At 68.7% G+C, this 57671-nt stretch carries 50 protein-coding genes and 1 pseudogene (1 of these 51 running past the window's edge); 33 read left to right on the top strand and 18 right to left on the bottom strand.

The genetic code is table 11. The features are described from left to right. The 3 genes from ACTOWY_RS40480 to ACTOWY_RS40470 all read left to right on the top strand — a co-directional run. On the top strand, positions 1-418 hold the 3' end of the coding sequence (locus ACTOWY_RS40480; RefSeq protein ID WP_441314898.1) for a hypothetical protein. Its footprint begins 488 nt before the window's first position; only the last 418 of its 906 coding nucleotides appear in the window; the start codon falls outside the window, past its left edge; its stop codon occupies positions 416-418. A gap of 75 nt (positions 419-493) precedes the next feature. Further along, positions 494-898, top strand: a complete 405-nt coding sequence (locus tag ACTOWY_RS40475) for a hypothetical protein (protein WP_441314897.1) — start codon at positions 494-496, stop codon at positions 896-898. 112 nt (positions 899-1010) lie between these two features. Further along, positions 1011-1556, top strand: a complete 546-nt coding sequence (locus tag ACTOWY_RS40470; RefSeq protein WP_441314896.1) for a hypothetical protein — start codon at positions 1011-1013, stop codon at positions 1554-1556. A 46-nt stretch (positions 1557-1602) separates the two neighbouring features. Here the strand turns inward: ACTOWY_RS40470 and ACTOWY_RS40465 are convergent, their stop codons facing one another. After that, positions 1603-2652: a chitinase gene (locus ACTOWY_RS40465; protein WP_441314895.1), complete on the bottom strand. Its 1050-nt coding sequence runs from the start codon at positions 2650-2652 to the stop codon at positions 1603-1605. A 263-nt stretch (positions 2653-2915) separates the two neighbouring features. Here ACTOWY_RS40465 and ACTOWY_RS40460 point away from each other — a divergent pair, with 263 nt between their 5' ends. The 3 genes from ACTOWY_RS40460 to ACTOWY_RS40450 all read left to right on the top strand — a co-directional run bounded on the left by ACTOWY_RS40460 (position 2916) and on the right by ACTOWY_RS40450 (position 6907). Continuing rightward, a complete protein-coding gene (locus ACTOWY_RS40460) occupies positions 2916-4253 on the top strand; it encodes an MFS transporter (protein WP_441314894.1) in 1338 nt (445 codons plus the stop codon). Beyond that, positions 4250-5218 (top strand): isopenicillin N synthase family dioxygenase, encoded by a 969-nt coding sequence (locus ACTOWY_RS40455; protein WP_441314893.1) that lies wholly within the window; start codon positions 4250-4252, stop codon positions 5216-5218. The genes ACTOWY_RS40460 and ACTOWY_RS40455 overlap by 4 nt, the downstream gene beginning before the upstream one ends. Before the next feature lie 153 nt (positions 5219-5371). After that, a complete protein-coding gene (locus ACTOWY_RS40450) occupies positions 5372-6907 on the top strand; it encodes a carboxylesterase/lipase family protein (protein WP_441314892.1) in 1536 nt (511 codons plus the stop codon). Between the two features lie 43 nt (positions 6908-6950). Here ACTOWY_RS40450 and fabF read toward each other — a convergent pair whose 3' ends face one another. The 8 genes from fabF to ACTOWY_RS40410 all read right to left on the bottom strand — a co-directional run bounded on the left by fabF (position 6951) and on the right by ACTOWY_RS40410 (position 14958). Continuing rightward, positions 6951-8231, bottom strand: a complete 1281-nt coding sequence (gene fabF / locus ACTOWY_RS40445) for a beta-ketoacyl-ACP synthase II (protein ID WP_441314891.1) — start codon at positions 8229-8231, stop codon at positions 6951-6953. A gap of 13 nt (positions 8232-8244) precedes the next feature. Continuing rightward, positions 8245-9204, bottom strand: a complete 960-nt coding sequence (locus ACTOWY_RS40440; RefSeq protein WP_441314890.1) for a hypothetical protein — start codon at positions 9202-9204, stop codon at positions 8245-8247. 280 nt (positions 9205-9484) lie between these two features. Then, complete coding sequence (locus ACTOWY_RS40435) at positions 9485-9691, bottom strand: DUF5708 family protein (RefSeq protein ID WP_441314889.1); 207 nt, start codon at positions 9689-9691, stop codon at positions 9485-9487. Between the two features lie 27 nt (positions 9692-9718). Beyond that, on the bottom strand, positions 9719-11014 hold the full coding sequence (locus tag ACTOWY_RS40430) for an MFS transporter (RefSeq protein ID WP_441314888.1): 1296 nt from the start codon (positions 11012-11014) through the stop codon (positions 9719-9721). A 139-nt stretch (positions 11015-11153) separates the two neighbouring features. Then, complete coding sequence (locus ACTOWY_RS40425; RefSeq protein WP_185001965.1) at positions 11154-11246, bottom strand: SapB/AmfS family lanthipeptide; 93 nt, start codon at positions 11244-11246, stop codon at positions 11154-11156. 52 nt (positions 11247-11298) lie between these two features. Continuing rightward, complete coding sequence (locus ACTOWY_RS40420) at positions 11299-11391, bottom strand: SapB/AmfS family lanthipeptide (protein WP_185001966.1); 93 nt, start codon at positions 11389-11391, stop codon at positions 11299-11301. A 210-nt stretch (positions 11392-11601) separates the two neighbouring features. Further along, a complete protein-coding gene (lanKC, locus tag ACTOWY_RS40415; protein ID WP_441314887.1) occupies positions 11602-14241 on the bottom strand; it encodes a class III lanthionine synthetase LanKC in 2640 nt (879 codons plus the stop codon). A gap of 48 nt (positions 14242-14289) precedes the next feature. Next, entirely contained in the window at positions 14290-14958 is a 669-nt protein-coding gene (locus ACTOWY_RS40410) for a GNAT family N-acetyltransferase (protein ID WP_441314886.1), read from the bottom strand. Between the two features lie 665 nt (positions 14959-15623). Between ACTOWY_RS40410 and ACTOWY_RS40405 the strand changes: the two genes are divergently transcribed. Genes ACTOWY_RS40405 through ACTOWY_RS40395 form a run of 3 tightly spaced genes read left to right on the top strand, consistent with a single transcriptional unit; the run spans position 15624 to position 20481 of the window. Further along, positions 15624-16544 (top strand): ribonucleotide-diphosphate reductase subunit beta, encoded by a 921-nt coding sequence (locus ACTOWY_RS40405; RefSeq protein WP_441314885.1) that lies wholly within the window; start codon positions 15624-15626, stop codon positions 16542-16544. Next, complete coding sequence (locus ACTOWY_RS40400; protein WP_441314884.1) at positions 16541-18670, top strand: aldehyde dehydrogenase family protein; 2130 nt, start codon at positions 16541-16543, stop codon at positions 18668-18670. Before ACTOWY_RS40405 ends, ACTOWY_RS40400 begins: the two co-directional genes overlap by 4 nt. Then, on the top strand, positions 18670-20481 hold the full coding sequence (locus ACTOWY_RS40395; protein WP_441314883.1) for an FAD/NAD(P)-binding protein: 1812 nt from the start codon (positions 18670-18672) through the stop codon (positions 20479-20481). The genes ACTOWY_RS40400 and ACTOWY_RS40395 overlap by 1 nt, the downstream gene beginning before the upstream one ends. Here the strand turns inward: ACTOWY_RS40395 and ACTOWY_RS40390 are convergent. Next, complete coding sequence (locus ACTOWY_RS40390) at positions 20465-21973, bottom strand: MFS transporter (protein ID WP_441314882.1); 1509 nt, start codon at positions 21971-21973, stop codon at positions 20465-20467. The genes ACTOWY_RS40395 and ACTOWY_RS40390 overlap by 17 nt on opposite strands. 68 nt (positions 21974-22041) lie before the next feature. On the opposite strand from ACTOWY_RS40390, the gene ACTOWY_RS40385 reads away from it, so the two are divergent. Continuing rightward, positions 22042-22641 carry a TetR/AcrR family transcriptional regulator gene (locus ACTOWY_RS40385; RefSeq protein WP_441314881.1) on the top strand — a complete coding sequence of 200 codons (600 nt, stop codon included), beginning with the start codon at positions 22042-22044 and terminating at the stop codon, positions 22639-22641. An 18-nt stretch (positions 22642-22659) separates the two neighbouring features. Here ACTOWY_RS40385 and ACTOWY_RS40380 read toward each other — a convergent pair whose 3' ends face one another. Next, entirely contained in the window at positions 22660-23613 is a 954-nt protein-coding gene (locus ACTOWY_RS40380) for a hypothetical protein (protein ID WP_441314880.1), read from the bottom strand. Between ACTOWY_RS40380 and ACTOWY_RS40375 the strand changes: the two genes are divergently transcribed. From ACTOWY_RS40375 to ACTOWY_RS40360, 4 genes are all read left to right on the top strand, one after another. Beyond that, positions 23606-23851 (top strand): LysR substrate-binding domain-containing protein, encoded by a 246-nt coding sequence (locus ACTOWY_RS40375; protein ID WP_441314879.1) that lies wholly within the window; start codon positions 23606-23608, stop codon positions 23849-23851. The genes ACTOWY_RS40380 and ACTOWY_RS40375 overlap by 8 nt on opposite strands. Positions 23852-24051: 200 nt before the next feature. Further along, positions 24052-27438 (top strand): LamG domain-containing protein, encoded by a 3387-nt coding sequence (locus tag ACTOWY_RS40370; RefSeq protein ID WP_441314878.1) that lies wholly within the window; start codon positions 24052-24054, stop codon positions 27436-27438. A 14-nt stretch (positions 27439-27452) separates the two neighbouring features. After that, the gene (locus tag ACTOWY_RS40365; RefSeq protein WP_441314877.1) at positions 27453-34244 is read left to right on the top strand and encodes a TreTu family toxin; all 6792 of its coding nucleotides are present in this window, start codon (positions 27453-27455) and stop codon (positions 34242-34244) included. Continuing rightward, a complete protein-coding gene (locus ACTOWY_RS40360) occupies positions 34232-34531 on the top strand; it encodes a hypothetical protein (RefSeq protein WP_441314876.1) in 300 nt (99 codons plus the stop codon). Before ACTOWY_RS40365 ends, ACTOWY_RS40360 begins: the two co-directional genes overlap by 13 nt. Positions 34532-34693: 162 nt before the next feature. Here the strand turns inward: ACTOWY_RS40360 and ACTOWY_RS40355 are convergent. Further along, positions 34694-35029: pseudogene (locus ACTOWY_RS40355) on the bottom strand (molecular chaperone HtpG); the annotation flags it as partial. Positions 35030-35166: 137 nt separating this feature from the next. On the opposite strand from ACTOWY_RS40355, the gene ACTOWY_RS40350 reads away from it, so the two are divergent. From ACTOWY_RS40350 to ACTOWY_RS40320, 7 genes are all read left to right on the top strand, one after another. Next, positions 35167-35496, top strand: coding sequence for a hypothetical protein (locus ACTOWY_RS40350; protein ID WP_441314875.1), 330 nt, complete (start codon positions 35167-35169; stop codon positions 35494-35496). Between the two features lie 16 nt (positions 35497-35512). Beyond that, entirely contained in the window at positions 35513-36412 is a 900-nt protein-coding gene (locus tag ACTOWY_RS40345; protein WP_441314874.1) for a polymorphic toxin-type HINT domain-containing protein, read from the top strand. A 4-nt stretch (positions 36413-36416) separates the two neighbouring features. Next, positions 36417-36842 (top strand): hypothetical protein, encoded by a 426-nt coding sequence (locus ACTOWY_RS40340; protein ID WP_441314873.1) that lies wholly within the window; start codon positions 36417-36419, stop codon positions 36840-36842. Positions 36843-36880: 38 nt separating this feature from the next. After that, positions 36881-37096 carry a hypothetical protein gene (locus ACTOWY_RS40335; protein WP_441314872.1) on the top strand — a complete coding sequence of 72 codons (216 nt, stop codon included), beginning with the start codon at positions 36881-36883 and terminating at the stop codon, positions 37094-37096. Next, complete coding sequence (locus ACTOWY_RS40330) at positions 37086-37427, top strand: hypothetical protein (RefSeq protein ID WP_441314871.1); 342 nt, start codon at positions 37086-37088, stop codon at positions 37425-37427. The genes ACTOWY_RS40335 and ACTOWY_RS40330 overlap by 11 nt, the downstream gene beginning before the upstream one ends. A 162-nt stretch (positions 37428-37589) precedes the next feature. Beyond that, positions 37590-38504: a polymorphic toxin-type HINT domain-containing protein gene (locus ACTOWY_RS40325; protein ID WP_441314911.1), complete on the top strand. Its 915-nt coding sequence runs from the start codon at positions 37590-37592 to the stop codon at positions 38502-38504. Between the two features lie 10 nt (positions 38505-38514). Further along, a complete protein-coding gene (locus ACTOWY_RS40320) occupies positions 38515-39063 on the top strand; it encodes a hypothetical protein (RefSeq protein ID WP_441314870.1) in 549 nt (182 codons plus the stop codon). Positions 39064-39681: 618 nt separating this feature from the next. Here ACTOWY_RS40320 and ACTOWY_RS40315 read toward each other — a convergent pair. Further along, positions 39682-40302, bottom strand: a complete 621-nt coding sequence (locus tag ACTOWY_RS40315) for a DJ-1/PfpI family protein (RefSeq protein ID WP_441314869.1) — start codon at positions 40300-40302, stop codon at positions 39682-39684. An 87-nt stretch (positions 40303-40389) separates the two neighbouring features. Here ACTOWY_RS40315 and ACTOWY_RS40310 point away from each other — a divergent pair, with 87 nt between their 5' ends. Beyond that, positions 40390-41724 (top strand): aminotransferase-like domain-containing protein, encoded by a 1335-nt coding sequence (locus tag ACTOWY_RS40310; protein ID WP_441314868.1) that lies wholly within the window; start codon positions 40390-40392, stop codon positions 41722-41724. Between the two features lie 72 nt (positions 41725-41796). On the opposite strand, the gene ACTOWY_RS40305 is transcribed toward ACTOWY_RS40310, so the two are convergent. Further along, complete coding sequence (locus ACTOWY_RS40305; protein WP_441314867.1) at positions 41797-43017, bottom strand: methyltransferase domain-containing protein; 1221 nt, start codon at positions 43015-43017, stop codon at positions 41797-41799. A gap of 109 nt (positions 43018-43126) precedes the next feature. On the opposite strand from ACTOWY_RS40305, the gene ACTOWY_RS40300 reads away from it, so the two are divergent. The 3 genes from ACTOWY_RS40300 to ACTOWY_RS40290 all read left to right on the top strand — a co-directional run bounded on the left by ACTOWY_RS40300 (position 43127) and on the right by ACTOWY_RS40290 (position 46269). Further along, complete coding sequence (locus tag ACTOWY_RS40300; RefSeq protein WP_441314866.1) at positions 43127-44005, top strand: sugar nucleotidyltransferase; 879 nt, start codon at positions 43127-43129, stop codon at positions 44003-44005. 167 nt (positions 44006-44172) lie between these two features. Next, positions 44173-45309 carry a nucleotide disphospho-sugar-binding domain-containing protein gene (locus ACTOWY_RS40295; protein WP_441314865.1) on the top strand — a complete coding sequence of 379 codons (1137 nt, stop codon included), beginning with the start codon at positions 44173-44175 and terminating at the stop codon, positions 45307-45309. A gap of 6 nt (positions 45310-45315) precedes the next feature. Further along, positions 45316-46269 (top strand): NAD-dependent epimerase/dehydratase family protein, encoded by a 954-nt coding sequence (locus tag ACTOWY_RS40290; protein ID WP_441314864.1) that lies wholly within the window; start codon positions 45316-45318, stop codon positions 46267-46269. A 76-nt stretch (positions 46270-46345) separates the two neighbouring features. Here the strand turns inward: ACTOWY_RS40290 and ACTOWY_RS40285 are convergent, their stop codons facing one another. Together ACTOWY_RS40285 and ACTOWY_RS40280 are read right to left on the bottom strand one after the other, a co-directional pair. Then, complete coding sequence (locus ACTOWY_RS40285) at positions 46346-47074, bottom strand: class I SAM-dependent DNA methyltransferase (protein WP_247758973.1); 729 nt, start codon at positions 47072-47074, stop codon at positions 46346-46348. A 39-nt stretch (positions 47075-47113) separates the two neighbouring features. Continuing rightward, entirely contained in the window at positions 47114-48541 is a 1428-nt protein-coding gene (locus ACTOWY_RS40280) for an alpha/beta fold hydrolase (RefSeq protein WP_441314863.1), read from the bottom strand. A gap of 180 nt (positions 48542-48721) precedes the next feature. Here ACTOWY_RS40280 and ACTOWY_RS40275 point away from each other — a divergent pair, with 180 nt between their 5' ends. The 3 genes from ACTOWY_RS40275 to ACTOWY_RS40265 are packed head-to-tail and all read left to right on the top strand — an operon-like array spanning position 48722 to position 50988. After that, entirely contained in the window at positions 48722-49732 is a 1011-nt protein-coding gene (locus ACTOWY_RS40275; RefSeq protein ID WP_441314862.1) for an acyltransferase domain-containing protein, read from the top strand. Next, positions 49732-50682, top strand: coding sequence for an aromatase/cyclase (locus ACTOWY_RS40270; protein ID WP_441314861.1), 951 nt, complete (start codon positions 49732-49734; stop codon positions 50680-50682). Before ACTOWY_RS40275 ends, ACTOWY_RS40270 begins: the two co-directional genes overlap by 1 nt. A 36-nt stretch (positions 50683-50718) precedes the next feature. Beyond that, entirely contained in the window at positions 50719-50988 is a 270-nt protein-coding gene (locus tag ACTOWY_RS40265; protein ID WP_185001989.1) for an acyl carrier protein, read from the top strand. A 66-nt stretch (positions 50989-51054) separates the two neighbouring features. Here the strand turns inward: ACTOWY_RS40265 and ACTOWY_RS40260 are convergent, their stop codons facing one another. Then, positions 51055-52269 carry a beta-ketoacyl synthase N-terminal-like domain-containing protein gene (locus ACTOWY_RS40260; RefSeq protein ID WP_441314860.1) on the bottom strand — a complete coding sequence of 405 codons (1215 nt, stop codon included), beginning with the start codon at positions 52267-52269 and terminating at the stop codon, positions 51055-51057. Further along, entirely contained in the window at positions 52266-53531 is a 1266-nt protein-coding gene (locus ACTOWY_RS40255) for a beta-ketoacyl-[acyl-carrier-protein] synthase family protein (protein WP_441314859.1), read from the bottom strand. The genes ACTOWY_RS40260 and ACTOWY_RS40255 overlap by 4 nt, the downstream gene beginning before the upstream one ends. A gap of 139 nt (positions 53532-53670) precedes the next feature. On the opposite strand from ACTOWY_RS40255, the gene ACTOWY_RS40250 reads away from it, so the two are divergent. The 5 genes from ACTOWY_RS40250 to ACTOWY_RS40230 all read left to right on the top strand — a co-directional run bounded on the left by ACTOWY_RS40250 (position 53671) and on the right by ACTOWY_RS40230 (position 57493). Further along, complete coding sequence (locus ACTOWY_RS40250) at positions 53671-54138, top strand: SRPBCC domain-containing protein (RefSeq protein ID WP_441314858.1); 468 nt, start codon at positions 53671-53673, stop codon at positions 54136-54138. After that, positions 54138-55043, top strand: coding sequence for an MBL fold metallo-hydrolase (locus ACTOWY_RS40245; protein WP_441314857.1), 906 nt, complete (start codon positions 54138-54140; stop codon positions 55041-55043). The genes ACTOWY_RS40250 and ACTOWY_RS40245 overlap by 1 nt, the downstream gene beginning before the upstream one ends. 32 nt (positions 55044-55075) lie before the next feature. Further along, entirely contained in the window at positions 55076-55855 is a 780-nt protein-coding gene (locus tag ACTOWY_RS40240; RefSeq protein WP_441314856.1) for an SDR family NAD(P)-dependent oxidoreductase, read from the top strand. Between the two features lie 395 nt (positions 55856-56250). Next, complete coding sequence (locus tag ACTOWY_RS40235) at positions 56251-57015, top strand: AfsR/SARP family transcriptional regulator (protein ID WP_441314855.1); 765 nt, start codon at positions 56251-56253, stop codon at positions 57013-57015. Positions 57016-57070: 55 nt separating this feature from the next. Next, positions 57071-57493: a nuclear transport factor 2 family protein gene (locus tag ACTOWY_RS40230; RefSeq protein WP_441314854.1), complete on the top strand. Its 423-nt coding sequence runs from the start codon at positions 57071-57073 to the stop codon at positions 57491-57493. The last annotated feature ends 178 nt before the right edge of the window (positions 57494-57671 follow it).

Below are 57671 nucleotides of genomic sequence, written 5' to 3'. Positions count from 1 at the left end.
CCCGGACCGGGAGCAGGCGCACCGGGTGGCGCAGAGCGTGGCATCCGGTGCAGGCACCCCGGTGCGCCTGCCGTTCGAGCAGCCGCGGCCGGTGCCGCCGGAAGAGGTGCTCGGCGTGATCAGCCCGTACGGGTCCACCGGGCGGGTCACCGACGCGGTGCTGCTGGTGCTCGGCCGCCCCGGCGCGACCGAGTCCGAGCGGATCCTGGTCGGCACCCAGGGCGATCTGGGCCGGGATCCGGTGACCGGGCAGGCCAGGCAGGCGCCCCGGTGGGACACCGAGCTGGGCGGCAGGCAGGCCGCGGTGACCGGCACCGCGGTGCTGATCGCCGGGTCCGGGGGCGGACCGGCCGCGGTCGCGTTGTCCGGATCCGTTGGCGGGCAAAGGCTGGCGGAGCTGGCCCAGGCGGTGCGCTGATCCGGCTCCGTCCACAGTGAACCGGACCGGCCGTGCGCCCGTTAACCGGGACAAACCCACTCTCGGGGGTGCCCCGTGCGAGAAACCGCCCACCGTCGCACACGACTCCTGCTGCTCGGCCTGCTCGGCGTGCTCACCGCCACCGGCGGCGCCGTGCTGTTCGACCAGCCGGCCGAACCCGGTCCACCGCTGATCGCCAGCCCGATCCTGATCGTCCCGGTCCGGCTGACCCAGGACCCGGAACCACCGGTCTACGCCGTCCCGCCCGAACCGGCACCGCCGCCGGTGGTCGACACGGCCACCCGGGCACCCAAACCGGTGGCCCGCCCGGCCAAGCCCAAACCGGTCCGTCCCAGCCCACCGCCCGCACCACCGCCACCGCCACCGCCCGCGCCGCCCGCGGCCGAACCACCGCCGCCCGTGTTCAACCTGTGTGACTACTTCCGGTACTGGCTGCCCAGGCTGTGCCGGGACCGGTGAGCCGGGGCTACGCAGATCTGCGTAGCCGGGTTCACCGCCTCAACGGACGACCGGGACACCGCGTCCGCCGACCATGGTTGCTGACCAGGACCGGCGGGCGAGGGAGCAGGCGATGACCACCCAGGAAGCGATCAGGCCGAGGAACACGCCGGTGCGTGCTGCCGGGCGGGAGAAGCTGCTGCCGCGGCGCACCCGCAAGGCCGTGCTGGTGGCGCACCTGGTCGGCGCCGGGGGCTGGATCGGCCTCGATGTGGTGCTCGCTGTGCTGGTGTTCACCGCAGCGGGCACCACGGACGCCGCCCTGGCCGCGCTCTGTTACCAGGCGCTGGAACTGCTGGTCTGGCCGATGCTCAGCCTCGCGGTGCTGTGCCTGGTCAGCGGCGTGATTCTGGGGCTGGGCACCAAGTACGGGCTGGTCCGGTACTGGTGGGTGGCGGTGAAACTGGTGCTCAACCTCGCGCTGCTGGCGCTGGTGGCCTTCGCGCTGCGGTCCGGGGTGATCGAGGTCGCCGAGTACGGCCGTCAGTTGGCCGCGGGCCAGGCCGGACTGCGCGGCCCTGGGGATCTGATCTACCCGCCGATCGTGTCCACCACCGCGCTGCTGTTCGCCACGGTGATCTCGGTGTACAAGCCGTGGGGCAGGCTGCGGAAGAAGTGACCTGGGGAGGGGAGGGCCGCGTTGGCAGACGCGGCCCTCCGTGGTTTCACCGGCCCTGCAAGGACTTCACGTTGTTGCCGAAGGTCCAGTTCTTCGAGCCGTCCCAGTTGATCGACCAGGTCATCAGGCCCTTCAACCGGTTGTTGTAGGTGCGCCAGGCCTGGCCGACCAGTCCGGTGGACATGTACCCGCCGCCCGCGCCCGGCTGGGCTGGCAGACCGGGCACCTGCTTGTCATAGGGCACCCGGATGGTGGTGCCTTGGATGACCAATCCCTTGTCCAGGCAGTCGGTCTGTTTGGTGAAGCCTTGCACCGTGCCAGCCTGGTAGGAATCGCCCGCGCAGCCGTACATGCTGCCGTTGTAGTACTGCATGTTCAGCCACCACAGCCTGCCGTTGTCCGCGTACTTCTTCACGATCGGCAGGTAGGCGCCCCAGATCGAGCCGTAGACCACGCTGCCGCCGGTGACGTAGGCGGTCTCCGGGGCCATGGTGAGGCCGAAGTTCGACGGCATCGCGGCCAGCACGCCGTCGATGATCCGGATCAGGTTGGCCTGCGAGGGGGAGAGCTGGTTGATGTTGCCGCTGCCCACCAGGCCGGTCTCGATGTCGATGTCGATGCCGTCGAAGTTGTACTTCTTCAGGATCGGCACCACGGTGGCCACGAACCTGTCGGCCACCGCGCTGGAACTGAGGTCGATGCCCGCGGTCGCGCCGCCGATGGACATCAGGATGGTCAGCCCGGCCGCCTTGGCCGCGCACATCTCCGCCGGGGTGGCGACCTTGACGGTCGCGTCCATCCCGTCCTCCCACAGCACGGTGCCGTCCGAGCGGATCACCGGGAAGGCCGCGTTGATCACGTTGTAGCCGTGCTCCCGGATCCGCGGATCGGTGATCGGCGTCCAGCCGAACGGCGGGTGCACGCCGTTGACCGCGCCGTCCCAGTTCTCCCAGTACCCGTGCAGGACCTTGCCCGCGGGCTTCGACTTCACCGCGCAGGTCTCCGCCTGCCCGCTCGCCGGCGCCGCGCTCACCGGTGCGGCGAGCACCGAAGCGGCGCACAGCACCGCGGTCGCCAGTCCCAGCAGTCGTGACATGCCACCCATAACCAACCCCTCATCCCGCGGCTGGCCCCGGCGGCAAGGACACTCCGCGCACGATCTACCCATCGCGCCTGGTGCGCCCCTCCATTCGACCAAACCCCGGTGGACTAGACCACCTACTTCCGGGGGCGAACCTGGCGCTCGCGCGGGCGCCCCGGTCCCCGGGTGGTTCTGACCGGTTGCCCGCCGCGGGCAACCGGGTTGCCAGGGTTGCCGGTTCGTGTGACGTCTCGGGCAACCGGATTACGTTGCGGTGCATGGAAATCAGCACGGCGGAACCGGTCGGCGGCACCCGCCGGTGGTGGACCTTGCCGGTGGTGAGCGCGGCGCAGTTGCTGGTGGTGCTGGACGGGACGATCGTGAACATCGCGCTGCCCTCGGCGCAGCAGGCGCTCGGCATGTCCGATGGCAGCAGGCACTGGGCGATCACCGCCTACGCGCTGGCCTTCGGCGGGTTGTTGCTGATCGGCGGCCGGATCAGCGGTGTGCTCGGTCACCGGCGGGCCTTCGCGCTGGGACTGACCGGGTTCGCGGCGGCCTCCGCGCTGGGTGGGCTGGCCGAGGTGCCGGGCACCTTGTTCGCGGCGCGGGCCCTGCAAGGGGTGTGCGCGGCGCTGCTGGCGCCGGCCGGACTGGCGTTGCTGGCCGAGACCTTCACCGAGGGCCGGGAGCGTGCGCGGGCCTTCGGGGTGTTCGCGGCGGTGGGCGCGGCCGGGTCGGCGGTCGGGTTGATCGCGGGCGGGCTGCTGACCGAGTACGCGAGCTGGCGCTGGTGCCTCTACATCAACGTCCCGATCGCGCTGCTGGCCTTGCTGGGCACGGTGTTCGTGCCGCGGAGCCGTCCGGTGCGGGGCGAGCGGCTGGACCTGGCTGGCGCGCTGCTGAGCACCGGCGGATTCGCCGGGGTGGTCTACGGCTGCGCGGAGGCGGAGGCCAGGGGCTGGGGATCGCCGGTGGTGCTGGGGTTGCTGGCCGGTGGGGTGGTGTTGCTGGTGGCGTTCGTGGTGGGGCAGCGGCGATTGCTCTGGCACCGGGCGCGCGGTGGCGCGTTCCTGGCGATCACCCTGATGTTCCTGGGCATGTTCGGGTTCTTCCTGTTCATGACCTACTACACGCAGACCGTGCTGGGGTACTCGCCGGTGCGGGCCGGGCTGACGCTGATCGTCAACGCACTGGCCGCGCTGGCCGGGTCCACCTTCATCGCCGGGCGGCTGCACGGGCGGGTCCGGCCCGCGCTGCTGATCCAGGGCGGACTGCTGGCCGCGGCGGCCGGGATGTTCGTGCTCACCCGGCTCACCCCGGACAGCACGGACATCCTGCCGCTGTACCTGGTGCCCGCCATGGTGCTCACCGGCCTCGGCCTGGGCTGCGTGCTGCCGCCGACCGCGATGCTGGCCACCGCGGGCGCGGCGGCCGCCGATCTCGGCGCCGCCTCGGCCACCTACCACGCCGGTCAGCAGCTCGGCGCGGCCCTGGGCACCGCACTGCTCAACACCCTCGGCATCAGCGCGGGCGCGCTCACTGTCTCCCTCGGCGTGCTGCTGCTCGCCGCGCTGCTGCACGCGCTCATCAACCTGGAAGGACAACGCGCATGAACCACATCCCGGTCATCGACCTCGCACCGCGGCACACCGAAGCCGGAAAATCCTTGCTGGCCAAGGAGATCGGCGCGGCCTGCGTGACCTCGGGCTTCTTCGTCATCGTCGGCCACGATGTGCCACCCGAGCTGATCGACCGCATGATCACCGTGACCAACGCCTTCTTCCGCCTGCCGGACAACGAAAAGGACCTGCCCGCCTTCCGGTCCTCCGGCGGCGCCACCGCGCGCAGCATGGACCTGGAGAGCCCGCCGGACCTGTGCGAGTCCTTCACCGCACACGTCACCGGCGAGCTGCCCGAGGCGGAACGGGAACGGCTCGGCGACTACCGGGCGACCTGGAAGACGGCCAACACCTGGCCGCGGAATCCCGGTGACTTCAAGGAAATCTGGCTGGAGTACCTGGCCGCGCTGTCCGGGCTGGCCGCCGAGCTGCTGCGATTGTCCGCGCTGGCCCTCGGCTTCGACGAGCGGCACTTCGACGAGCGCTTCGACCGGCACGTCTCCGCGCTGGTGGCCAACTACTACTACCCGCAGCTCACCCCGCCGCTGCCCGGTCAGCTCCGGCGCGGCGCGCACACCGACTTCGGCTGCCTGACCGTGCTGTACCAGGAGGACGATCTCGGCGGCCTCCAGGTGTGGCAGGACGAGCGGTGGGTGGACGTGCGGGCGATCCCGGGCAGCTTCGTGGTCAACATCGGCGACCTGATGGCACTGTGGACCGGCGGGCGGTGGCACTCCACCCTGCACCGGGTGGTGAACCCGTTGCAGGGCAACACATCCTCCCGGCTGTCCATCCCGTTCTTCTACCAGCCCAACCACGACGCGCCCGGCGAGACCGTCACCGCCGGAGCGTGGATCACCCGGAAGATGGACAAGCTGTTCCAAGGTGTTACTCCGCTGGCTGCGAGTACAGGGACTTCCGGGCACATTCGGGCAACCTTCGACTCGAATCCGGCCTGATCCGGTGATCCGGCCCGGCTGAGTCAGCACTATTCGGGCACTCCCACCCCTCCTCTGGCGGATCCGCTTGTGCGGCGGACGCCTGCTGTCACCATCCACAATGGACGGTGCGGCGGAGGCGGATGACCCGAGAGGCTGATGATGTCCGGCTGGTTGAGACGACTGTTTCCGCCGCTGCTGGCGCTGGTCGCGGTGGCGGCGGGCCTGCCCGCCACCGCGACCGAACCGCTGGTGGCGCGTACCGAGGCCGGGCTGGTGCGCGGGCTGGCCGACGGCGAAGTCCGGCAGTACCAAGGGATTCCGTTCGCCGAGCCGCCCATCGGCGAGCTGCGCTGGGCCGCACCCCGTCCGGTCCGGGGCTGGCACGGGGTGCGGCCCGCCGTCGCACCCGGTCCCCGGTGCGCGCAGACGGCCAGCGGGGAGGGTCCGGCCACCGCGGCCGAGGACTGCCTCTACCTCAACGTCACCGCCCCGGCCGGGCAGATCGGCCGCAAGCCGGTGCTGGTGTGGGTGCACGGCGGCGGGTTCATCTGGGGCGCGGGTTCCTCCTACCACGCGCAGCGGCTGGCCGCGCAGGGCGATGTGCTGGTGGTGACGGTCAACTACCGGCTGGGCGCCTTCGGTTTCCTGGCCCATCCCGAACTCGGCCCGGCCGGTGGCGCGTTCGGCCTGCAGGACCAGGTGGCGGCCCTGCAGTGGGTGCGGCGCAACATCGGCGCCTTCGGCGGTGACCCCGGCAACGTGACCCTGCTCGGCGAGTCCGCCGGCGCGTTCAGCATTTGCGCGCTGCTCACCGCGCCCGCCGCCACACCGCTGATCGACCGGGCCATCGTGCAGAGCGGCTCCTGCTCGGTGCACCTGCCGCGCAACGGCACCTTCCCCGGCTCCGGCGAGTACCGGCTGCTGGTGCCGCGGGCCCAGCTGGAAGCACTGGGCCTGGATGCGGCGAACACGCTGAACTGCGCTGATCTGGCCTGCCTGCGCCGGGTGGACGCGCAGCGGTGGGTGGACACCGGGCTGATCAACCACTTCTCCCAGGCCGGTTTCCACACCGACCTGCTGCCCGAGGACCCGGCCGCGGTGCTGCACTCCGGCCGCGCGCACCAGGTGCCGATGATCATGGGCTTCACCAGGGACGAGCTGCGGCTGCACACCGGCAGCGCACTGGTCGGCGGGGCCAGCTACGACTACGAGCACCTGATGCGGGACAGCTTCGGGCCGGGCGCCAGGGAGATCGGCGCGGCCTATCCGCTAGCAGGCACGGACAAGTACACCTCGGCACTGGCCTGGTCCGCGGTGGGCACCGACGCGGGCTGGGCCTGCCCGACGCTGGCCGACGCTCAGGCGTTCAACCGCGGCCAGGCCCCGGTCTACACCTACGTCTTCGCCGACCGGGACGCGCCCAACCTCGGCTACCAGGCGCCCGCGGACTTCCCGCTCGGCGCGTACCACGGCTCCGAACTCCAGTACCTGTTCTGGGACGCCCCGGAGGAGCCGGGCAGGCTCGGACTGGCCACCGACCTGATCCGGCACTGGGCGCGGTTCGCCCGGCACGGCGATCCCAACCTGGCGGACAAGCCGACCTGGCCGCGCTTCGACGGCGTCCACGCGCAGTCCTTCAGCCCTCGGGACACCGGATCGGTCAACGCGGGCGCCCAGCACCACTGCGGGCTCTGGACCGCACGCTGACCGCGTCCGTGCCCGGGAGTTCACACCGGGCACGGACGTGGGCTCAGGGCTCCCAGCGGCGCAGCACCAGCACGGCGTTGTGCCCGCCGAAGCCGAAGGAGTTGTTCATCGCGACCCGGATGTCGTGCCGCTGCGCGGTGTGCGCGACGAAGTTCATCTCCGCGTCCAGCGGCCGGTCGCAGTTGATCGTGGGCGGGACGATGCCGTCCCGGATGGCCAGCCCGCACACGATCAACTCGACCGCGCCGCCCGCGCCGATCATGTGCCCGGTCATCGACTTGGTGGAGCTGACCGGGATCCGGGTGGCCCGCTCGCCCAGCACCTCGCGGATCGAGCGCACCTCCCTGGCATCGCCCAGCGGGGTGCTGGTGCCGTGCGCGTTGATGTAGTCGATCTCCTCGGCCGCCACGCCCGCGTCCCGCATCGCCGCCCGCATGGCCGCCTTCGCCCCGGTGCCGTCCGGGTGCGGGGCGGTCCAGTGGAAGGCGTCCGAACTGGCGCCGAACCCGGCCACCTCGGCCAGGATCGGCGCGCCGCGCTCGATCGCGTGGTCGGCCGCCTCCAGCACCACCACGCCAGCGCCGGAACTCATCACGAAGCCGTCCCGGTCCTCATCGAAGGGCCGCGAGGCCAGCTCCGGCTGCTCGTTGCGGGTGGACAGCGCGCGAGCGTTGCCGCAGCCTGCCAGATCCGCCCGGCTGATGCAGTTGTCCGCGCCCCCGGCGATGGCCACGTCCGCCGCGCCGTACTGGATCAGCCGGGCCGCCTCGCCGATGGAGTCGGTGCCGGTGGCGCAGGCGGTGCTCAGCGAGCGGCACGGACCGGTGGTGCCGAAGAGCAGGCTGATCTCCACCGCCGCGCTGTCCATCGCCCCCGTCACCTGAGAGAGCGGGCTGATCCCACGCGGACCCTTGTCCCGCAACAGGTCCGGCAGTTTGCTGTTGTAGTTCACCGGTCCGTAGCCGCTGCCCACCAGCACGCCCGTGCGCGGTGCCAGCTCCGGTCCGATGATCAGTTTCGCCGACTCGACCGCCTCCGCGGCCGCGGCCAGCGCGTACTGGGCGAAGCTGTCCGTACGCCTGCTGATCTTGCGTGGCAGGTGCGCTTCCGGGTCCCAGTCGTGGATCTCGCCGCCGATGTGACTGCCCAGGTCACCGGACTCGATCGCGGACAACTGACGGATCCCGCTGCGCCCGGCCAACATCGCCGCCCAGGTGTCGGCGACCCCAACCCCGAGTGGGGTGACCGCGCCCCAGCCGGTGACCACCACCCGGCGACGTAATCGGCGGAACTCGTCCTGGACCGCCTCGCTGCGCTGACTCATCTCGACCTCCGGTTCAGGCACTCGCCGACACGGGCTGCACCCGGCCGTGCGGGCCGGCGAAACCCTTGACCCGGTAGTCCTCCACGGCCTTCGGCGTGACCACCGCGGTCGGCACCGTGTTGCCGGTGAGCCGGGAGAACATGTTGCGCGGCCCGATGATGTAGGCCTGCTCGGCCCGGCTGCGCCGGATCCCCTCGACCACGGTGGCCCAGCGCACCGGGGTGACCCAGCCGTCCAGCAGGTCGGCCATGATCGCCTGCGGATCGGTGATCAGCTCACCGGTGACGTCGGAGAGCATCGGCACCCTGGCCGGCCGCCAGTCCAGCTTGCTGTAGACCTCGGTCTCCAGCCGCTGCCGCAGCCCGGCCACCATGGTGCAGTGCTCGGCCCGGTTCATCAGGTAGAACGGGAACCCGCCCTCCTCGCGGACGAGTTCGCGGAAGTACTCCAGATCGGCCATCACACCGGAGACCGCGTGCACGGAGTTGTCGAGGTAGACCGAGGCCTCCACGTTGCGGCCCTCGGCCCGGCAACGCGCGACGAGACGGTCGACGGCCGGGCCGTCCAGGCGGTAGAAGAAGAAGCAGCCCAACGGTTCGGCCAGTCCGGCGAAGTAGTCCAGTTCCACCTTGGCGCTCTCCCGCACCAGGGTCAGACCGTCCGCATAGGACAGCACCCCGGCGTAGACCGAGCCGATGATGGCGCCGAAACTCTGTCCGCCGAAGACCACCGGGGACAGGTCGAGGTGGTCGTCGGCCCAGTCGGCCAGCGCCAGCGTCAGCGCCATATACCCGGCCTCGTAGACCTCCCAGTCGTAGATCTCGGCGTGCTCGTAGGCCTTGATCAGCGAGTAGCCGAGCACTTCGTCCGCGGCTTGTAACCGCGCCTGCGCGTACTCGTTCTCCTGCAGGAAACTCGCGATGGCAGGGAACGTGGTCGGAACAAGTCCGGGAAAGTAGATGGCATCGGCCATGGCCGCCTCCAGGGATGGTCATCACAGTTCCAGACCCGGTGGTGCGGCGGTAAGAAGCATCGATGAGGAGCCTCGCGCGAGGCATCAACCCCAGAACTCATCGAGCGCGCCGGAGCAACCACAGGCCAGCGGAACAATGGTAACCGAGCATCGGCGCGGAACAACCCGATCGTATGAAACTACATAGGCAATCGTGATATGCCCGAAACGTGCGACGGCCGGGAAAACTCCCTGGGGGAGAGTTTTCCCGGCCGTGACGCGTCGTTCAGGAGCTACCGGTTCAGGCGCGGCCGGCGTCCTTCTTGGAAGGAAAGATCATCATTGCGCCGGTGATGACCAGTTCGATAGCGCCGAGCACGGCGAGCACGACGCCCACCTTGTCCAGCGAGATGATCGGCGTCTCGATCCCCTTGGTGGTGAAGGCCAGAATCAGGCCGACGATGAGCATGAACGCGCCGATGAACAGCGACTTCACGTTTTTCGACATGGAACCTCCCAGTAACGCTGGTGCCACTCACAGCTCACGCAGCGGGCGGACAAGGAACAGTGACAGCGCGAGCAGAAGATAGCAGCTTCCGATAACCACGAAAGTGTGATGGCTGCCCAGTGTGGCCAACAGCCAGGTGAGCAAGGAGACTGCGATCGGACTCGGCCCTGACACGATAGTGGTAGCGATGCTGGTGACACCGCCGAACATCGGTTTGGGCACCCGCTCCTGCAAAGCCTGCATGTAGAGCAGGTCCACCGGGCTGGTCAGGATCCCGGCGATGGCCATGATGGCCAGCGCGATCGGCACCTCGGTCTGCCAGGCCAGCAGCAGGAGCATGACCGCCATGCCGATGTAGGCGGTCAGGTAGACGCCGCGGCGGGGGAGTTTGGGGCCGAGCACGCCGTAGCCGATGGTGCCCGCCAGCGAGCCGAGGCCGAACGCGCCGACCAGGCCGCCGTACCAGGCCACCGAGCCGAGGATCTCATTGGCGTAGGCGGTCAGCCCGATGCTGGCCAGACCGGTGTCCAGGGCGGCGAACACGGTGGTGCTGATGATCAGCACCTTGAGCACCTTGTCGCCCCAGAAGAACTTCATCGCCATCGCGAACCGGCGGCGGTAACTCAGGCCCTCGAACTCGTCCTGCTCGCTCGGCTCGTCGCTGGCCGGTACCTGTTCCACCGCGTTGACCAGGAAGAACACCACGATCACGGCGGCAAGCAGACCGGCGATGGCATCAATGAGCAGGATGGTCGAGCTGCCGAACAGGCTCACGATCCCGCCGACCAGGATCGGGCTGGACATGGTCGCGATCGCGTTCATCGCGCGCAGCGTGGCGTTGGCCCGTTCCAGCGAGTGGCCGGAACTCTCCGCCAGCGCGGGCAGCAGGCCGAAGGTGGCGACCCGGCCCGGTTCGTCGGCCCCGGCGCGTACGAAGCACAGCGCCAGCAGCAGCCACGGCGGCAGTGATCCGGCCAGGTGCAGCACGTACATCAGCACCGTGATGGCCGAGCCGATGGTGATGGAGAAGATCCACGAGACCCGCATGCCGAAGCGGTCGATCACCGGGCCCATGAACAGCCCGGTGCCGATCGAGCTGATCACCGCGACCGTGACGATGATCCCGGTGAAGGCGATGTCATGGGTGCTGTCCAGCACGAACAGCGGCAGTCCCACCCCGCCGATCCCGTTGCCGACCAGGTTGACCCCGAAGGCGAACTGGGCAACCGAGTACTGCCCGGCGCGGCGGTCCTTGCGGAGCCGGTGCCTGCCGGGGGCGGGCTTGCGATGCCTGCCGGACGGCCTGGCCGGCGCTGCGGTCATGGTCCTCTTCCCCCATCCGCCCTGGCGAACCCGGGCGAGGTGCGGAAAGTCCGGTGCAGGCGCCCGCGTCGAGCGCCTGCACCGGACGTCACCTGGATGGCGAACAACCCAGACGGATCCTTCGCCGTACCCGGCTAATTCAGCAGTTGTTGCTGACGGTGCTGCCGGTCATGGTCAGCTCAGCCGCGTTGGTGTCCAGGCCCTGAAGGTCGAGAATAGCCATTGTATTCACCTTTCCCTGAAGAATTGCGGGTTTGTGTTCAGGTGTTACGCGTGGAGCTGATTCAGCAGCCGTTGGAGACGGTGCTGCCGGTCATGGTCAGCTCGGCGGCGTTGGTGTCGAGGCCCTGCAGGTCGAGAATAGCCATTGTATTCACCTTTCCTGACGATTCGTTTGTCCTGACGGTGGTGCGTTGTGCATGGACAAGCGGCCACATTCGTCGCCGGGGAAAAGGAACATGTCCACTAAGCCGGGTAGCGCGCGCCCGGCCGGTCTTATCAGCAGTGCATGCTGAAGGAGCTGCCCGTCATGTTCAGTTCGACGGCTCCGGTCTCCATGCCCTGCAAGTCGAGGATTGCCATGGTGGTCACCCTTCCTGGTGGCTGTTATCGCTGGTCTGGTGCGCATTCCCGGGCTGGGCACGATGGTCCGTGCCGGACAGGAACGGGAGGAAAGCGGTCCCGCCGCGCAGTGCCGAGGTCAAAGCGACCAGCACGCCGGCGTTACCCGTTGCGACATCCATGGACAAGCGGCTACATCCGTCACCGGGAAAAGAGACATGTCCATTGTAGGCGAGTGCGTAGTGGTGCATCCCGTTGAGATGCTCTCTCACCCGCCTGTCACTAATTGTTTCAGACGCGCCCCTGGAAAGTCCAGCGATTACCGCCATCAATCCGGCCCGGCCGTGAAAGAGATTCGAATCGATCACGAACTCGCTCTGGCAGGCCTGGACCAGCCGGGGCAGCGCGGTCAGCAGCCGCTCGTCCGCGATCTCGCGCACCAGCTCGTCCGCGACCAGCGCGATGCCCGCCGAGCCCACCGAGAGGTAGGGCAGCGTGCGGTAGCCGCCGTCCACCTGGAGTGAGCCGTCGTGCGCCTCCACACACAGGTCCAGGTCCCGATGTGCCGCCCGCACCGCCAGTTCCAGCCACTGACTGTCCTGAGTGGACTGGTAGAGCCGGAGCAGGAACAGCGCCGGACCGGACCAGCCGCGCAGCAGCCCGGCCAGCGTGCCCGCCTGCCGCGCCCGGCCCAGCTCGCCCGCCGGCTTGTCCACCCCGTGCGGCTCGCCGCTGGTGATGGCCGCGCCGAGGCGTCCGGCGATGTCCAGGGCCCGTTTCCGGTGCGCTGCCTCATCATGCCGGTCGGCCAGGTGCAGCAGGTTGAGCCCGGCGCCCGCCAGGCCACTGTGCAGACTGACATCGCTGATCTGGGTCTCGTCCGCGCGGGCCAGCAGGTCCGCGGCCGAGCCGGTGTGCCCGAGCAGGTCGAGCACGTGCGCGATGCCATGCGCCCCGTCGTGGAAGCCGATCTTCTCCCTGGGCTTGGCCGCGTCGGCCAGCAGCCAGCGCTCGTGCTCGGGATCGAGGTCGGAACCGGTGCTGTGCAAGGCCCACAGCACGCCGGCCGCGCCGTGCGCGAAGGTCCCGCCGCCGGAGCGGAACTGCTCCAGGTCGCCGGGGAAGAGCCGGTCCGTCCGGCCCGGGGTGGCGCTGGAAGTGATCGCCGCGGCGATCGAGGGCAGTGCCCGCTCCCAGTCACCGCCTGCCCGCGCCGGTGAGGTGCGTGGCAACGCGGAGACCGTGGTGGTGGGTGCGGGCACCTCGCCGACCACATCCAGGATGCTGGCGGCGAAGTCCGCGGGCAGCTCGAAGAGCCCGGTGGCGATCTCGATCAGTTCGGCCAGCTTGCCTGGCGCCAGGCCGACCAGCGAGGTCAGCGGCAGGAACAGCCACAGCTTGAGCACGGCCAGGGCGTGCAGGTCGATGTCCGCGCCGGTCTTGTCCCGGCTGGTGAACCCGGCGTGCCCGAAGCGCTGGTTGCGGTTCTCCGCGATCGGGAAGGCGGCCTCGAAGTCCACCAGCCCGATGACGTCTTCGCCGTCCCGCTCGCTGATCATGATGTTGGCCGGGTGCAGGTCGGCGAAGACCATGCCGCGCTCGTGCACCGCGGCCACCAGTTCGGTCACCTTGTCCAGCACCCGCAACGCGCGCGCCACGTACTCCCGGCGCTGCTCCGGGGCGGAGGCCACGCCGATCAGCGGGTAGTGCTGGCCGAACCAGTGCTGCAGGTTGGTGCCCGGCACCAGGTCCATCACCAGGAACCGGTGCTCCCACACCTGCACCACGTCGTGCACCCTGGGCACCCCAGGAACGCCGTCCAGTACGCGCAGCGCGGCGGCCTCGTTGTCCAGCCGGACGATCGCGTCGGTGTCGTCGGCGGCCAGCCCGGCGTAGGGGCGGGCCTCCTTGAGCACGACTTCGAGGCCGTCGGAGTTACGGGTCGCCTTGTAGACCCCGCCGCCGTTGGAGAAGTGCATGGCTTCGACGATCTTGTAGTCCAGGGTGGCGCCGGTGGCACCGCGGGCGGCCACGCTCTCGTCCAGCACCTGGGGAAGGCGCACCCAGTCCGGGGTGGTGAACACCGGCCTGCGGTCATCGGGCACCAGCGTGCCGTCCGGGCGCGCGATGGCCAGCACCCGCTCGCCGTCGGGCGCGGTGCAGTAGCGCGCGTCGAAACCGCCGTAGCGCACGTAGAGCGGGCCCTGGTTGTACCGCAGGTCGGTCAGGATGTACGGCCCCGGCCTGCCGCCGATCCGGCGGTCCAGCGAGGTGAGGGTGTCGGCCAGTTCGACCTCGTCCCTCGGGTAGATGGTGAGCAGCTTGCCGCTGGCCGCGCGCGGGGCGTACTTGAGGTTGAACGCCCGCAGCAACGCGGTGCTACGCAGGAACTTGAACGGGATCCAGCGGTCCAGGCAGTACTCGGACACGAGGGCCACGATCTCCGCCGCGGTCTCCGGGGTGGCCGAGACGTGGATCTTCCAGCCCTGCGCGGGCAGCTGGTCCGCGGGCGGGCGCAGCATCACCCACTCCCCGCGTCCGGAGCGGCGCCAGCCCTGCGGCAGCTCACCCTCGGTCAGCGGGAACGCGGTCTCGGTCTGCCAGCGGACCGGGTCCTCGAAGAAGACCCGGTCGGCCAGGGAATACAGTTCCACCAACGGTTTCATCGGCCTGCCCTTCCGCTCCGGTGGTCTAGCCCGGTGATCCAGTTCGACCTAGTACGGGCGCTCGCGGGCGGCCCGGTTGGCGAAGCTGTGCCAGGCCGCGTCCTGCTGGTTGGCCAGGTACTTGGCCAGCAGCTCCTTGGCCCGCTGCTTCTCCTTGGCCGGCACCAGATCGACCACCGGCATCTGCTCACTCAGCTCCCGGGCGCCCGCCTCGAACTCCTCGCGCAGCAGGGACCAGACCGTGCGGTCGTGGTACTCGCCATCAAGGAAGTGGTAGTCGCGCAGAATCCCCTCAAGCACGAAGCCGCCCTTGGTCAGCAGGCTCATCGTGTGCTTGTTGTAGGAGGCCGTGCTGAACTCCACCCGATGGGCGTTGAGCTGGTGGAACAGGTGGTCGATCAGCAGGCCGAGGCCCTCGCCGCCGACCCCGGAGTTCCACCGCACCGGGTCGCCGATGGCCCCGCCGATGGTGTACGCGCCATGCCCGCCACTACGCCGGTAGTTGACCACCCCGACCCGCTCGCCCGCGGCGGTGACCACCATGAAGTAGCGGACCTGGCCGCTCTCGTTGACCGCCTTGATCGCCTCCGGGGTGATCTGCTCGTTCGCGTCGGAGGTGAGTGCGCTGGTCAGCGCCATGGGCCGGAGCCAGTCGGACACGGTGACGTAGTCGTCCCCGGTCAGGCTTTCCAACGTGCATTTGGGTTCGCGCAGCATCGCCGGCCCTTCCAGAGGTCAGGGTCGCTGGATAGAAAAGGACAATTCAGTTAAACATCGGTTGAGTGGTTGGTTACCGGGCAATGAGCAAGCCCGAAAACGCGCACACGACTCTTCCCGAATCGAAGTCTTACCCCAGTTTTGTTTCAGATATTGTGCTTAGTGCGCACATCGCCGCAGATGGCCGCCACTGATGCCGCTGCCCGTGCTCAGGGGGGCTCGCGTCGCCGCGCCCTTGTCCACACCTCTGTGCGAAAACCCCAGTACAGACTGCATCTGCCCCGGAAAGTACTAGGAAGAGCTACCCGGGTCAACCGGAAGATTTAGTACCTTGGGACCAGCACAAGTCTGCCGGTACTCATCCTTGGGGGCTACTCCAGGTGATGGGGCAGGTATGAGGGGTGATCGGCCTACATGCTGGCCTCCACCTCATAAAAATACCCGATGAGGGGACTACCGTTGACGGTTGAGCCTCGCTTGAGGCTCAGGTACGGTCAGCCGTATTCGGCCACGTCGCAGGCCAATCGCCATAGCTTTGCCGCTGTTCGCGCTCTGCAGAATCTGCACCCCCTGAAGTTTCCTCGCGTATTTATCACCACTTTTGGGGAAGTGGTGTGTGCGAATGAGCTAGGAGGTCGGTTGTGAGCAGGTGGAGCACGTTTCACATGGACGAGGCGAAGCTCGGAGAGCTGCCGTCGTTGCCGGCGGACGCCGTCCTGCGCCACGCGGACCTGGTGATCGGTCGCAAGCCCAAGCCGATCGAGCTGTACCAGCGCTGGGAGCGTCAGCAGTGGTCGGCCGAGGACCTTTCCCTCGGCAAGGACCACGACATGCTGAACCACCCCCTGCTGCCGGCGCACGTGCGGGTGATGCTCAAGGAGGCCATCGCCACCTTCATCATCGGCGAGTACACCGGGCTGGACATGCTGGGCCCGATCCTCATGGGTTGTCCGGATGAGGAGTACGCCCTGTTCCTCGGCACCCAGATCGCCGATGAGACCCGGCACGCCCGCGCGGTGTTCCGGCTCGGCGAGGAGGTGCTGGAGATGAGTGAGAACCCGAGGGCGATGCTGGCCGAGGCCTGGCAGATCGCCACTCCGGCGCACCGCGAGCTGAGCCTGCTGGAGACCTCGATCGTGCGCGACCTGACCAACAGCCCGCCGGACTACGGTCGCTGGCTGCAGGCCTGCACGCTGTTCCACCTGATCACCGAGGGCGTGCTGGCGCTGATCGGGCAGCGTGCCCTGGTGCACTCGCTGCGCGACACCAGCATGTTCGACGGCATCAAGGCGGCCTTCACCGCGATGTGCCGGGACGAGTCGCGGCACATCAGCTTCGGGCTGCACGCGCTGCGCACCGGTGTGCAGGAAGGCTATGGCGACTACATCTATGAGGCACTCGAACAGGCCGTGCCGCTGGCGCTGCGGATGGACGAGGAGTTCGAGGGCGGGGACAGCCGCGAGCAGGACAAGATCCGGCAGATGAGCGTGGACATCCTGCGCCGCCACCTGGGCAACATCGGCGCGGACCCCAAGTTCGTCGCGCACCTGACCAACCCCTACGACCTGAGCCTGGCCCGGCAGTGACCGGCGTCGGCCTCATCGGCCAGACCGGCGTGCACTCCTTCGAGGAGCTACGCGCACGATGTCGGGTCTTCGCGGAACACCTGCGGGACAACGGATTCGCCCCCGGTGACCGGGTCGCGATCCAAGGGGGCAACTCGATTGGCTACGTGATCGCGTTACTCACCCTGCTGCACTCCGACGCCACCCTGGTCCTACTGGAGGAGGACCAGTCGGCGGAGGAGACCGCGGCCATCCTGCGGCGGGCGCCGGTGCGCTGGCTGCTGCACGACGGATCGGTGGACCTGCCGGCCGACGTGGCCGGGTTCCGGCTGCGACTGTCCGAACTGGAGCGCGAGGCATCGCCGGCGCCCGCCGGGTTCGAGCTGGACCTGACCCGGTGGTGGCAGCGCTCGCACGCGGTGGAGGTCTGGCCAGCCGGGGCCAGGGAGGGCGTGGTCCGGGCCGGTGGCACGGTGCGGTTCGCGGTGCGGCGGGCCCAGCAGCGGGCCGGGTACAAGGACACCGACGTGCTGTTGCCGTTGCTGCCCTTCTCCCACCCGTACGGGCTGGTCCTGTTGCTGCTGTGGTGGTTCAGCCGCAGCAGCGCGGTGGTGCTGCCCGCCGACCGGCTGGACCTGGCGGTGGAGGCGATCACCCGGATGAACGTGACCGTGGTGGACGGGACCCCGGCGGCCAGCCAGGGCCTGTGCCGGTTGCTGGAGCTGCGGCCGGTGCGGGCCGCGACGCTGCGCTCGGTGCGGCGGTGGTGCGTCGAGGGTGTGCCGCTGCGCGAACGACCCGGCCGGAACCTGGCCACCCCGATTACTTCGCTCAACCGCGATGGGAAGGACGACATGCGCGCACTCCCTGCACATGCCGTGAACAGCACTGGCTCGGTTCGATCCCTGGCCAAACCCGAACCCTCCTCGGCCGCCGTGCCGCTGCCCAGCCGGGTGGCCGCGCTGCGGGCGGTGGAGACCTTCCTGGACGAGCGCCGGGACGAGGTGCTGGCGATCCTGTGCGAGGTGTCCAACCACCGCACCGCCGTCGGCGAGCTGGAGACCGCGATCCGCACCCTGCGCGGCGCGGAGGCCGAGGTCACCGCGCACCAGCCGCGGCTGATCGGCAGCGCCGCGGTGTTCATGCCGTCCAACATCCCGCTGTACGCCTACGTGCTCTACGTGCTGGTGCCCAGCCTGTACTGCGAGCGGATCACCTTCCGGCCCTCGGCGCACATCCAGTCCCAGCTGACCCGGCTGCACGAGCTGCTGGTCCAGGCGCACGGGCTGCCGGTGACCCTGGCGGCCAGCACCCAGCGGCAGTTCACCGCCGGTCCGGTGGCCGACGCCGAATTGGTGCTGTTCACCGGCACCTACGCCAACGCCGAGCGGATCCGCGGCCAGATCAGCGAGCAGCAGCTGTTCCTCTACTTCGGCCAGGGCATCAACCCGGTCGTGGTCGGGCCGGACGCGGACGTGGACCTCGCGGTGGCCGACGCGGTGGACATCCGGCTGATCAACTCCGGTCAGGACTGCTTCGGGCCGGACGTGATGTTCGTGCACTCCTCGGTGCGCGAGCGGTTCCTGGACCTGCTGGGCAAGCGGATCGACGAGCTGGTCTACGGCTCCTACGACGATCCGCGGGCCGACTACGGCAGCATGTACTACGACCAGGCGTTCGGCTTCGCGCTGGAGTACCTGCACCGCAACGCCGGGCACATCGTGCACGGCGGCCACGTCGAGCTGCGCGCGCGGCGGTTGCAGCCCACCGTGCTGTGCCGGGAGCTGACCCGGCGCTCCAGTTACGAGGAGCTGTTCGCGCCGATCTTCAACGTGGTCAGCTACGACGATCTCGACGCCCTGCACGAGACGCTGACCACGCCGTTCTTCGAGGAGCGGGCCATGGGCGCGATGGTCTACGGCAACCTGCCTGCCACCGTCGAGCTGCTGGCCAGGCGGCACGACGTCTACCAGAACACCACCCTGCTGAGCACCGACAACGGCAACGAACCCTTTGGCGGACTGGGCATGCTGGCCAACTACGTGGCCATCGGCGGCAGGCGGATCGCCGAACCGCTGCTGGTGTCCAAGGCGGTGGCCGACCACCTGAAGCCGCCGGCCGGTCTGGCCCGGCGCGCCACCGCCTGATGTCGCGGACCCGGCCGCTGCGGGTCTGCGTCATCGGCGCGGGCCCGCGCGGCACCGGGGTGCTGGATCGCCTGTGCGCCTTGGCCTCCGGGCCGGTGGAGGTGCACGTGGTCGACCCGTACCCGGCGGGGCCGGGGCGGATCTGGCGGCGGGCCCAGCCCAACCTGTTGTGGATGAACTCGCGGGCGGCAGGCGTGACCCCGTTCTCCGGCGCGGACAACGATGTCCCGTCGCTGTGGGACTGGGCACGCACCGCCGGCGGCCACGCGCTCGCCAGGGGAGAACTGGCCGAGGAGGTGGGCCGGACCACCCCGCGGTGGTTCGCCTCCCGGCCCCTGGCGAGCGCGTACTTCTCCTGGGTGTTCCAGCGCGCGGCCGACCGGCTCGGCCAGGTGCGGGTGCACCGCGATCAGGCCGTCGACCTGTGCGAAACCGCTGCGGGACAACAGGTCCGGCTGGCCAGCGGCCTGGTGCTGACGGTGGACGCGGTGGTGCTGGCCCAGGGCCACCTGGACGCGCGGCCGACCCCGGCCGAGCTGGCCGCCCGCGAGTTCGCGGACCGGCACGGCCTGGGTTACCTGCCGCGCGGGCAGGCGGACGCGGCCGCGCTGGCCGCGGTCCCGGCGGGCGAACCGGTGCTGCTGCGCGGCCTCGGGCTGACCTTCGTGGACACCATGGTGCTGCTCACCGAGGGCCGCGGCGGCAAGTTCCGGCGCACCCTGGACGGTGAGCTGGCCTACGAGCCCTCCGGGCTGGAACCGGTGCTGTACGCGGGTTCCCGCACCGGCGTGCCCTACCACGCCAAACCGGAGAGCGCCCTGCTCGCCGGGCAGCCCGAACTGCCCAGGTACTTCCGGCACGACACCGTGCCCGCGGGGCCGTTGCGCTTCAAGGAACAGCTGTGGCCGTTGGTGTGCAAGGACGTCGCCTACGGGCACTACCACGAGCTGTTCCTCGGCCACCCGGACCGGGTGCGGCTGCCCTGGGCGGAGTTCCTGGCCGGACTGGACGCCTACGACTGGTCCAGTCCGGAACTCGTGGAACTGATCGAGGCCGCGGTGCCGGAGCCGGCCGACCGGGTCGACCCGGACAGCTGGCCGGATCCGCTGGCCGGCCGGTGGTTCCCGGACGCGGCGGAGTTCCAGGACTGGGTGCGCGACTACGTGCGGGCGGATCTGCACCGGCGGAGCGATCCGCGGTGGAGTGCGGAGATCGGCGGGCTGGCCGGGGTGAACATGGCCGTGCTGACCGTGCTGGAGCTGGCCGGGGCCGGGCGGCTGACCGCGCAGTCGATGGTGCGGGAGGTTGAGCGCGGGTTCCTGCCGCTGATGAGCTTCCTGACCAGCGGGCCGCCCGGCCGTCGGCTGGCCGAGTTGCTCGCGCTCGCCCAGGCCGGGGTGCTGCGGTTCCTCGGCCCGGAGTCGCGGGTGCGCGCGGATGAGTCGGCCGGGTTGTTCGTGGGCAGCAGTCCTCGGGTGCCGGGGGAGACGCCCGCGCGGTTCCTGATCGAGTCCCGGCTGGCCGAACCCGATCTGGCCGGGACGGCGGATCCGTTGCTGCGCAAGCTGTTCGACCGCGGTGAGTGCGCCGAGGAGGAGCTGTCCGACGAGACCGGCAGCTACCGCACCGGGCGGCTCGCGGTGCGCCCGGCCGACCACCGGCTGCTGGCCGCCGACGGCGGCGCGCACCCGGCCCGGTTCGCGGTCGGGCCCGGCGTGGGCGTGGTGCACACGCCGGGCGTGACCCCGGAGATCGAGCCGTTCGGGCAGAACGACCGGGTGGCGCGGGCGGTGCTCAGCCTCGGTTCCTGAGCCGGAAGATCGCGTACCGGCCGACCGAGTAGATCGTGTCGATCACGAAGACCGCGCACCAGATCCGGCCGATGTTGAGCAGCAGGTGGCCGCTGGAGTTCCAGTACCACTCGGCCGGGTGCGGGCCGTTGAACAGCGCTTCGTACGGCCAGGAGTACCCGATGACCGCCAGCACCACCTGGGCCACCAGGAAGATCACCGCGTGCCCGGCCCAGGTGTTGAGTGTGGGCGCGCCCGGCTTGGCCGGTGCGGACCCGGCCTGCTCCGGAGCCTGCGCGACCGGGTCCGCGCTGACCTCGGCCGGAGCCACCGGAGCCGGTTCGGGGACCGGCACCCGGTCGGACACGCCGATCCGCCGGATCGCGCCGCGCACCAGCACCGCGGCGGTGGCCAGCAGCACGGCCGCGACCACACAGGCGATCTGCCAGCCGCTGCCGGAGTTGTAGAGCAGCCCGGCGCCGAAGGTGCCGATGGTCGCGCCGAGCAGGGTGGCGCTCTCGTAGATCGCCATGCCCCGGCCCAGGCTGCCGCCCGCGGCCTCGGCCACCACGGACTGCTCGACCGGGATGGCCGCGGCGAAGGCGGCCGCGGACAGGATCCACATCCCGGCCAGCACCACCGGGTGCGGGGCGAAGGACAGCCCGACCGCGAACACCGCGCTGAGCAGCAGTGCCACCGTGACCACCCGGGTCCGGCCGAGCCGGGTGACCACGCCGTGCAGGTACTCCGGCAGCGTGCTGTAGACGATGAAACCGGGCAGGAAGACCAGCGCGATCGCGCCGAGTTGCAGGTTGTGCCCGCGCTGCAGGTGCAGCAGCAGGAGCAGCGCCACCCCGGCCTCGGCGATCGCGGTGATCACGATGACGCCGAGCAGCGGGTACATCCGCCCGCCCAGCTCACGCAGCTTGGGCGAGGCCGGGTCGATCGCGGCCCGGGGCGGGGACTTCAGGGTGAACAGCACCACCGCCGCGGCCACGCAGCCCGCCGCGCACAGCCAGAACACACCGCGATAGTCGATCCGGGAGACCAGGCTGACCGCGATCACCATCGCCACCCAGGTGCCCACGCCCTCGGCCGCGAACAGCTTGCTGAACGCGCCGCTGTCGGTGGGCAGGTCCTCGCCCACCTTGGCCCGCAGCGCCACCCAGAACAGCGCGCCGCCCGCACCGCCGACCATGGCCGCGACCAATGCGAGCGGGAACGCGGTGGCCACCGCGAACAGCGCGAAGGAGGCCGCGTAGCCCAGCGCGCCGAGCGCGGCCAGCTTCGCCCGGTCGAACCGGTCGGCCAGCACCCCGGCCAGCGGCCTGATCAGGAAGGAGACCAGGGTCTCGGCCGCGGTCAGCGTGCCGACCAGCGCCGGGGACAGGCCCAGCGCGGCGCCCGCCCACAGCGGCAGCAGGAAGTCGAGCACCTCGACCGGGCCCTTGGTCAGCGCCGCGGCCAGTTGCTGGGACTTCGAGTGCCGCGTCTCGGTGACGGCCTGTGCCATGTGCGGCCCCTTCCCTATTAGAATACGATCGTATCCGCAAGAGGGCGAATGGGGCAATCGGAGGTGGCGTGCCGAAGATCGTGGACCACGGCCAGCGCAGGCGGGCCATTGCCGAGGCGCTGCTGCGGCTGGTGGCCAGGTCCGGGATTGAGACGGTCAGCGTGCGCACGGTCGCCGCCGAGGCCGGGGTCTCCGCGGGCGCGGTGCAGAAGTACTTCGCCACCAAGGAGGAGATCTTCGAGTTCGCCCTGGACCTCACCGGCGAGGCGGTCTCCCGTCGGTGGAACACCCTCACCCCGCGGGGCGACTACCTGGACCTGCTGCACCGGCTGTTGCTGGAAACCCTGCCGCTGGACGCCGAACGCCGCGCCGAGGCGATCATCGTGACCGCCTTCACCGCCCGCGCCGCGATCCGCGCCGACTGGGCGCAACGCCTGCGCGCCAACGACAATGACATGCGCACCGGCGCCGCCACCTTCCTGCGGGTGGCCCAGGAGGCAGGCCAGGTCCGGCGTGATCTCCCGGTGCCGACCCTGGCCGATCTGGTGCTGGCGCTCAGCGACGGGTTCGCGCTGCGGTTGCTGCACCTGCCCCTGGACACACCGGAGGCCGCGGAGTTGCTGGCCGGGCTGGGTGTGGCCCTGCGCGAACTGCTGTCGCCGCGCTGAGCCCGGGTCAGACCGTGGTCATCCGGTGCACCAGCCGCAGTGCCGCCGCCAGCAGCACGATGGCCAGCCCGAGGAAGATCCCGGTCTCGATGTGCTGGATCGGCAGCAGCCGGTCGGCGGGCTGGTAGTCGAGGTAGGTCTGGGTCCAGCCACGCTGGCCAAGGCAGGAGTGCAGCGCGGCCTGATGCTCGGTGTGGGTGGCGGTGGCGCCGGTGACCTGATCGGCCTGGGCCCGGCAGCCCTCGATGACCGACCCGGACTGCGGCCTGTCTCGCCGGAGGTGTGCAGGTAGCCGGCGCCCACGGTCAGGCCCTCGCCGCCGACGTCGGCGGCCCGCTGACCCAGTGGCGTGCCGATCCGCATCGGGGTCAGGTAGTGCGGGCGCAGGTACTCCGCGACGAAGACCCGCACCGCGGCGAAACCGAGCAGCGTCACCAGCATCGAGATCACCGTGCGCCGGGAGATCGCGCTCACCGCGACACCCAGCGCGAAACCGAACAGCGCGTAGGCCACCTGCAGCGGCGGCCACAGGTCGAAGGAGATCGAGGTGAACGGCGGGAACGCCGAGGAGTCCATACTGTGCAGCTCGCGCACCGCCGCGGTGCCCGCCAGGCCGAGTGCGCTGGTCAGCACCGTGATCACCGCGATCAGGCCGAGGATCCGGGTGGTCAGCCAGCGGGTGGCGGAGATGTCCTGGGTCCAGGCCCACAGGTGGGTGCGGTGCTCGAACTCCTGGGACAGCAGCGGCGCGCCCCAGAAGGCCGCGATGAACCCGGCGAAGATCAGCACCGGGTACTCGGTCAGGCTTGCCCTGCGGATCAGGTCCTTCAGCGCCGGGGAGCTGCCGCCCTCGGGACAGCTGGCGCCGCGCCGGGTGGCGTTGGCGATGTCCACGAGAACCTTGCCGCGCAACACATCCCGCAGCCCACGCAGCCGTTCCGGCGAGCTGTCGCCAGGGGTGGCGTTGACCACCGCTGCCGCCCTGCAATGCCTGCGCGACAACGACTTCCTGGTAGTCCTCCCCGAACACATGACCCGCGCCGCCACCCAGCAGTCCGGCCTGCTAACCCGCCCACTCCCGTTCCCCATCGCCCCCATCCCAGTGATCATGGCCTGGCATCAGCGCTACACCGGCGACCCCGCCCACACCTGGCTACGCACCCAGACCCGTGCCACGGTGACGGACCTGTGCGCCGACCCCACCCGCTGACCGCGGTCACCGCTACCGGGTTCGTTACCTAATGAGGGCTAAGTCACGCCCAATTACGGCGTGTCCGGGTTGCCCCGTTTGGGCTATCGCTCTCGCGCTCGTCAGCTGCCTATAGTTCGGCCGCGGTTTCTGGCCGCGCATCTGGGGGGCGCAGCCACGTTCTGGTCGTGGGACCACGTGGTTTTCAAGGGGGAGCAGAGTTGAGGTTCGGCGCACAGCGCTGCCTGGTGCAGCGCGCACTGAGTGCTGCCGTCATGGTGACGGCGGCCGCGATCGCATTGTCCACAGTGGTCATTCCCGCGGCGGCGGCTCCGGCGGCCCCTGGGCGCGAAGTCACCGCCGAGATGGCCGCGAGCCGGGCGGCGAAGGCACAGCACAAACCGGTCACCGTGGCGGCCAGGACGACCGAGAGCACCGAGGTCGTGGCCAATCCGGACGGCAGCTTCACCCATGTCGAACACCTTCAGCCGGTGCGCGCCAAGCGTGGCGACAACTGGGTGCCGATCGACCTCAACCTGCGCAAACGTGCTGACGGCCTGATCGAGCCCGCCGCCTCCGCGGTGGACGTGCGCCTCTCCGGCGGTGGCAGCCAGGCACTGGCGGTGCTCGGCCGGGACAGTCGCGAGGTCGGTCTCGGCTGGGAGGGCGCGCTGCCCGCGCCGGTGCTGGCAGGCACGACCGCGACCTACCGCGAGGTCCTGCCCGGTGTCGACCTCATCGTGCGCGCCACCGTCACCGGCTTCAGCCAGCTGCTGGTGGTGAAGAACGTCGAGGCGGCACGCAATCCCAGGGTTCGCAAGGTCGTCTTCAACTCCCACACCAAGAACGTCACCCTGGGTCTGGCGCCGGCCGCGCGCGGCGCGGGCGCTGACCAGAGCGGCGCCGACCTGCACGCCGTGGACGCCGAGGGCAAGCTGGTCTTCACCGGCGAGGCGTCCCGGATGTGGGACTCCTCCGGTACCGGCGCTCCCGCGGATCTGCTCACCGGTCCCGGTGCGGGCGGCCGCGAGGCGAGCATGGGCGTCGAGCTGTCCGGGGCCAAGCTCGCCGTGATCCCCGATGCGGGATTCCTGACCGCCGCGGAGACCAGGTTCCCGGTCTACCTCGACCCGGAGTACCAGCGGACCAGCACCAAGGCGCACCACGCGGTGGTGCAGAGCGGTCACAAGACCACCAAGAACTACGACCGCACCGATGGTCAGCTGGGTGATCTCAAGGCCGGCTACTCGGTCGAGCAGTCACCCAGGATGGCCTCCCGCTCCTTCGTGGAGATGCCCATCGACTGGGCTTACGGCAAGATCATCCATGGCGCTGACTTCATCGGCCGGGTCATCCACTCCTACAAGTGCGGTGGCGGTCCGACCCAGCTCTGGGTGACCTCCGGGATCAACCCGGACACCACCTGGCTCAACCAGCCCGGCTGGAACCGCAGGCTGGACGACATCACCCAGTCCGCCTACGACGGTTGCCCCAGCGACGGCCAGGTGCGGATCAACGCCACCGGCCCCGTTCGCGACGGCGTCGCCGAGCGCTGGGGCAATGTCACCTTCGGTCTGCGTGCCGGGGACGAGGGCGATCTCGGGTCCTGGCGCAGGTTCGATCTCAACGCCCGCCTGGAGATCCGGTACAACACCCCGCCGAACGCACCGGCCGAACTCGGCATGGAGGGCGGTCTGATCCCCTGTGTCCGCGGGCCGAACCGGCCGGTGGTGTTCACCAAGACCCCTCGGCTGCGCGCCCGGCTGTCCGATCCGGACTCCGGCGCGGTGCTGGACGCCGGTTTCCGGGTCCTGAAGGGCACCCCGGAGCAACACACCTGGGACGGCAACGAGACCAAGATCGGCAACGTGCCCTCCGGCGACTTCGCCGAGGTCAAGGTGCCCGAGGGCGTGATCAACGACGGGCAGGTGCACACCTGGCACCTGTGGGCAGGCGACTACGAGGCGTCGGCCTGGTCGGAGATGTGCGAATTCACCGTGGACACCGAACGACCGGGCAAGCCCGCGGTGTCCTCGGCGGACTACCCGGCCGGGCAGGTCTCCGGCGGTGCGGGGCAGACCGGGCGGTTCGAGATCACCGCCAACGGCACGCCTGATGTCGAGTACTACCTGTACTCCTTCACCGACCAGAACACCCAGACCCCGTCCTACCGGGCCAACGCCAACGGGATCGGCGGGAACGCGGTCGTGCACTGGACGCCGACCATGGAGCTGCGCCAGACCATGCGGGTCCAGGCAGTCGACCGGGCCAACAACCGTTCGGACATCCACGATTACTCCTTCTTCGTGAAGTCGCACGCGGTCGCCGCGGCCGGGCTCCAGGCGCACTGGCGGCTGGACACCGACCTGAGCGACTCCTCCGGCAATAACCGCCCGCTCGCCCCGGAGGGCGCACCCGCGCAGCAATCCGAGGGATACCGCGGCAAGGCCAGCCGCTTCGACGGGGTGGACGACCGGATGCTGCACCGCGGCCCGGTGCTGGACACCGCCAAGAGCTTCACCGTCTCCGCCTGGGTCAAGCTGGACCGGGACAACGGCTGGTTCACCGTGGCCAGCCAGGAGAGCACGGAGCCGAACCACCAGGTCAGCTCGTTCTTCCTGCAGTACGCCGACGAACCGGACCGCTGGGCCTTCGCCATGCCCAACAAGAGCGACCCGTCTGGCGGCACCGCCCGCGCGTTGTCCAGCGCCGCACCGCAACTCGGCGTCTGGACCCATCTGGTCGGGGTGCACGACGCGGCGGGCGGCAAACTCCTGTTGTACGTCAACGGGATCCGGCAGCAGGAGGCTTCGGTCGCCGGCTGGTCCGGCGCGGGTGACCTGGTGATCGGCGCGGCCAAGTGGGAAGGCAGGCTGGTCGACTACTTCCCCGGCACGGTGGATGAGATCCGGGTCTACAACCGGGTGCTCCAGCCGAACGAGGCCGCGTTCCTGGCCAGCCAGCCGATCCCGCGGGCCCACCTGGTGCTGGACGAAGGCACCGGCACCACCACCAGGGACGCGGTGACCGGCCGCGACGCTCAGCTCCACGGCGGCACCGCCTGGCAGACCGGGGAGCACACCGCGGTGCGCTTCAACGGCGAGCACGGACCCAACGGCGGTCACCTCGCCGCACCGCGGCCGGACTTCCGGACCGACCAGTCCTACACCGTCTCCGCCTGGGTCCGGGCCGAGGAGATCGCCAACCGGGCGCAGACCGTCGTCAGCGTCGGTGATCCGAAGTTCTCGCCGTTCCTGCTGCAATACCGGCCGGAACAGCGGCGCTGGGGGTTCCTGGTGTCCTGTGACCCGAACCGGCCCTGTGGCGGCACCGCGCTGAGCGCGGCCGAGGCCAAGCCGGGGGAATGGGTGCACCTCACCGGTGTCTACGACGCGGTCGCCAAGCAGGCCCGGCTCTACGTCGATGGGGTCCGGGCGGGTGTGGAGCAGAACGTCACCGGCTGGCACGGCGCCGGGGATCTGCTGGTCGGCCGTGCCCAGTGGGACGGGCAGCCGACCGACTACTTCAACGGTGCGGTGGACGAGGTGAAGGTCTTCGCCGGAGTGCCCAGCGACGCCGAGATCTCGCAGCTGGCGATCCGATCCTGATCGAGGGGGAAGAGATGAAGGTTCGGATGTTCTGGCGTGCCGTGGCGCTGACCGCGGCGATGAGCCTGGCGACCACCTCGGCCGCGGCCATCGCCGCGCCCGCCACCACCGCGTTCAAGCCGCGCGAGGTGCAGAAGGAGAAGTCGGTGCCGGGCAAGCCGGTCCCGGTCGATCCGGCGCCCGCGGCCGCCGAGTCCGTGCGGAAGGCGATCGCCACCCCGCCCAAGGTCAACTGGCCTGGCCGGGGCAACGCCGAGGTCGAGCTGCCCGCGGCGGCCACCGCCCCGCAGGGCCGGTCGGCCCGGCCCGAACAGTCCACTGTGGAGCATCGTAGGGCGGGCAGTCTGCCGGTGGCTGTCGGCCTGGTGCCGCAACAGGCTTCCGCGCGGTCGGCGCCGGGTGAGCCGGGCAAGGCCCGGGTGGAGTTCTTCGACCAGGCGCTCGCGGCCAAGGCCGGGGTGGCCGGTGTGCTGCTCAAGGTCTCCGACGCGGGCGGTCTGGCCGGTCGCGGGGTCTCGGTGCAGCTCGACTACCGCGAGTTCGCCGAGGCATTCGGCGCGAACTACGGCTCGCGCCTGCGGCTCATGCAGTACCCGGAGTGCGTGCTGACCACGCCGGATCGACCGGAATGCCGTACCGGCACGCCGTTGCGCGGTGAGAACCACGCCAAGGACCGGCAGCTGACCGCCGCGGTCGAGCTGGCCGAACCGTCCTCGCCGGGCCGCGCGGCCGTGGGTTCGACGGCCGTGCTCGCCGCGGCGCCCGCCCCGGGCAGCAACGGGGGCAGCTACCAGGCATCGGACCTGGCACCCGCCTCCAGCTGGTCGGCCGGGCGGTCCAGCGGTGACTTCAGCTACTCGCTGCCGGTGAAGCTCCCGCCGTCGCTGGGCGGGCCCGCGCCGAGTGTCGCGCTGGCCTACTCCTCCGGTTCCGCGGACGGCCGCACCAGCGCCACCAACAACCAGGCATCCGTGGTCGGCGACGGCTGGGACCTGAGCGCGGGCGGCTACGTCGAGCGCAAGTACCGGCCCTGCCAGGAGGACAAGGACAAGAACGGCGTCAAGGGCAACCAGGGCGACCGCAAGGTCGGCGACCAGTGTTACGACACCGACAACGCGACCCTGATGCTCGGCGGCACCTCCGGCGAACTGGTCCGCGACACCGCGAACAACCGGTGGCGGCCGAAGAAGGACGACGGCTCGTACGTGGAGCTGGTCAAGGGCGCCGACAACGGCGACAACGACGGCGAGTACTGGAAGGTCACCACGACCGACGGCACCCAGTACTTCCTGGGCCGGAACAAGTTGCCCGGCAACGGAAACCGGGCCACCCACTCGACCTGGACGACGCCGGTCTACGGCAATCACCCGGATGAGCCCTGCTACCGGGCCGATTTCGGCGCGGCCTGGTGCCAGCAGGCGTGGCGGTGGAACCTCGACCAGGTCATCGACACCCGCGGCAACACCACCGTCTACTACTACAACATCGAGGAAAACCACTACGGCCGCAACATCAGTCCGGACGCGGGCACCTACTACGTCCGGGCGGGCAACATCGACCGCATCGAGTACGGCCTGCGCGCGGACAACCCGGTGGCCAAGGCGCCGATGCAGGTCCGCTTCGAGACCGCCGAACGCTGCCTGCCCGCCGGCGCCATCACCTGCGAGCCAGGACAGCTGAACAAGGACACCGCCAAGTCCTGGCCGGACGTGCCCTTCGATCAGATCTGCGCGGCGAACGCCAAGTGCGACAACCAGTTCTCGCCGACCTTCTTCACCCGCAAGCGGTTGACCCGCGTGGTCACCGAACTGCTCCGCGAGGTGCCGGGCGCCGAGCCCAGGCACTTCCCGGTCGAGTCCTGGAACCTGCGGCACAGCTTTCCCGAGTCCGGTGACGGACTCTCGCCCGCGTTGTGGCTGGCAGGCGCCACCCGCACCGGCCACGTCGGTGGCACCGCCTCCCTGCCGGAGATCACCTTCGGCGGCACCTCGATGGTCAACCGGGTCGGCACCGTCGACCGGCTCGCCTCGGTCACCCGCTACCGGCTGACCGGCATCGGCAACGAGGGCGGCGGCCACACCACGGTCAAGTACAAGGACCACGAGTGCGTCAAGGGCGCTCCGCTGCCCGCCCCCGAGGCGAACACGCTGCGCTGCTACCCGACCTGGTGGAGCCCGGAGGGCGCACCCGAGCCCCTGCTGGACTGGTTCCACAAGTACGTCGTGGAGCAGGTCATCGAGTCCGACCGCATCGGTGGCTCCAGCCTGGTGAAGACCCGGTACGAGTACCCGGCCAAGGGCGGGGCGTGGCACTTCGACGACAACGAGTTCGGCAAGCCCGAGCACCGCACCTACTCCGGCTGGCGTGGTTTCGGCACCGTCACCACGATCAAGGGCGAGGAGGGCACCACCCAGTCGGTCAGCGAGAGCCGCTACCTGCGCGGCATGGACGGCGACCGGATGCCGGGTGGCGGGAAACGCCCGGTCCTGGTCAAGGACTCCGAGGGCACTGAGGTTCGCGACCACGACAGCCTGCAGGGCTTCGTGCTGGAGAACCTCGACTACGACGGCGGCGGCAAGGTGCTCTCCGCCTCGGTCAACCAGCCCTGGCTGAGCGAGCCCACCGCGACCCACGGCGAGGACAAGTCCGTCATCGTGCAGACCGGCGAGGTCCGCGGCCGCACCCGGCTGGCCGACGGGACCTGGCGCCGTACCAAGGTCGCCAAGACCTACGACCCCAAGTACGGCCTGCCGCTCACCGTCGACGACGCGGGCGACACCGCCGTCACCGGCGATGAGAAATGCACCCAGAACAGCTATCAGCAGAACACCGACAGGTGGCTGCTGGGCCTGTCCAGCCGGGTGCTCACCATCGCCGCGCCGTGTGCGGCGTTGCCGGGCAAGGACGCCGACCGGATCAGCGACGTCCGTTCCGGCTACGACCACCAGGAAGCGGGCAAGGCACCCCTGGTCGGCGAGGTGACCAGCGTCGAACGCTGGAACGGCGCCGGGTACCAGATCGTCAGCCGCACCAAGTACGACGAGTACGGCCGTACCACCGAGACCACTGACGCGGGCGGACAGCAGAACACGATCAGCTACAGCCCGGCCCGAGGCATGGCCGTCAACACCATCACCTCGCTCAACCCGTTGCAGCACAAGGCGATCAAGACCATCGAACCGGCCTGGGCCAGTCCGGTGGCGGAGATCGGGGTGAACGGGGAACGAGCCGACCTGGCCTACGACGCGCTCGGCAGGCTCACCAAGGTCTGGCCGCCGCACTACCCGAAGGTCAACGACAGCACCCCGGCCAGCACCGAGTACGCCTACGAGTACCGGCCGGACAAGCCGGCCACGATCAGCACAAAATCCTTGCAGGAGAACGGCAAGTACACGACGTCGATCAAGCTGTTGGACGGCCTGCTCCGCGAACGGCAGACGCAGACGCCCGCACTCGGCGGCGGACGGGTGCTCACCGACACCTGGTACGACTCCCGCGGTCTGGCCGCGAAGGTCAACGGTGGCTACTACAACGTCGATTCCGGCCCGGTGCCCGAACTGCTGGGCGTGCTGGACAACTCGGTCCCGAACCAGACCATCACCGAGCACGACGCGCTGGCCCGGCCCACCGAGGTGATCCAGCGCAAGGGCGATGGCACCAACCAGGCTGAGCAGAAGCGGACCAGCAGCCGGTACGAGGGCGACCGCACGCACGTGATCCCGCCGACCGGGGACACCGTCACCACGGTGATCAAGGACGCGCAGGGCCAGATCACCGAGCGCCGCCAGTACCACGGCCTGGTGCCGGACGGCGCCCACGACGTCACGACCTACAGCTACACCAAGTCGGGTCAGCTGGCCGGGGTGAAGGACCCGATGGGCAACACCTGGCGCTACGAGTACGACGCGCTGGGCCGCAAGCTCGCCGACCACGACCCCGACCGGGGCAGCACCACCTTCCGCTACAACGCACTCGACCAGCTCACCTCGACCACCGACGCCCGCGGCAAGACCCTCGCCTACACCTACGACCCCATGGGACGTAAGGACGGCATGTACGAGGACGCGCCAACCGGCAAGAAACTGGCCGAGTGGACCTTCGACACCCTGAAGAAGGGCCTGCCCACCGCCTCCACCCGCTTCGTCGACGGCGTGCCCTACACCTCCAGGGTGGACGCCTATGACGGGGCGAACCGGCCGACGAAGACCTCGGTGGTCATCCCGGCGCAGGAAGGCGCGCTGGGCCGCACTTACTCCTTCCAGGCCAGGTACTACCCGGTCACCGGCGCGCTGTCGCAGACCACCATGCCCGGGGCGGGCGGCCTGTCCGCGGAGAACGTCAACTACGAGTACAACCAGCTGGGCCTGCCGGAGAAGACCTACGGCATCCAGACCTACGCCCAGCAGCACAAGTACACCGAGTTCGGCGAGAGTTCCACGTTCTTCCTTGGCGAGGCGCCCAACCTGGCGCAGATCACGACCAATTACGAACCGGGCAGCCGCCGGATCAGCAGCATGATCCTGGACCGGGATGCCAGTCCGAACCGAGAGGTCAACTACCGGCACCTCAGCTACGACAAGGCCGGCAACATCACCCGGATCGCGGACAAGCCCGAGGGCGGCCCGCAGGACGTGCAGTGCTTCCGGTACGACTACCTGCGCCGGATGACCACCGCGTTCACCCCGAACACGGACAACTGCGCGGTCGAGCTGAAACAGCAGAACATCGGCGGCGCGGCGGCGTACTGGTACGGCTTCACCTTCGACCAGGCGGGCAACCGCAAGACCGAGGTGAAACACACCCCGCAGGGCGACACCACCCGCACCTACCAATACCCGGCCCCGGGCGGCCCCGCCGGCTCGCAGCCGCACACCGTCCGCAGCATCGAACAGTCCGGCCCAGGCGGCACCCGCAAGGACGAGTTCGGCTACAACGCCACCGGTGACACCACCACCCGCAAGGTCACCGGCTTCGAGCAGAAGCTGGACTGGAACACCGAAGGCAAGCTGACCAAGGTCACCGAGGCCGACGGCAAGGAGTCGACCTACCTCTACGACACGGCTGGCAACCGTCTGCTGAAGAAGGAGAACGGCAGCACCACGCTGTACCTGCCGGGCATGGAGCTGACCATGCCCAAGGACGGCCAGCCCACCGCCAAGCGCTACTACACCCACGGCGGCGCCACGATCGCCGTCCGCGGCACGGTCTCCGGCCTGAATTACCTGGCCGCGGACCACCAGGGCTCCCCGACCACGACGATCAACGCCGGCAACCTGGATGTCAGCCGCCGCTATCAGGACCCGTTCGGCCAGAGCCGGGGCCAGACCTCGGCCAGTTGGCCGGATGACAAGGGCCTGGTCGGCGGGGTCAATGACGGCACTGGTCTGACTCACATCGGTGCTCGTGAGTACGACAACACCACCGGTAGGTTCGTCTCGGTCGACCCGGTGATGGACCTGACCGACCCGCAGCAGATCCATGGCTATTCCTATGCCAACGGCAGTCCGGTCACCTTCGCCGATCCGACTGGTCTGGCGCCTGACTGTCGGCCGCACTGCTATGAGGGCGGGGAGAACTACAACCGGGTGACCCCGCCAGGGGTGAGCCGCGCTGACCGCGTCCGTGATGAGAACGCCCGCATCGCCCGTTCCCAGGCACGCATCAAGGCCGAGCAGAAGGCGCGCGAGCGGGCGGGGGTGAGCGATGACGAGTACCGGGAGGCCAAGCGGCTGGCCCGGATGCGGGTGATCGACGTTGTCCTTGAGGTCGCTGGTGATGTGTTGAAGGACGTCATCGGGTTGACCGATATGGAGGATTGTTTCGTCAAGGGTGAGGTCGGCGGCTGTGTGTCGATGGCGTTGAACTTGATTCCGGCGGCGAAGATTTTCTCGACGTTGGGGAAGATTATTTCGGGGATCGCGCGGGCGATTGACGCGGTGGCGACGTGGTTGGACAAGGTGCGGCCGGCGAAGGCGTTGCTGGCCAAGGTCGACAGCATCGCGGATGATCTGAAGGCCAATGGTGGGTCTTGTCCGAGGCAGAGTTTTGTGCCGGGTACGCGGGTGTTGTTGGCTGATGGGTCGTCGAAACCGGTCGAAGAGGTCAAGATAGGCGACCAGGTGCAGGCGGCTGACCCTGAGAAGGGGGAGTCCGGCTCGCGCAAGGTGGTCGGCACGGTCACTAGTGAGAGTGTCAAGCGTCTGGTGACGGTCACCGTGGATACCGACGGCGACCGTGGTGAGGTGACCGGCTCTGTGGTGGCTACGGCCAACCACCCGTTCTGGGTGGACAACCAGGGTCGCTGGGTGCACGCCGGTGAACTGAAGTCTGGCGATCAGGTGCTGGATGCTGCTGGTTCGCGGGTTTCTGTGGTGGCTACGAGTGAACGTGTCGCGATCCAACGGGTGCACAACCTGACCGTTGACGGCATACACACCTACTATGTCTCTGCTGGAACGTCCTCGGTTCTGGCGCACAATTGTGGGCCAGATGGAGAGGAGGAACTGACCAGGGTGGGTAGGTGGATGAGTGAAGTGGAAATGAACAAGATGATGGATTCAGGATTGGTCCAGGAGGGCGCGGGAGGGCGCACGTTCGTAGTTAAGTCTCTCAATCCAGATGACTACAAGGCCACCGCAAAGGGCTCGGTATATGTTGAGTTCAATGTACCGAAGGCGTCTGTTCATAACGGTAGCAAGCCTGAGTGGGGAGTAATTCCTGGTCCGAATATCCCAACTAAGCGTTTCGGTGCTCCCCCGGATTCAATGCCGCCAGCCACGTGTATTAAGTTGGTGTGCAGAAAATGAACTTCGTTGATGCGCTGACGGACTGGTGTGCTGCAGCTTCGCTGAAGCTCGATGGATCATTCGCCGTGCGATTCGGTCAATCGGAGGATGGTCGACCGAAGTCCTCGGCTTGGGTCAATGTTGAGGCTCACGGGAAGAGTGCTGAATTGATTGTGTGGTCCTCGGGTGAGGCGGAGGTGTCATTTCAGGATTTGGATGGCGCCTGGAGTGATGAGCACTACGACTTTGATTCCGTCGGTCAGATGGTCGATGTCCTCGACCTGATGATGCAGAGAGTTGGATCATAGGCAGGTAGGAATACGTGGATGTCGACGAGCCTGATCTCGGTCAAACTCGTCGACAACCACTTGAGCTGTATTTGATTGCCGCGGTCTGGCGATGAAGTTTTTTAGGCCAGCCGTAGGTGTCGCTCGGGTGGGAACCGTTGTGGTTCCCACCCGAGGTTTTTTTCAGAGCGTTTTCTCCAGGCGGGTGGCCAGGAGTTTGATGAAGTGGGAGGGATCGGGCAGGTCGCCGCCTTCGGCGAGCAGGGCCATGCTATGGAGGAGTTCCGCGGTTTCCGGCAGGGACTCGTCTGTCGGTCGTTCCGAATGCGCTGCTCGGAGGCCGGTCACCAGGCCGTGGTCCGGGTTCAGTTCCAGGATTCGCTTGATGGGTGGGAGGGGCTGGCCCATTGCCCGGTACATCTTTTCCAGGTTTGGTGTGAGGTCGTAGGTGTCGCCGACGATGCAGGCCGGGCTGGTGGTGAGGCGGGTGCTGAGGCGGACTTCCCTGACGTCGCCTCCGGTGCGGTGGACCGCCGTTATCAGGATCCGTTCGGTCAGTGCCGGGGCCTGACCTCGGCCGGTTGGCCGGATGACAAGGGCCTGGTCGGCGGTGTCAACGATGGCACTGGTCTGACCCACATCGGCGCCCGCCAGGGGTGAGCCGCGCTGACCGCGTCCGCGATGAGAACGCCCGCATCGCCCGTTCCCAGGCACGCATCAAGGCCGAGCAGAAGGCGCGCGAGCGGGCGGGGGTGAGCGATGACGAGTACCGGGAAGCCAAGCGGCTGGCCCGGATGCGGGTGATCGACGTTGTCCTTGAGGTCGCTGGTGATGTGTTGAAGGACGTCATCGGGTTGACCGATATGGAGGATTGTTTCGTCAAGGGTGAGGTCGGCGGCTGTGTGTCGATGGCGTTGAACCTGATTCCGGCGGCGAAGATCTTCTCGACTTTGGGGAAGATCGTCTCGGGGATCGCGGGCGATTGACGCGGTGGCGACGTGGTTGGACAAGGTACGGCCGGCGAAGGCGTTGCTGGCCAAGGTGGACAGTATCGCGGATGACCTGAAGGCCAATGGTGGCTCGTGTCCGAGGCAGAGTTTTGTGCCGGGCACGCGGGTGTTGCTGGCTGATGGGTCGAGTAAGCCGATCGAGGAGATACGGATCGGCGATCGTGTGCGGGCGGCTGATCCGGAGAAGGGTGAGTCGGGCGCACGTGCGGTGGTTGGCACGGTCACGAGTGAGAGTGTCAAGCGTCTGGTGACGGTCACCGTGGACACCGATGGCGACCGCGGTGAGGCGACTGGCTCTGTGGTGGCCACGACCAACCACCCGTTCTGGGTGGACAACCAGGGCCGCTGGGTCAAGGCCGGTGAGCTTGCCCTTGGCGATCAGCTTGTGGACGCTGCCGGTCGGCGGGTCGAGGCGGTGGCGACCAGCTCGTGGGTGGCGACGCAGCGAGTGCATAACTTCACGGTCGATGGCATCCACACCTACTATGTGCAGGCGGGTGGCGTGCCCGTACTCGCGCACAACTGCGGGGATGTATATCGCAGCGATCCTCGGGATCCTAGCGAGATCTTCGAGGAGGGATTTAAGCCGTTGGGTGACAACATGAATCTAGCAGAGCATGTTGCAGGAGTTTCAGGACGGTTCGCTCCGGCCTCCGGATACGTGGCGACATCTACATCGAAAGCGCACGCTATGGGTCGAAATGGTCATACGTATGTGGTGGATCGGAGAGGGGCGGCCGGGGGAATTGATGTAAATAAAGCTATTCCCGGGAATGTGCACAAGAATGAGATGGAGATTGCGGTTCCGCGAGCTATCGATTCCTGTCATATTCGTGGATGCTGGCATGGAACGACGGGCGAGTGGATGCCTAACCCGAACTACGGGGGATAATGTGGTGGAATCAATTCAGCTGCTGGCTGTCGACTCGGAATCAATAGAAATTCCGGTGTCTCTTGAGGTTGTTGACCGAGGAGAGATCGCGCTTCGGCTAAAAGTGTCGAACAAGGAATGGAGATCATTTCCTGGGGCAGACTTGTTCAAGTGCCTCTTGGATGCCCGTGTGGAGCTTGAAAAGGAAGGAATGCTACTCTGTTGTCAAGGCGCTCGACCGGATGTTTTCCCTTCGGGGATGCAACAACAGATGGAACTAGGTCGCTATGCTGCGGTTCTCGGGGGATCTGAAGAGGAAGTTGAGATTGTCGATATTTTCGCCGCAGCCGATTCGTCGCAAGTAGCCTCTGTTGAATCCCAGAGGGCCTTTGTCTATCGATTCTTCAACCTGCCGGATGTTGGTTCGGGCAAGTATGGCAGCGATAGCTAGATTGGCCTCGAACTGCCGGTTGCGCGTGAGGGGCGGGGGTGAGTGATGACGAGTACCGGGAGGCCAAGCGGCTGGCCCGGATGCGGGTGATCGATGTTGTCCTTGAGGTCGCTGGTGATGTGTTGAAGGACGTCATCGGGTTGACCGATATGGAGGATTGTTTCGTCAAGGGCGAGGTCGGCGGCTGCGTGTCGATGGCGTTTCTGTGCAAATCAAGCCGACATCAGCGCGAAGAGTGGTTCCATGATGACTGAGGGGAGCTTTGATCCGGAGGGTTGGAGAGCAGATATGATTTCCGACATTAGGAGCTCGGATATCGGTCTGGCTACGGATGCGCTGCTCGGGTTAACCTACAATGAGCCTGATAGGACATGGCTGGAAGGAGTCCTGCTCGAATGTGTCGGTCCTGGCAATGATGAGCAGATCAGGGCCTTGTCTGTGACATGTATGGGGCATGTGGCTCGACTTCATCGAGCTATTAGTCCTAAATTGATTGAAAAGCTCAAGGAGCTGCTGGGGGACCCCGTATTGGGTGGTCGGGCAGAGGATGCGCTCGATGATGTCGAGTCCTTTGTTGCCAACTGATATCGCGCTGATGTGACGTTTCGATACGGACTTCATCTCTGCTGCCGTGTCGGCCTCCTCATTGATTGATGGAGGGGCGCGGATTCGGTTCATATGAGTATGGGTACGTCACCGGCCTGGCTCCGGATTGCTGGCCTCGGCGAGGTCGGTGGCTGTGTGTCGATGGCGTTGAACTTGATTCCGGCGGCGAAGATTTTCTCGACGTTGGGGAAGATTATTTCGGGGATCGCGCGGGCGATTGACGCGGTGGCGACGTGGTTGGACAAGGTGCGGCCGGCGAAGGCGTTGCTGGCCAAGGTCGACAGCATCGCGGATGATCTGAAGGCCAATGGTGGGTCTTGTCCGAGGCAGAGTTTTGTGCCGGGTACGCGGGTGTTGCTGGCTGATGGGTCGAGTAAGCCGATCGAGGAGATACGGATCGGCGATCGGGTGCGGGCGGCTGATCCGGAGAAGGGGCAGTCAGGCGCGCGCAAGGTCGTTGGCACTGTCACCAGTGAGAGTGTCAAGCATCTGGTGACGGTCACCGTGGATACCGATGGTGACCGTGGTGAGGCGACCGGGTCTGTGGTGGCCACGGCCAATCACCCGTTCTGGGTGGACAACCAGGGTCGCTGGGTGCACGCCGGTGAACTGAAGTCTGGTGATCAGGTGCTGGACGCTGCTGGTTCGCGGGTTTCTGTGGTGGCTACGAGTGAACGTGTCGCGATCCAACGGGTGCACAACCTGACAGTTGATGGCATCCACACGTACTATGCGCTGGCCGGGGTGACACCCGTCGTCGTGCACAACTGTGGCAATGGGAGTCCTAGTGCTCCAAAACGAGGAAGGGCTGAGGATCTTCAGCCCGATCCCAAAGCAGAAGGTAATCACACAGTTTTTGAAAGGGATGCTGACGGTCGCGTGGCTCGATACCAAACCTGGAATAAGAATGAAAGAAATCCTAGTGGCTGGGATAAGGGGCCGAGATTTCGAGGTGTAGGTAAGCCGCACTCCGGGGTCGACCCGCCAATCTACTACCCCAGAGGTGGCGGGCTTGGAATCCCGGCAGTGGGAGAGAATCTACCGCCTGGCTACTAGGGAGAAGTCGATGTTGGATGCTAAGGCTGGCCAGATCCTTCGGGCTGCATTTCCGGAGGTTGACTCAGATGATCCGAGTTCCTACTTTTGGCAGCAAGGGGATTTGTTTCAGGCGCTCAGCTTTGCATGGCTTTTTTGGCCAAGATTGGTTGAGCTGCATGGAGCCATCTTTGTGGTCCTGGGTGGCGCTGATGAGACCGAAATATCTTCTCGTTTGACGACACCGCTGGCTAATGCACGCTCGGACTGGCCGCCGATGGCCTGGCCTGATGCCGTGGATAGCTATAATTGGTTCGAAATCGATCAGCTATTTCGCGGATGGCGAGGGCCGGGCGAAGTTGTTTCCGATGCTCAGGAATGTCTCGCTATCGTCTTGGTCCAGACCTGGCTCGCTCGGCTGGTCGGCGCGTATCCAGAGCGAAGTTTCTCGGTAACGTTGGTGCAGGCGGACGAAGAGGCCGGGTTGCGTATCGAAGTGCGTCAGGAGGCGCCTCAGCTAGAAACACCCAAGGGCTGGGATGGACGACGGAGATTTGTCGCTGGATCGGGACAGGGGTAGCTGTATACCGTTTTTCTCCTGGCGTTGAGGCATGGTCCCATAATCCTGAGTCGCGGTTGACAAGTTGTCGTTTCAATTGGTGCCTGATAAACCATGGGCTTTGGTTGACTGTAGCGGTGGTGGCCTCGGTGGCCACCCCGGCGCAGATCACGATCAGCCACCTATGCGGGCTCTTCTCCGCGAACCTGGGAACGGTGGGGAGACGTCCGGGCGACACGCCAGGCTGAGATGACCTGATCAGAGGCATGGGGCTCTCGCGATCCGTGATCACGGCTAATAGATCACGATCAAGGAGCCCCAGGTGGATGGTGACGTTACCGCGTCGGTTGTTGCTGTGCTGTTCGGGTTGGACGGGTTTCGGCTGTTGTCGGCCGGTGAGGTTGCCGGCGGGTTGGAGTTGCTGGTGGAGACCACCGCCGACCTGGTCGGGTGTCCGGGGTGTCGGGGATCGCGCGGGCGATTGACGCGGTGGCGACGTGGTTGGGCAAGATGCGCCCGACTGGTCAGTTGGTGGACCAGGTTCTGCCCTGGTCGCAGGTCCCGACCGCGCGGCGGAACCGCAGTCAACCTGAGTACGGCGGGCCAGCGCGGCTTCTGGCCGGGGATCGGCAGCCAGTACTAGACGGCAGCGACTTCGGACTCCAGGTAAGGAGTCACGTTGCGCATGGCTCGCTCGACGTACTCCTCCTTCTCTCCAACCGGCGCCACGTAATGCAATGCCTCCTCCGCTGCTTCCGGCCCGGCCAGCCGGGCGATGATCCAGGCGGCCAGGTAGTGCGAGGCGAGGCAGCCGCCCGCGGTGGCGAGGTTGTCCTTGGCGTAGAAGGGCTGGTTCAGGACTTCGACTCCGGCGGCCACCACCCAGGGGCGGGTGGTGAGGTCGGTGCAGGCGGGGATGTTGGTGAGCAGGCCGAGTTTCGCGAGTACCAGGGTGCCGGAGCATTGGGCGGCGAGTAGCTGGCGGGACGGGTCGAGGTTTCGCAGGGTGGTCATGATGGTGGGGTCGGCGACGACCTCGCGGGTTTGTTTTCCGCTGCCGATGATGACGGCGTCGGCGGTGCAGGCCTCGGGCAGGTCGGTCATGGACTCGATCACCACGCCGTTCATCGAGCGGACCGTGGAGGTGGGGCTGGCGATGGTGACCCGCCAGCCGGGGCGCTTGACGCGGTTGAGGACGCCGAGGGCGATGAGGGAGTCGAGTTCGTTGTAGCCCTCGAAGGTCAGGATCGCGATGTGCATGGACGGCTCCTTTCCGGTCTGGTGACGGCAGCCTAGGAGCGGCTATCCATGACAGTCGAATAATTGTCATGGATACAATCGGGACCCATGCGGATCCCTCGGTACAAGCGGATGGTCGACGCGCTCGCGGCGGAGTTGCGGTCGGGGCGCTGGCCGGTGGGGACCCGGTTGCCCACCCATCGCGAACTCGCCGCCAGGGAGGGCATCGCGCTGGTGACCGCCTCGCGGGTGTACGCCGAGCTGGAGGCGATGGGGCTGGTCAGCGGGGAGCAGGGGCGGGGCACGTTCGTGCGTGATCTGGCGCTGCTCGCTGAGGGGGTTGACCAGCAGTTCGTGGCGGCGGACGCCATCGACCTCCGGTTCAACCACCCTTCGATCCCCGGGCAGGCCGATCTGTTGCGGCAGGCGTTGCGGGAGCTGGCCACCGCGGGCGATCTGGACGCGTTGCTGCGCTACCAACCGCCCCGCGGCCGGGTCAAGGACCGGGACGCGGTGGCCCGGCACCTCCGGCGGCGCGGGCTGACCGTGCACGCCGAGCAGGTTCTCATCGTCAGCGGCGCCCAGCACGGGCTCGCGGCGACCGCGATGGCCACGCTCCAGCACGGCGATGTGGTGGCGGTGGACGCGCTGACCTACCCGGGGTTCAGGGTGCTCGCGCAGTCACTGGGGCTGGAGCTGGTGGCGGTGCCTGGCGGGCGGGCTGGGCCGGATCTTGTTGCGCTGGAACGACTGTGTGCACAGCGGCCGGTTCGGGCCGTCTACGCCATGCCGACCCTGCACAACCCGTTGGGCTGGGTCATGTCCGCGACCGCGCGCGCCCGGCTGGTGGCGATCGCGCGCCGGCACGACCTGATTGTCATCGAGGACGCCGCCTACGCCTACCTGGTCGAGGACCCGCCACCGCCGTTGGCGGCCCTGGCGCCGGAACGCACCGTGTATGTCTCCAGTCTGTCCAAGAGTGTGGGCACCGGGCTGCGGGTTGGTTTCGTTCTGGCGCCTGATGATCGGGTCGCGACGATCGCCCGGGTCATCCGGGCGACCACCTGGAGCACCCCGGCGCTCGCCACCGAGATCGCCTGCCGCTGGCTGGTGGATGGCACCGTGGATCGGCTGGAAGCCCGGAAACGCGCCGATGCCAGTGCGCGGCAGGCCATCGCGCGCGAGGTTTTCAACGGGCTGCGCGTCACGGGTCATCCGGCGTCCTATTTCCTCTGGCTGCCGCTGGCCGAGAGTGCGCGGGCGGACCGGATCGCGGCGACGCTGGCGCGGCAACACATCGCGGTCTCCACGGCCGAGGCGTTCGCGGCCACCGCCCAGGTGCCACAGGCACTCCGGCTGGCGCTGGGGTCGATCGGGCTGCCCGATCTGCGCCGGACGCTGAGTGAGGTCAGACGGGTGGTCGAGGAGGACGCGTACCGCTGACTGTCCACAAAGGACGATCCCACCCGCGGTGCAGGTGGGATCGTCTGGGGTGGTGGGGCTGGGGCGGGTTGGTCACAGCAGGTGCACGTCGGGGACGTAGAGGATCCACTTGCCGCCCTGCTCGCGGAATGCCTGCTCGCGCTTGATGATCTCCTCGGCGTGGTTCCACGCGAAGAGCAGCAGGTAGTCCGGGTACGGGGTGGTGAACTCCTCGATGGGGCGGACCGGCAGGTGGGCGCCGGGAGTGAGGCGGTGCTGCTTGCCGGGGGTGGAGTCGAACACGCCTGCCACCAGGTCGGGGCCGATGCCCGCGTAGTTGGTGACGGTGGCGCTCTTCGCGGTGGCGCCGAAGGCGTACACGGTGGCGCCCTCGTCCTTGAGCTTGCGCAGCAGGGTGACCAGGTCGCCGCAGTTGCGCTTCACCTCGGTGCCCCACTGCTCCAGGGTGGCGAGGTTGTCGATGCCGCGGTCGCGTTCCTCGGCGATGAGTTCGGCGACCCGCGCGCTCGGCTGGCGGTGCTCGGGGCGGCCGATGGTGTAGCGGACCTCGCCGCCGTGCGTGGGCAGGCGTTCGACGTCGACCAGGTCGAAGCCGAACTGCCGGGCCGCGGCCTGCACCGAGGTGGCCGAGAACAGGTAGAAGTGCTCGTCGTAGATCTGGTCGAAGCTGGCCCGCTCGACGATGTCGCCGAGGTAGGGGTCCTCGAAGACGAACACGCCGGAGGGGGAGAGCAACGCGTCCACGCCGCGGAAAATCGAGTCCAGGTAAGGGATGTGGCAGACGGTGTTCGCCGCGTAGATCACCTGGGCCGGACCCTCGGCCGCCCGGATCTCCTTGGCCACCGACTCCTCGAAGAAGGCGACCCGGACCCGCACGCCCTTGCTCGCGGCCACCTCGGCCACGTTGGCGGAGGGGTCCACGCCCAGGTGGCGGACCCCGCGCTCGGCCACCGTGCGCAGCATGATGCCGTCGTTGCAGCCGAGTTCCACCACCAGCGGGTCGGCCACGTCGCGGCACTCGGTCTCCAGCAGGCGCAGCGCGGTGCCTGCGAAGTGCTCCTGCATGCGCGCCGAGGTCGAGGAGTGGTACGCGTACTCCTCGTGGAACATCTTCTCCCTCGGCACCTCGGACATCAGCTGAACCATCGTGCATTGCTGGCACACGCCGATGGCCATGTGGAAGAAGAACTCTTCGGAGGTGTCCTCCGGCTTGCGGAAAGCATCGGAGATCGGCTGCTGGCCGAAATCGAAGAACTGGTAGACCGGGCCCCGGCAGATGCGGCAGGTAGACATATCCGCACCGTATGCGCGCCGGATTGAGTGGTGGTCGAGCTGGGCTCAGACCGCGCCTGCGGTACTGCACCCGCCGCTGGGGCGACAGGCGAGACACCGGGAGGCGGGCATGCGGGGAATCATACTCGCGGGCGGATCGGGGAGCCGACTTCACCCGATGACGCTCGCGGTGCCCAAGGAACTGCTGCCGGTCGGTGACAAACCGATGATCTACTATCCGCTCAGCGTGCTCATGCTGGCCGGTATCCGGGACATTCTGCTGATCGGTGCGCCCGCGGAACTGCCCCGGATCCGGCACCTGCTGGGTGACGGCGGGGAACTGGGGCTGCGTCTGGACTACCGGATCCAGGACGAGCCGGGTGGAATTGCCGAGGCGCTGGTCCTCGGCGCCGACCACATCGGCGAGGATTCGGTCGCGCTGATCCACGGCGACCACATTTTCCACGGCCAGCGTTTCTATTCGGTGCTGGCCGAGCACAGCGCGGACGTGCTCGGCTGCGTGCTGTTCGGCTCACCGGTGGGCGAGCCGGGCCGGTGCGGGGCGGCCGAGGTGGACGAGCACGGGCGGCTGCGCTCGATCGGGGCTGACCCGGTGTCCCGGCGTGGCAGGCGGGCGGTCACCGGGCTCGGCTTCTACGACAACGAGGTGGTCGACCTGGTCAAGAACCTGCCGCCCGCAGGGCCCGGCGAGCCGGACCTGACCCAGGTACACCGCGCCTACCTGCGGCGGGACCAGGCCAGGCTGGTCGACCTCGGCCGGGGGTTCGCCTGGCTGGAGACCGAGACACCGGAGTCGCTGCTGCAGGCAGGCCACTACGTGCGCACCCTGGAGGCGCGGCAGGGCGCGCGGATCGCCTGCCTGGAGGAGGTGGCGCTGCGGATGGGTTTCATCAGCGCCGCGGACTGCCACCGGCTCGGCGAACGGCTGGCCCGCTCGCCCTACGGCGAGTACGTGATGGCCATCGCGGCCGAGCTGGGCCCGGCCTGACCACCGCGTCCAGCCGGTCTCCAGTCGCGTTCGAGGAATCGCCAGCACCCTGAACCAGGATGTTGTGCGATTGGTGAGATATCGGCCGGGGAAGATTTGTGGAATCGCGCGAAACCCGGTCCGTGCTCTGTTCCAGCTCTCCTGTCCTCATTCCTTAAGGTGCGAAGATGAAGATTCTGGTCAACACCGGTCCCGCCCACCCGCTGTACTTCCCGGTTGTCGGACTGGCCTGGGCATTGCGTGCGGCCGGGCATGAGGTGCTGGTCGCGGCGCCGGAGAATTGGGACGCGGTGGTACGCGGTTCCGGTCTGCCCATGGCCGCGGTATCCGGTCCGATCGAGATGCGCGATGTGATGGGCAAGGACCGCGCTGGCAATCCGCTCAAATTCCCCGAATCGCACGATCAGATGGGCGGGATGACCGGATCCGGATTCGCCCGGCTCGCCGAACGGACCCTGGACGGCACCGTTGATCTGGTGGCCCGCTGGAAGCCGGACCTCATCGTCGCGGAATCCTATTCCTTCGCCACCGCCGCGATCGCGGCCAAGGTCAACGGGGTGCCGTGGGTCAAGCACACCGTCGGTCCCGGCGATCTGCCGATCGTGCCCGCGCTGAATGATGAGCTGGCGCCGGAACTGGCCCGCTTCGGCCTGGACCGGCTGCCCGAGGCCGACCTGGTCATCGACAACACCCCGCCGCTGCTGGGCGACTCCATCGCCGGCGCGCAGCCAATGCGATACGTGCCCTACGGCGAGCCCGGCCTGCTGCCCGAGTGGGTGCTCCAGCCGCGGACCAAGCCCCGGCTGCTGGTCACCCTGGGCTCGGTGCAGCCGCAGGCCGGTGGACTGCCGGTGCTGGTGCAGCTGCTCAAGGCGCTGGGCACGCTGGAGGCCGAACTGGTGGTGGCGGTGGCCGACTTCCTGGTGCCGCAGATGGGCGAGCTGCCCGGCTCGGTGGTCGCGGTCGGCTGGCAGTCGCTGACCTCGGTGCTCTCCGGCTGTGACGCCGTGGTGCACCACGGCGGGCCGGGCACCATGATGACCTGCCTGACCCACGGTCTGCCGCAGGTGGTCATTCCTGGCATGGGCAAGCCGCTGTCCGCGATCGGCAAGCTGGCCGAATTCGGCGCCATCCGCCGGATCGAGCCGCGGGAGCTGACCCCGGAACTGCTGCTGGAAGCCACCGGGGCGCTGCTGGCGCAGGAGAGCTACGGCGAGCGGGCCAGGGAGGTGCGGGACCAGATTGCCCAGCTGCCCTCGCCCGCGGATCTGGTGCCCGTGCTCGAGAAGCTCGTCGCGAAGTAGCCGGCGGTGACCCGGGTGGCGGTGCTCGGCGGCACCGGATGGCTCGGCAGGCAGGTGTGCGCGAGTTTCGCCCGGCACGGTGACGAGGTCATCGTGGTGGCGCGCAACCCAGCGCCCTACCTGGCCGAGCACCGGTTCGCCCGGCTGGACCTGGCGCTGGCCGCGCCGGAGACGATCACCGACCTGCTCCGCGCCGAGCGGGTGGACGTGGTGGTCAACGCGACCGACGCGGCCAATGCCACCGACGGCTGGGCCAACACCGAGGAGCAACTGGCCCGCGGCAACGTCGGCCTGGCCCGCGCGGTGATCGGCGCGGTCGGCGCGCTGCCCTGGCGGCCGCGCCTGGTGCACATGGGCACCATCCTGGAATACGGCGAGGTGCCGGCCGGGACGCTGATTGATGAGAACCTGGCGCCGGACCCGCGCACCCCCTACACCCGGACCAAGCTGGACGGCTCGCTCGCGGTGCTGGACGCGGCCGCCGCCGGTGCGGTGGACGCGGTGGTGCTGCGGCTGTCCAACATCTCCGGGCCGCACCCCTCTCCGGCCAGTTTCGTCGGGAAACTCATCGCCATGCTGTGCACCGCGCTGGACTCCGGCGTGCCGATGACGGTGACCGTGACCGAGGCGACCAGGGACTACCTGGACGTGCGCGACGCCGCCGAAGCGGTCCGGCTGGCCGCCGGGGCGCCGGTGACCGGCCGGGTGATCAACCTCGGCAGCGGCCGGGCGGTCACCATCCGCGAGCTGGTGCGCACCTTCGTCGCCGCGGCCGGACTGCCGCCGGAGATGCTGCGGGAGCGGAACCGGCGGGTGGTCAGCCTCGGCGGGGACTGGACCCAGGTCGACATCGGACTGGCCAGGGACCTGCTGGGCTGGTCGCCGCGGATCCCCCTGACAGACTCGCTGCGGGACATGTGGCGGACCGCGGTGGCCGAACAGGTCGTCGCCGGAAGCTGAAAACCTCTTTGTTACCAACGTAAAACGCCGCTGGGCCGGTCTCCGATATCGGGACCGGCCCAGCGGCGTGTGCTGCTCAGCGCAGTGGCTGATCGGTGCGCGTGCCGACGAACAGGCCGCAGTTGAACCGGCCGCCCGGCAGGTACTCCACCCGGCACCCGGCCTGCTCGAAGGCCGCCTCGTACTGCTCGCGCTCGAACAGGGTCATCCAGTGCACATCGGTGTAGTGCTTGATGCCCGCGTCCCGCTGCGCGTCGATGTAGTGCACGGTCATCGGCACCTGGTCGCCCTCCCTGGTGGAGTGCGACACCCGCACCGTCACCCGGTCCTCCGTGCGGACCAGGTCGTTGGCGATGTAGCCCGGCAGGAAGCCGTCCGGGAAGTACCAGGGCTCGATGATGATCACCCCGCCCGGGTTCAGGTGGTGGGCGAAGCTCTTCAGCGTGCTGTCCAGCGCGGCGGTGCTGCCGACGTAGCCGATCGAGCTGAACATGCAGACCACCGCGTCGAAGGTCCGCTCGACGTGGAAATCACGCATATCGCCTTGGTACACCGGGATATCCGGCATCGCCCGGTTGGCCCGCGCGATCATGTGCTCGGACTGCTCCAGCCCGGCAACGGTGCCGAACTCCTGCTTGAGGTGGGCCAGGTGCCCGCCGGTGCCGCAGGCCACGTCCAGCAGCGAGGCGGCATCGGGTTTGCGCGCGCGCACCAGCGCGGCCAACTCGGTCGACTCGCCCGCGTAGTCCTTGTCACGACTGGCGTAGATCAGGTCGTAGATCTCGGCGTAGGCCGCGCCGTACATGTCATCACCAACCTCGGTGTGGGATGGGGGATCCAGGGGTCAGACGGGCAGACTCGGCCGCGGCACGGTGCTCGCGCACACGGTGTCCGCGGCAGGCAGCTCGCCGTCCAGCAGGTACCGCTCGACCAGCTCGTCCACTGCCGCGTTGCCGCGGAAGGCGTAGATCTCGTGCTGGCCGGAGTCCTCGACGGTGATCAGCCGGTGGCCCAGCCGCTCCGCCAGGGCCGCGCCACCCGGGTAGTAGTCGATCGGGTCGCCGTCGGCGTGCACGACGAGCCCGGCCGGGTAGCCCTCGCGGCGCAGCGTGACGGGCCGCTCCGGCGGGGTGAAGGTGCGGAAGGCGCCACTGAACGGCTGGGCGCGCATCACGCAGTTGCCGTACGGGTACTTCTCCCGGTACTCGCGCATGTCCGCGTAGTAGGTCTCCAGGTCGGTCGGCCAGTCCTTCTCCGCGATCACCGCGTCCAGCACCCCGCAGCGGGTCGCGCCCTCGGTCTCCGTCGGCGGCCAGATCCGCTCGTCGGCCAGCCACTTCTCGGCCAGCCCCTTGTCGCCGGTGCGCAGATCGGCGACCAGCCTGCCCAGCTCCTCCCAGCGGGCCCGGTCCGCCGAGCGGGAGGCCAGCGCGCAGTCCAGCAGGGTGCGCAACCCGGTGCTCTCCGGCTGGGCGCCGAGCGCGGCCACCGCCTCCTCGACGGTGGCCAGCACCGCCGCGGCGGAATCGCCGAGCGAGAAATGTCCGGATCGTCCCGCGACCCATTCCGCCCATTTATCGAGATTTGCCCGGTTTGCCGGTCCCTGTGCCATGAGCTGTTCCCGCCAGGACCAGTCCGGGTGCACGCAGGAATCGAGCACGTTGCGGTCCAGCCGGTCCGGGAACAGCGCGCCGTAGACCGCGCCGGCATAGGTGCCGTAGGTGTAGCCAAGGTAATTGATCTTGTCTTCACCCAGCGCGGCCCGGATCACGTCCATGTCCCGCACCACGTTGCGGGTGCTGAAGTGCGGGCGCTGCGGACCACCTGCCCGGTGGGCGCCCTGCTCGCGCGCCCTGGCGTCCTCGGCGATGGTGACCAGCAGGCCATCCGGCGGCCTGGAGTCGGGTTTCGCCTGGACAGGGGTGATCTCGGCGAGCAGTGGGGTGGAGCCGCCGGTGCCCCGGGGGTCGAACCCGATCACGTCGTAGCGCTCGGTCAGCCGGGTGTGCGCCAGCGCGGCCGGGAAACGGGTGCCGAGGCCGAAATAGCCGCCGGGGCCACCGTTGAGGGTGAGCAGGATGCCGCGTCGCCGGGCCGGGTCCGTCGCCTTTTTCCGACTGAGGGCAATTGACAGCTTTTCGCCGCCGGGATCGGCGTAATTCAGCGGGACCGTGATGGTCGCGTATTCGAGTCCGTCTTCGGTCGCGCCGGACCACACCGGTTCCTGACTATGGAACTCGGACTGGCCGGGCGGTGGCGGTTCAGTGGTCATGGCGCTCAGCTCGACCTCCACAAATAGGAAATTCCCGAGGCTCAGGGTCGCCAGGCCACCTTGAATGCCCGTGGAAGCGGGCTTGACCTGCCGGTGGTTCCCGGCCGCGATCCGGCCAGGCTCAGGCGAGCCTCGACAGGCCGCCCGCACCCTCGGCCCAACCGAGGAAAGGGATCGGAGATGTCACCAGTGACAGCGCGGTCCGAGCCGCCGGTCGTGCTGCTGTTCCCTGGCCAGGGCGCCCAGCACCCGCGGATGGCGGCCGGCCTCTACCAGCACGAGCAGACCTTCACCTACTGGATGGACCGGGCCTTCGAGTTGTTCGGCGCGGACGGGCCCCGGCTGCGCGCGGCGTGGCTGGCCGCCGAACCCCCGCCGGACTACGACGACGTCTCGGTGGCCCAGCCGCTGCTCTACGCGGTCAACCACGCGATGGGCCGGATGGTGCTGGACTGGGGCGTGCGCCCGGTGGCACTGCTCGGGCACAGCGTTGGCGAGATGGCCGCGGCCACCCTGGCCGGGGTGCTGGAGTTCGCCGACGGCATCCGGCTGATGGACGAGCGGATCACCGAGTTCGCCCGCACTCCGCCGGGCGGGATGCTCGCGGTGTCGGCCTCGGTGGCCGAGGTCGCCGACGTGCTCGGCGAGCGGGTGCACCTGGCCGCGGTGAACGCGCCCCGTCAGCTGCTGCTGGCAGGGGAGGCCGAACCACTGGCCGAGGCGGCCCGGACGCTGACCGAACGGCACCTGGTCTGCCGGGATGTGCTTGCCAGGCAGGCATTCCACAGCCCGGTGGTGGCGCGGGCGGTGACCGCCTCGCTGCCCGGCTGGCGCTCGGTGCCGCTCTCGCCGCCGCGGCTGACGCTCTACTCCGCCTACACCCAGGGCGTGCTCACCGCCGAGACCGCGCGGGATCCGGTGTTCTGGGCCAACCAGGCCGCCGACACCGTGTATTTCGCGCCGACGCTGACCAGGTTGCTGGCCGAGCAGGGTGACTGCGTGCTGGTGGAGGCCGGGCCGGGCACCAGCCTGAGCGTGCTGGGCCGCCGCCAGCCCTCGGTGGTCAAGGGCGGTGGCCGGGTGCTGCCGCTGCTGCCCGACCGGCACCGGGGCGACCAGCTCGACCAGGACACCACCACCGCGGCGCGGCTCGCCCTGGCCTCGCCCGTTCCGACCACGAGAGGCGCCTGATGACCAGCACCGAATCGACCCGCACCGAGGTCACCCACCGGATCGAGGTGGCCGCACCGGCGGCGGCGGTCTACCGGATCGTCGCCGACGTGTCCCGGTGGCCGCTGTACTTCCCGCCCACGGTGCGGGCCGAGCGGATCGCGGGTGACGACACCGAGGAACGCATCCGGATCTGCGCGCTGGCCAACGGCGACCTGCGCAGCTGGGAATCCCGCCGCAGGCTGTTCCCCGACCGGTTCCGGGTGGAGTTCGAGCAGGTCGTGACCGCGGACCCGGTGGCGGCGATGGGCGGGATCTGGACGGTGCGCCCGGAATCCGACGGCGGCTGCGTGATCGTGCTAGACCACCACTACCGGGCCGTCGGCGACGATCCGGCGAACCTGGCCCGGATCGCCAGCGCGGTGGAGACCAACAGCGTGGCCGAACTGGCCAATCTCAAGCGGGTGGCCGAGCGCGCGGCGGAGGAGGCCGAGCTGCTGTTCGAGTTCGCCGACACCGAGACCTTCGCCGCGCCGATCGAGCAGGTCTACGACTTCCTCTACGACGCGGCCAAGTGGCCAGAGCGGCTGCCGCACGTGGTGCGCCTGGACCTGCGCGAGGACACCACCGGCTTGCAGCACATGGAGATGGACACCCGCTCACCGGACGGCTCGGTGCACACCACGATCTCCGGCCGGGTCTGCGAGCCGAACCGGCGCATCTCCTACAAGCAGGTCAAGTTGCCGGCGGCGCTGCGGGCGCACAACGGCGAATGGCTGTTCGAGCCGACCGCCGACGGCCGGGTCCTGGTGACCGCCCGGCACCAGGTGTTCCTGGACCCCGAGGGCATCGCCGCCCTGCCTGCGCCGCCGGAGTCGCTGGCGGCGGCCCGGACCGCGGTGCGCAACGCACTCGGCGCGAACAGCCGGGCGACCTTGGCCAAGGCGCGCGAGCACGTCGAAGCGCGCTGACCCCCGACCGAACCACAGAATGAAGGTGATCTCCGCATGAGTACCCAGCTGACCCTGGACGAGCTGAAGGAGTTCCTGGCCCGCGCGGTGGGCGAGGACGAGTCCGTCGACCTGGACGGCGACGTCCTGGACACCAACCTGATGGACCTGGGCTTCGACTCGCTCGCGATCATCGACACCACGAGCAGGCTGGAACGGCACTTCAAGATCAAGATTCCGGAGTCGGCGGCCGCGGACATCGAGACCCCCCGGCACCTGCTCGACCTGGTCAACCAGCAGGTCGCGCTGGCCGGGTCCACGGTCTGAGGCACCGCTCCCGGACAGCCGGACGGGGCGGGCGCGCAGCTAGCGCACCCGCCCCGTTCTCGTTGTTCACGGCCTGGTCAGCACCATGGCCGAGGCGAATCCGCCGTGACCGCGGGCGAGCACCAGCGCGGTGCCGATCTCCCGCGCCCGCGGCGAACCCACCACCAGGTCCAGCGCCGGATCGGTCTGCTCCGGCTCGATGCCCGGCACCGCCGGGATCATGCCGTCGCGCAGGCTGAGCAAGGCGGTGGCCGCGTCCAGCGCGGACCCGCCGGAGAGCAGCCTGCCCACCAGTGCCTTCGGTGCGCTGACCGGGACCCGCCGGTCGCCGAACAGGGTGCGCAGCGCGGTGGCCTCGGCGGTGTCCAGGGCGGGCACGCCCGCCGCGTCGGCGAAGACCACGTCGACGTCCGCCGCGGTGAGCCCGGCCTCGGTCAGCGCGGCCCGCGCCGCCCGCACCAGGGCGCCGCCGCCGATCGGGTCCGGGTCGAAGGCCGCGCCGTGCCCGGCCAGCACCCCGTACACCGAGGGCGCGCCACGCTGCGCCGCCCCGGCCCGGGACTCCAGGATGAGCACCGCGCCGCCCTCACCTGGCACGAAGCCGCCGCTGTCCGGGTGGAAGGGCAGGTAGGCCCGGTCCGGATCGTCGCCCCGGCACACCCCGGCGGCCACCGACAGGGTGGACAGGCCGTAGGGGCACAGCATGCTGTCGAAGCCGCCTGCGGTCATCACCGCGGTGCCCTTGCGCACCCGCCTGCGGGCGAAGGCCAGCGAGTCCAGGCCGCCGGCCTGCTCGGAGATCACTACCCCGCTCGGGCCGCGCATGCCGTTGCGGATGGAGATCTGGCCCGAGTTCACCGCGTAGTACCAGGCGAAGGACATGTACGGGCTGACCTCCTCCCAGCCCTGGCCCCACAGCTTCTGCAGCTGCTGCTGGCCGAACTCCAGCCCGCCGGTGGCGCCGGAGACGGCCACGCCCATCGAGTACTCGGCCAGCGCCGCCGGATCCACCGCCGCGTCGGCCAGTGCCGCGTCCGCGCACACCATGGCCAGCCGGGTGAGCCGGTCGGTCTGCGGCAGCAGCTTGCGCGGGAAGGCCAGTTCGGCCTCGGACTCCGGCACCTCCGCGGCCAGCCGGACCGGGTAGCCGGTGGTGTCGAAGCGGGTGAAAGGCCGGATCGCGGACTCACCCTTGAGCGTTGCCGCCCAATAGCTTTCGGTGTCGGTACCGTTCGGCGCGAGCACGCCGATACCGGTCACCACCACGTCCTGATCACTCATGCCGCCCGCCCTCCCGAGGTGAGCGCCAGCGCGCTCTGGAAGCCGCCGAAGCCACTGCCCACGGTGAGCACCGCGTCCAGTCGCCGCTCCCGCGCGGCGCCGGGCACGTAGTCCAGGTCGCACTCGGGATCGGCCTCGGTCAGGTTGGCCGTGGGCACCACCACCCCGTGCTTGATCGAGAGCGCGCAGGCGGCGATCTCGATCGAGCCGATGGCGCCAAGGGAGTGCCCGACGATGGCCTTGATCCCGCTCATCGGCGTGCGGTAGGCGTGGTCGCCGAGGCTGCGCTTGACCGCCGCGGTCTCGTGCCGGTCGTTCTGTTTGGTGCCGGAGCCGTGCGCGTTGACGTAGTCGATGTCCTCGGCGTTCAGCCCGGCCTCGGCCATCGCCAGGTTGATCGCCTCGGCCATCTCCCGGCCGTCGGCCTTGAGCCCGGTCATGTGGAAGGCGTTGCAGCGGGCGGCGTACCCGGCCACCTCCGCGTAGATGGTGGCGCCGCGCCGCCGGGCGTGCTCGTACTCCTCCAGCACCAGCACGGCCGAACCCTCGCCCAGGATCAGCCCGGTGCGGTTGCGGTCGAAGGGCCTGCAGGCCGTGGCCGGATCGTCGTTGCGGGCCGAGGTGGCCTTGATCGAGTCGAAGCAGGTGAGAGTGATCGGCGAGATCGGCGCGTCGGTGGCGCCGGTGATCATGACGTCGGCCGCCCCGTCCCTGACCAGCTCGGCGGCGTAGCCGACCGAGTCGATGCCCGAGGTGCAGCCGGTGGAGATCACCGAGGCCGGGCCGAGCGCGCCGGTGCGCACGGCCACCTCGGCCGCGATCGAACTGGGCAGGAAGCCCTCGTAGAGGTGCGGCACGGCGTAGCCGGGATCGAGCACCCAGTCCTTGCCGCCGTTGGACAACACCGCGTACTCCCGCTCCAGCGTGGTGGTGCCGCCGACCGCGCTGCCCAGCGCCACCCCGGTGCGCTCGGCCAGCTCGCCGTCGATGACCAGGCCGCTGTCGCGCACCGCCTCCCTGGCCGAGACCAGCGCCAGCTGGGTCGCGCGGTCGGTCCGTCTGACCTCCTGCCGGGTCAGGCCGTGTAACAGCGGATCGAAGTCGATTTCGGCGGCGACCTGGCAGCGGTGCGCGGCCGGGTCGAACGCGGTGATCCTGCGGGTCGCGGTCCGGCCGCTGACCAGCAGGTCCCAGAACGGCTGCGTCCCGATCCCTCCCGGCGCGGTCACGCCGATTCCAGTAATGACTGCCCGTCGGGCCATGGGGCCTCCTTGAGATGCCGTCAGGGCGCAGCGTGCGGGCGGTCTCTCGACTCACGGTCCAGGCCCGTTCAAAAGGAGATCGAGCCGCCCCGGCGAGCCTGACCCGGTCAGTGCCGAGCAACTCGTGGTCGGAGGACCCATGCCCCAACGCGTCATCCCGGACGTGCGCAAGTCAGTCGTGGTGCGGGCCAGCCCGCTGCAGTGCTTCGAGGCCTTCACCCAGCGGCCCGCCGACTGGTGGCCGCCTTCGCACGTGTTGCTGCGCACGCCGCGGATCGGTCTGGCCATGGAGCCGGGCGTCGGCGGCCGGTACTACGAGTGGGACGCCGAGGGCAATCAGATCGCCTGGGGCGTGGTGCTGGAGTGGAACCCGCCGCACGGGCTGCGGATGACCTGGCGGGTGGACGGCCGCTGGCAGTCCATCCCGGATGACGAGCGGGCCAGCGAGATCGAGGTGAGCTTCACTCCGGCCGGTCCCGGTCAGACCAGGGTGGAGCTGGCGCACGTCCGGCTGGACAAGCACGGCCCGGACGCCGAGCGGATCTTCCAGGCCCTGGACGGCCCCAGCCCCGGCGAGACCCTGCAGCGCTTCGCCGAGGTGGTCTGATGTCCGCCGAGCCGACGCTGCGGGAGATCGCCGACGGTGTGCACGCCTACGAGCAGCTGCCCGGCGGCTGGTGCCTCAACAACGCCGGGCTGATCGTCTCCCAGGGCCACGCGGTGCTCATCGACACCGCGGCCACCCAGGCCAGGGCCCGGCGGCTGCGCGGGCAGACCGAACTGATCGTGCCGGGCGGGCCGGACCTGCTGGTCAACACGCACTTCCACGGCGACCACGTCTTCGGCAACACCGAGTTCACCCCGAAGGCCACGGTGATCGCGCACGAGCAGACCCGCGCGGACAGCGCGGAGGCCGGGCTGGCGCTGTGCGGGCTGTGGCCGGGGGTGGAGTGGGGCGAGCTGGAGCTGACCCTGCCCGATGTGACCTTCCAGGACCGGTTGCGGCTGCACGTGGGCGAGCTGACCGTGGAACTGGAGCTGGTCGGCCCGGCGCACACCGCCAGCGACGTGATCGCCTGGGTGCCGCGGCGGCGGGTGCTCTTCGCCGGTGACGTGGTGTGGTCGGGAGTGACTCCGTACGTGCTGATGGGCTCGATCGAGGGCTCGCTGCGCGCGCTGGACCGGATGCGCGCGCTGGACCCGGCGGTGGTCGTCTCCGGGCACGGCCCGGTGGCCGGACCCGAGGTGCTGGACGCCACCGAGGCGTACCTGCGCTGGGTGCGCGAACTGGCCAAGGACGGGCTGCGCACCGGGCAGTCCGCGCTGGAGGTGGCCAGGGCCGCCGACCTCGGCCCGTTCGCCGCCCTGGTCGACCCCGAGCGGCTGGTGGGCAACCTGCACCGCGCCTACGCCGAGCTGGACGGCCTCGCGCCGGGCGCGCGGCTGGACGTGGGCGCCTCGTTCCGGGAGATGGCCGAGTTCCACGGCGGCCTGCCGCCCTGCGCTGCCTGACCCGCCGCCTGAACCCTTTGGAGGACAACGACATGAGCAACCAGAAGATCGCCTTCGTCACCGGTGTCAGCAGCGGGATCGGCCTGGCCGTGGCGAAGAACCTCATCGCGCAGGGCATCGCCGTCTTCGGCTGCGCGCGCGACGCCGAGCGGGTGGCCACGGTGCTGAAGGAGCTGCGGGATCAGGGCGGCACCGCGGAAGGCACCTCCTGCGATGTCACCTCGCCCGAGGACATCCAGGCCGCGGTGGCCGCCGCGGTGGCCCGGTTCGGCCGGATCGACATCCTGGTCAACAACGCGGGCCGCGGTGGCGGCGGCGAGATCGCCACCATGGACGAGGCGATCTGGCATGAGGTGTTCAACACCAATGTGAACAGTGTGTTCCGGCTGACCAGGGAGGTGCTCAACGCCGGCGGCATGGCCGGCTCCGGCTGGGGCCGGATCGTCAACATCGCCTCCACCGCGGGCAAGCAGGGCGTCATGCTGGCCGCGCCCTACACCGCTTCCAAGCACGCGGTCATCGGGTTCACCAAGTCGGTCGGCTTCGAGCTGGCCAAGTCCGGGATCACGGTCAACGCGGTGTGCCCCGGCTATGTGGAGACCCCGATGGCGGTCCGGGTCCGGCAGGGCTTCGCCCAGTACTGGGGCACCACCGAGGAGGAGGTGCTGGCCAAGTTCAACGCCAAGATCCCGCTCGGCCGCTACTCCACCCCGGAGGAGGTCGCGGGCCTGGTCGGCTACCTGACCACGGACGCGGCCGCCGCGATCACCGCCCAGGCGCTCAACGTGTGTGGCGGCTTGGGTAACTACTAACGTGTAAAAGTTCCCTATTGACGGTTGCTCGATTTACCACCTGCGTTATAAAAATGAGATAGTGTACTTAGGGCAGGTATCAGAAAATCGTTCACCTTGTCAAGACATGTTTGTACGGAAAATTCCGCGCTGGGGATTTGAGTCAGGTTCGAGCGGGTTGCTCGACCATCTCGCGATCACCCCCTAGGCTGATCGGCAGGCCGTGTACTGGGCGGTCTGGGGGCAAGGCATGGTTAACTGGTCGCTGAATACAGCGGCAGATCCCGCCTACGACGACGTAGCATCGTGGATTCCTGGGGTAAGCAACCTCATCAGCTGAATCCGTATCTCTGGGGGCTTTTGTAATGCAGGTACGTCTTCTAGGAGAGTTAGAGGCAACATTGAATGGGCGGTCGGTGGCACCCACCGCCGCCAAGCCACGACAGGTCCTGGTGCTGCTCGCGCTGCACGCAGGGAAGATCGTTTCGGTCCCGACGCTGATCGAGGAGCTCTGGGGTGATCGCCCCCCGCTCAGCGTCCGGACCACACTTCAGACCTACATCCTGCAGCTGCGCAGGCTGATCGAGTCCGCGATGCCGCCGGAGGCCAGCGGCACCGCCAAGGACGTGCTGCTCACCCGCTTCGACGGCTACGTGCTCGACATCGACCCGGACAACGTCGACGTCCGCGCGTACGAGGCCCTCATCCAGGAGGGCAACCGGGCGGTGGAGGAACGGGACTTCGAGGCGGCGTCCCGTTTTCTCGGCATGGCACTGGCCAAGTGGCACGGGCAGGCCCTGGTCGACGTCCGGATCGGGATGCCGCTGAGCATCGAGGTGGCCCGGCTGGAGGAGAGCAGGCTCAACGCGCTGGAGGCGCGGATCGGGGCGGACATCGGACTCGGCAGGCACCAGGCGGTGCTCAGCGAGCTGACTGTGCTGACCGCCCGGCATCCCATGCACGAGAACCTCTGCGCGCACTACATGGTCTCGCTGTACCGGTCGGGACGGCAGTGGCAGGCCCTGCAGGCGTTCAAGACCCTGCGCAACACGCTGAACAAGGAGCTGGGCGTCGAGCCCTCGGTGCGGCTGCGCAACCTCCAGCAGGCCGTGCTGCGTTCCGAACTGGATCTTGACCAGCCCGAGCCGGTGGCCGCCGTCCGCCGGGTCGGACTCGGTTAGGCGCCGGGGCGGTGCTGACCACGATGGTGTTGACCACCAAGGAAAGGAACGGGGCATGGCGGAGGTAGGCGCGGAGCGCTACGTCGAGGTGCTGAGGTTCTACGCCCGGCAGATGTCCCTGCTGGACCGGCTGGACCTGGACGGCTATCTGGGCACCTTCACCGAGGACGGGGTGACCCACCACGTCCACCACGGCAAGAAGCTCGAGGGCAGGGCGGCGATGCGGGCCTTCGCCGAGGCCGCGCTGCCGCGGTACCGGGAGAACGTGCCCCGGCACTGGAACGACCACTACGAGATCGAGCAGGACGCCGACGGGGATCTCACCGTCGGCTACTGCTCACTGGTCACCCTGACGGACAAGGAGGGCAAGGTGCGCTTCGAGTCGACCTTCGCGGTCACCGACGAACTGGTGCGCAGGGACGGGCGGTTACTGGTGCGCTCGCGGACCCTCGTGCGCGACCGGCCGGCCGCGGCCTGATTCCGAGCCACGGTGTGTTGGCCGTTGTCGTACATGGTGTTGGCCGAACTGGTACTGACGTGCCCCGAAAAATCCGGACTCGACCCAAAAGGAAAATATCACGCCACCGACTGGTTCACAAACCACCCGGCCAAAACCTCCGCAGGAGGTCGGTAACCCAACCCCGAATGAAGCCGAC

Origin of the sequence: Crossiella sp. CA198, assembly GCF_052078295.1 — a bacterium.
Lineage (GTDB): Bacteria > Actinomycetota > Actinomycetes > Mycobacteriales > Pseudonocardiaceae > Crossiella.
Note: the sequence above shows the minus strand (reverse complement) of the source record. Positions and strands in the feature narration are given on the sequence as shown.

What these genes read in the sequence shown, in the direction of transcription:
- ACTOWY_RS40455 (WP_441314893.1), top strand. Translation starts at nt 4,250, where the DNA reads ATGAACCACATCCCGGTCATCGACCTCGCACCGCGGCACACCGAAGCC.
- ACTOWY_RS40275 (WP_441314862.1), top strand. Translation starts at nt 48,722, where the DNA reads ATGTCACCAGTGACAGCGCGGTCCGAGCCGCCGGTCGTGCTGCTGTTC.
- ACTOWY_RS40280 (WP_441314863.1), bottom strand. Translation starts at nt 48,541, where the DNA reads ATGACCACTGAACCGCCACCGCCCGGCCAGTCCGAGTTCCATAGTCAG.
- ACTOWY_RS40435 (WP_441314889.1), bottom strand. Translation starts at nt 9,691, where the DNA reads ATGTCGAAAAACGTGAAGTCGCTGTTCATCGGCGCGTTCATGCTCATC.
- ACTOWY_RS40320 (WP_441314870.1), top strand. Translation starts at nt 38,515, where the DNA reads ATGTTGGATGCTAAGGCTGGCCAGATCCTTCGGGCTGCATTTCCGGAG.
- ACTOWY_RS40260 (WP_441314860.1), bottom strand. Translation starts at nt 52,269, where the DNA reads ATGAGTGATCAGGACGTGGTGGTGACCGGTATCGGCGTGCTCGCGCCG.
- ACTOWY_RS40300 (WP_441314866.1), top strand. Translation starts at nt 43,127, where the DNA reads ATGCGGGGAATCATACTCGCGGGCGGATCGGGGAGCCGACTTCACCCG.
- ACTOWY_RS40365 (WP_441314877.1), top strand. Translation starts at nt 27,453, where the DNA reads ATGAAGGTTCGGATGTTCTGGCGTGCCGTGGCGCTGACCGCGGCGATG.
- ACTOWY_RS40315 (WP_441314869.1), bottom strand. Translation starts at nt 40,302, where the DNA reads ATGCACATCGCGATCCTGACCTTCGAGGGCTACAACGAACTCGACTCC.
- ACTOWY_RS40395 (WP_441314883.1), top strand. Translation starts at nt 18,670, where the DNA reads ATGTCGCGGACCCGGCCGCTGCGGGTCTGCGTCATCGGCGCGGGCCCG.
- ACTOWY_RS40240 (WP_441314856.1), top strand. Translation starts at nt 55,076, where the DNA reads ATGAGCAACCAGAAGATCGCCTTCGTCACCGGTGTCAGCAGCGGGATC.
- ACTOWY_RS40470 (WP_441314896.1), top strand. Translation starts at nt 1,011, where the DNA reads ATGACCACCCAGGAAGCGATCAGGCCGAGGAACACGCCGGTGCGTGCT.
- lanKC (WP_441314887.1), bottom strand. Translation starts at nt 14,241, where the DNA reads ATGAAACCGTTGGTGGAACTGTATTCCCTGGCCGACCGGGTCTTCTTC.
- ACTOWY_RS40250 (WP_441314858.1), top strand. Translation starts at nt 53,671, where the DNA reads ATGCCCCAACGCGTCATCCCGGACGTGCGCAAGTCAGTCGTGGTGCGG.
- ACTOWY_RS40230 (WP_441314854.1), top strand. Translation starts at nt 57,071, where the DNA reads ATGGCGGAGGTAGGCGCGGAGCGCTACGTCGAGGTGCTGAGGTTCTAC.
- ACTOWY_RS40330 (WP_441314871.1), top strand. Translation starts at nt 37,086, where the DNA reads ATGATGACTGAGGGGAGCTTTGATCCGGAGGGTTGGAGAGCAGATATG.
- fabF (WP_441314891.1), bottom strand. Translation starts at nt 8,231, where the DNA reads ATGAGTCAGCGCAGCGAGGCGGTCCAGGACGAGTTCCGCCGATTACGT.
- ACTOWY_RS40465 (WP_441314895.1), bottom strand. Translation starts at nt 2,652, where the DNA reads ATGTCACGACTGCTGGGACTGGCGACCGCGGTGCTGTGCGCCGCTTCG.
- ACTOWY_RS40325 (WP_441314911.1), top strand. Translation starts at nt 37,590, where the DNA reads ATGGCGTTGAACTTGATTCCGGCGGCGAAGATTTTCTCGACGTTGGGG.
- ACTOWY_RS40310 (WP_441314868.1), top strand. Translation starts at nt 40,390, where the DNA reads ATGCGGATCCCTCGGTACAAGCGGATGGTCGACGCGCTCGCGGCGGAG.
- ACTOWY_RS40390 (WP_441314882.1), bottom strand. Translation starts at nt 21,973, where the DNA reads ATGGCACAGGCCGTCACCGAGACGCGGCACTCGAAGTCCCAGCAACTG.
- ACTOWY_RS40270 (WP_441314861.1), top strand. Translation starts at nt 49,732, where the DNA reads ATGACCAGCACCGAATCGACCCGCACCGAGGTCACCCACCGGATCGAG.
- ACTOWY_RS40460 (WP_441314894.1), top strand. Translation starts at nt 2,916, where the DNA reads ATGGAAATCAGCACGGCGGAACCGGTCGGCGGCACCCGCCGGTGGTGG.
- ACTOWY_RS40295 (WP_441314865.1), top strand. Translation starts at nt 44,173, where the DNA reads ATGAAGATTCTGGTCAACACCGGTCCCGCCCACCCGCTGTACTTCCCG.
- ACTOWY_RS40405 (WP_441314885.1), top strand. Translation starts at nt 15,624, where the DNA reads ATGGACGAGGCGAAGCTCGGAGAGCTGCCGTCGTTGCCGGCGGACGCC.
- ACTOWY_RS40255 (WP_441314859.1), bottom strand. Translation starts at nt 53,531, where the DNA reads ATGGCCCGACGGGCAGTCATTACTGGAATCGGCGTGACCGCGCCGGGA.
- ACTOWY_RS40245 (WP_441314857.1), top strand. Translation starts at nt 54,138, where the DNA reads ATGTCCGCCGAGCCGACGCTGCGGGAGATCGCCGACGGTGTGCACGCC.
- ACTOWY_RS40305 (WP_441314867.1), bottom strand. Translation starts at nt 43,017, where the DNA reads ATGTCTACCTGCCGCATCTGCCGGGGCCCGGTCTACCAGTTCTTCGAT.
- ACTOWY_RS40430 (WP_441314888.1), bottom strand. Translation starts at nt 11,014, where the DNA reads ATGACCGCAGCGCCGGCCAGGCCGTCCGGCAGGCATCGCAAGCCCGCC.
- ACTOWY_RS40410 (WP_441314886.1), bottom strand. Translation starts at nt 14,958, where the DNA reads ATGCTGCGCGAACCCAAATGCACGTTGGAAAGCCTGACCGGGGACGAC.
- ACTOWY_RS40440 (WP_441314890.1), bottom strand. Translation starts at nt 9,204, where the DNA reads ATGGCCGATGCCATCTACTTTCCCGGACTTGTTCCGACCACGTTCCCT.
- ACTOWY_RS40265 (WP_185001989.1), top strand. Translation starts at nt 50,719, where the DNA reads ATGAGTACCCAGCTGACCCTGGACGAGCTGAAGGAGTTCCTGGCCCGC.
- ACTOWY_RS40285 (WP_247758973.1), bottom strand. Translation starts at nt 47,074, where the DNA reads ATGTACGGCGCGGCCTACGCCGAGATCTACGACCTGATCTACGCCAGT.